This is a genomic window from Martinezella tropici (assembly GCF_008370325.1).
Classification (GTDB): Bacteria; Pseudomonadota; Alphaproteobacteria; order Rhizobiales; family Rhizobiaceae; genus Rhizobium; species Rhizobium tropici_B.
The window spans coordinates 1-56,584 of the sequence record NZ_VNIP01000007.1 but is presented as its reverse complement, the minus strand read 5'-3'; the positions used below and the strand labels follow the sequence as shown (position 1 = coordinate 56,584).

The 56,584-nt window shown below is 61.1% G+C and carries 55 protein-coding genes and 1 tRNA gene (1 of these 56 cut by a window edge); 34 read left to right on the top strand and 22 right to left on the bottom strand.

Annotated elements, in window-relative coordinates; all coding sequences use genetic code 11:
• The 9 genes from nusA to FP026_RS12860 form a co-directional block, all read left to right on the top strand.
• Nucleotides 1-1,213: the 3' portion of a transcription termination factor NusA gene (gene nusA, locus FP026_RS12900; RefSeq protein WP_149635032.1), read on the top strand. Its footprint begins 392 nt before the window's first position; 1,213 of the gene's 1,605 nt are visible here — the last part of the coding sequence; its start codon lies beyond the left edge, outside the window; its stop codon occupies nt 1,211-1,213.
• A complete protein-coding gene (locus FP026_RS12895) occupies nt 1,210-1,902 on the top strand; it encodes an RNA-binding protein (protein WP_149635031.1) in 693 nt (230 codons plus the stop codon). Before nusA ends, FP026_RS12895 begins: the two co-directional genes overlap by 4 nt.
• A 101-nt stretch (nt 1,903-2,003) precedes the next feature.
• Nucleotides 2,004-4,718, top strand: a complete 2,715-nt coding sequence (infB, locus tag FP026_RS12890) for a translation initiation factor IF-2 (RefSeq protein WP_149635030.1) — start codon at nt 2,004-2,006, stop codon at nt 4,716-4,718.
• A gap of 201 nt (nt 4,719-4,919) precedes the next feature.
• Nucleotides 4,920-5,327 carry a 30S ribosome-binding factor RbfA gene (gene rbfA, locus FP026_RS12885; protein WP_149635029.1) on the top strand — a complete coding sequence of 136 codons (408 nt, stop codon included), beginning with the start codon at nt 4,920-4,922 and terminating at the stop codon, nt 5,325-5,327.
• 12 nt (nt 5,328-5,339) lie between these two features.
• A complete protein-coding gene (truB, locus tag FP026_RS12880) occupies nt 5,340-6,272 on the top strand; it encodes a tRNA pseudouridine(55) synthase TruB (protein ID WP_149635028.1) in 933 nt (310 codons plus the stop codon).
• Nucleotides 6,273-6,365: 93 nt separating this feature from the next.
• Complete coding sequence (locus tag FP026_RS12875) at nt 6,366-7,217, top strand: alpha/beta fold hydrolase (protein ID WP_149635027.1); 852 nt, start codon at nt 6,366-6,368, stop codon at nt 7,215-7,217.
• Nucleotides 7,218-7,381: 164 nt separating this feature from the next.
• Complete coding sequence (gene rpsO / locus FP026_RS12870; RefSeq protein WP_015338271.1) at nt 7,382-7,651, top strand: 30S ribosomal protein S15; 270 nt, start codon at nt 7,382-7,384, stop codon at nt 7,649-7,651.
• Nucleotides 7,652-7,976: 325 nt separating this feature from the next.
• A complete protein-coding gene (gene pnp / locus FP026_RS12865; protein ID WP_149635026.1) occupies nt 7,977-10,115 on the top strand; it encodes a polyribonucleotide nucleotidyltransferase in 2,139 nt (712 codons plus the stop codon).
• Between the two features lie 303 nt (nt 10,116-10,418).
• Nucleotides 10,419-11,435: a class I SAM-dependent methyltransferase gene (locus FP026_RS12860; protein ID WP_149635025.1), complete on the top strand. Its 1,017-nt coding sequence runs from the start codon at nt 10,419-10,421 to the stop codon at nt 11,433-11,435.
• Between the two features lie 304 nt (nt 11,436-11,739).
• Here the strand turns inward: FP026_RS12860 and FP026_RS12855 are convergent, their stop codons facing one another.
• The 4 genes from FP026_RS12855 to fabA form a co-directional block, all read right to left on the bottom strand.
• Nucleotides 11,740-12,315, bottom strand: a complete 576-nt coding sequence (locus tag FP026_RS12855; RefSeq protein WP_149635024.1) for a GNAT family N-acetyltransferase — start codon at nt 12,313-12,315, stop codon at nt 11,740-11,742.
• Nucleotides 12,316-12,393: 78 nt separating this feature from the next.
• Nucleotides 12,394-13,200 (bottom strand): enoyl-ACP reductase FabI, encoded by an 807-nt coding sequence (gene fabI / locus FP026_RS12850; protein WP_149635023.1) that lies wholly within the window; start codon nt 13,198-13,200, stop codon nt 12,394-12,396.
• A 4-nt stretch (nt 13,201-13,204) separates the two neighbouring features.
• Entirely contained in the window at nt 13,205-14,428 is a 1,224-nt protein-coding gene (gene fabB, locus FP026_RS12845; RefSeq protein WP_149635022.1) for a beta-ketoacyl-ACP synthase I, read from the bottom strand.
• Nucleotides 14,429-14,481: 53 nt separating this feature from the next.
• Nucleotides 14,482-14,997, bottom strand: coding sequence for a 3-hydroxyacyl-[acyl-carrier-protein] dehydratase FabA (fabA, locus tag FP026_RS12840; protein WP_149635021.1), 516 nt, complete (start codon nt 14,995-14,997; stop codon nt 14,482-14,484).
• Nucleotides 14,998-15,294: 297 nt separating this feature from the next.
• Here fabA and irrA point away from each other — a divergent pair, with 297 nt between their 5' ends.
• A complete protein-coding gene (irrA, locus tag FP026_RS12835) occupies nt 15,295-15,714 on the top strand; it encodes an iron response transcriptional regulator IrrA (protein WP_149635020.1) in 420 nt (139 codons plus the stop codon).
• 80 nt (nt 15,715-15,794) lie between these two features.
• Here irrA and FP026_RS12830 read toward each other — a convergent pair whose 3' ends face one another.
• The gene (locus FP026_RS12830; protein WP_041677753.1) at nt 15,795-16,430 is read right to left on the bottom strand and encodes a trimeric intracellular cation channel family protein; all 636 of its coding nucleotides are present in this window, start codon (nt 16,428-16,430) and stop codon (nt 15,795-15,797) included.
• Between the two features lie 140 nt (nt 16,431-16,570).
• Here FP026_RS12830 and FP026_RS12825 point away from each other — a divergent pair, with 140 nt between their 5' ends.
• A complete protein-coding gene (locus FP026_RS12825) occupies nt 16,571-17,050 on the top strand; it encodes a hypothetical protein (RefSeq protein ID WP_149635019.1) in 480 nt (159 codons plus the stop codon).
• Between the two features lie 66 nt (nt 17,051-17,116).
• Here FP026_RS12825 and FP026_RS12820 read toward each other — a convergent pair whose 3' ends face one another.
• On the bottom strand, nt 17,117-17,908 hold the full coding sequence (locus FP026_RS12820) for a YdcF family protein (RefSeq protein ID WP_149635018.1): 792 nt from the start codon (nt 17,906-17,908) through the stop codon (nt 17,117-17,119).
• 72 nt (nt 17,909-17,980) lie between these two features.
• A complete protein-coding gene (locus FP026_RS12815; protein WP_149635017.1) occupies nt 17,981-18,703 on the bottom strand; it encodes a YoaK family protein in 723 nt (240 codons plus the stop codon).
• 309 nt (nt 18,704-19,012) lie between these two features.
• Between FP026_RS12815 and FP026_RS12810 the strand changes: the two genes are divergently transcribed.
• Nucleotides 19,013-20,113, top strand: coding sequence for a DUF6161 domain-containing protein (locus FP026_RS12810; RefSeq protein WP_149635016.1), 1,101 nt, complete (start codon nt 19,013-19,015; stop codon nt 20,111-20,113).
• A gap of 55 nt (nt 20,114-20,168) precedes the next feature.
• Here FP026_RS12810 and socB read toward each other — a convergent pair whose 3' ends face one another.
• The 5 genes from socB to FP026_RS12785 all read right to left on the bottom strand — a co-directional run bounded on the left by socB (nt 20,169) and on the right by FP026_RS12785 (nt 22,490).
• Nucleotides 20,169-20,945 carry a type VI toxin-antitoxin system SocB family DNA replication inhibitor toxin gene (gene socB, locus FP026_RS12805; RefSeq protein WP_246665327.1) on the bottom strand — a complete coding sequence of 259 codons (777 nt, stop codon included), beginning with the start codon at nt 20,943-20,945 and terminating at the stop codon, nt 20,169-20,171.
• Entirely contained in the window at nt 20,860-21,408 is a 549-nt protein-coding gene (socA, locus tag FP026_RS12800) for a type VI toxin-antitoxin system SocA family antitoxin (protein WP_149635014.1), read from the bottom strand. The genes socB and socA overlap by 86 nt, the downstream gene beginning before the upstream one ends.
• 198 nt (nt 21,409-21,606) lie before the next feature.
• Nucleotides 21,607-21,682 (bottom strand) — tRNA-Ala (locus FP026_RS12795).
• Between the two features lie 152 nt (nt 21,683-21,834).
• Entirely contained in the window at nt 21,835-22,215 is a 381-nt protein-coding gene (locus FP026_RS12790) for a TIGR02300 family protein (RefSeq protein ID WP_149635013.1), read from the bottom strand.
• 83 nt (nt 22,216-22,298) lie between these two features.
• Entirely contained in the window at nt 22,299-22,490 is a 192-nt protein-coding gene (locus FP026_RS12785) for a hypothetical protein (protein ID WP_149635012.1), read from the bottom strand.
• Here FP026_RS12785 and aroA point away from each other — a divergent pair.
• The 3 genes from aroA (at nt 22,489) to rpsA (ending at nt 26,619) form a co-directional block, all read left to right on the top strand.
• Nucleotides 22,489-23,844: a 3-phosphoshikimate 1-carboxyvinyltransferase gene (aroA, locus tag FP026_RS12780; RefSeq protein WP_149635011.1), complete on the top strand. Its 1,356-nt coding sequence runs from the start codon at nt 22,489-22,491 to the stop codon at nt 23,842-23,844. The two genes, FP026_RS12785 and aroA, sit on opposite strands and share 2 nt — an antisense overlap.
• A 255-nt stretch (nt 23,845-24,099) precedes the next feature.
• Nucleotides 24,100-24,732, top strand: coding sequence for a (d)CMP kinase (cmk, locus tag FP026_RS12775; protein ID WP_149635010.1), 633 nt, complete (start codon nt 24,100-24,102; stop codon nt 24,730-24,732).
• Nucleotides 24,733-24,915: 183 nt separating this feature from the next.
• On the top strand, nt 24,916-26,619 hold the full coding sequence (gene rpsA / locus FP026_RS12770; protein ID WP_149635009.1) for a 30S ribosomal protein S1: 1,704 nt from the start codon (nt 24,916-24,918) through the stop codon (nt 26,617-26,619).
• 206 nt (nt 26,620-26,825) lie between these two features.
• Here the strand turns inward: rpsA and FP026_RS30205 are convergent, their stop codons facing one another.
• The 3 genes from FP026_RS30205 to FP026_RS12750 all read right to left on the bottom strand — a co-directional run bounded on the left by FP026_RS30205 (nt 26,826) and on the right by FP026_RS12750 (nt 30,274).
• Complete coding sequence (locus FP026_RS30205) at nt 26,826-28,484, bottom strand: hypothetical protein (protein WP_188112568.1); 1,659 nt, start codon at nt 28,482-28,484, stop codon at nt 26,826-26,828.
• Between the two features lie 236 nt (nt 28,485-28,720).
• Nucleotides 28,721-29,347: a ribonuclease D gene (locus FP026_RS12755; protein WP_149635006.1), complete on the bottom strand. Its 627-nt coding sequence runs from the start codon at nt 29,345-29,347 to the stop codon at nt 28,721-28,723.
• 96 nt (nt 29,348-29,443) lie between these two features.
• Complete coding sequence (locus FP026_RS12750; protein ID WP_149635005.1) at nt 29,444-30,274, bottom strand: MerR family transcriptional regulator; 831 nt, start codon at nt 30,272-30,274, stop codon at nt 29,444-29,446.
• A 324-nt stretch (nt 30,275-30,598) separates the two neighbouring features.
• Here FP026_RS12750 and FP026_RS12745 point away from each other — a divergent pair, with 324 nt between their 5' ends.
• Nucleotides 30,599-31,870: a 4-aminobutyrate--2-oxoglutarate transaminase gene (locus FP026_RS12745; protein ID WP_149635004.1), complete on the top strand. Its 1,272-nt coding sequence runs from the start codon at nt 30,599-30,601 to the stop codon at nt 31,868-31,870.
• A gap of 72 nt (nt 31,871-31,942) precedes the next feature.
• On the top strand, nt 31,943-33,424 hold the full coding sequence (locus tag FP026_RS12740; protein ID WP_149635003.1) for an NAD-dependent succinate-semialdehyde dehydrogenase: 1,482 nt from the start codon (nt 31,943-31,945) through the stop codon (nt 33,422-33,424).
• 8 nt (nt 33,425-33,432) lie between these two features.
• Here the strand turns inward: FP026_RS12740 and FP026_RS12735 are convergent, their stop codons facing one another.
• Nucleotides 33,433-34,206 carry a metallophosphoesterase family protein gene (locus tag FP026_RS12735; RefSeq protein WP_149635002.1) on the bottom strand — a complete coding sequence of 258 codons (774 nt, stop codon included), beginning with the start codon at nt 34,204-34,206 and terminating at the stop codon, nt 33,433-33,435.
• Between FP026_RS12735 and FP026_RS30200 the strand changes: the two genes are divergently transcribed.
• Both FP026_RS30200 and copD read left to right on the top strand, forming a co-directional pair.
• Nucleotides 34,096-34,398: a hypothetical protein gene (locus FP026_RS30200; RefSeq protein WP_188112569.1), complete on the top strand. Its 303-nt coding sequence runs from the start codon at nt 34,096-34,098 to the stop codon at nt 34,396-34,398. The two genes, FP026_RS12735 and FP026_RS30200, sit on opposite strands and share 111 nt — an antisense overlap.
• A 105-nt stretch (nt 34,399-34,503) precedes the next feature.
• Nucleotides 34,504-35,388, top strand: a complete 885-nt coding sequence (gene copD, locus FP026_RS12730; protein ID WP_149635001.1) for a copper homeostasis membrane protein CopD — start codon at nt 34,504-34,506, stop codon at nt 35,386-35,388.
• Between the two features lies 1 nt (nt 35,389).
• Here the strand turns inward: copD and FP026_RS12725 are convergent, their stop codons facing one another.
• Nucleotides 35,390-36,181 carry a TIM barrel protein gene (locus tag FP026_RS12725; protein WP_149635000.1) on the bottom strand — a complete coding sequence of 264 codons (792 nt, stop codon included), beginning with the start codon at nt 36,179-36,181 and terminating at the stop codon, nt 35,390-35,392.
• Nucleotides 36,182-36,243: 62 nt separating this feature from the next.
• Nucleotides 36,244-37,191 (bottom strand): helix-turn-helix domain-containing protein, encoded by a 948-nt coding sequence (locus FP026_RS12720; protein ID WP_149634999.1) that lies wholly within the window; start codon nt 37,189-37,191, stop codon nt 36,244-36,246.
• 86 nt (nt 37,192-37,277) lie between these two features.
• Between FP026_RS12720 and FP026_RS12715 the strand changes: the two genes are divergently transcribed.
• The 5 genes from FP026_RS12715 to FP026_RS12695 all read left to right on the top strand — a co-directional run bounded on the left by FP026_RS12715 (nt 37,278) and on the right by FP026_RS12695 (nt 43,742).
• Nucleotides 37,278-38,552: an ABC transporter substrate-binding protein gene (locus FP026_RS12715; protein ID WP_149634998.1), complete on the top strand. Its 1,275-nt coding sequence runs from the start codon at nt 37,278-37,280 to the stop codon at nt 38,550-38,552.
• Between the two features lie 224 nt (nt 38,553-38,776).
• Complete coding sequence (locus FP026_RS12710; protein ID WP_149634997.1) at nt 38,777-39,637, top strand: carbohydrate ABC transporter permease; 861 nt, start codon at nt 38,777-38,779, stop codon at nt 39,635-39,637.
• Nucleotides 39,634-40,470, top strand: a complete 837-nt coding sequence (locus tag FP026_RS12705) for a carbohydrate ABC transporter permease (RefSeq protein ID WP_149634996.1) — start codon at nt 39,634-39,636, stop codon at nt 40,468-40,470. The genes FP026_RS12710 and FP026_RS12705 overlap by 4 nt, the downstream gene beginning before the upstream one ends.
• Before the next feature lie 15 nt (nt 40,471-40,485).
• Nucleotides 40,486-41,574 (top strand): ABC transporter ATP-binding protein, encoded by a 1,089-nt coding sequence (locus tag FP026_RS12700; RefSeq protein ID WP_149634995.1) that lies wholly within the window; start codon nt 40,486-40,488, stop codon nt 41,572-41,574.
• 164 nt (nt 41,575-41,738) lie between these two features.
• On the top strand, nt 41,739-43,742 hold the full coding sequence (locus FP026_RS12695) for an aldo/keto reductase (RefSeq protein ID WP_149634994.1): 2,004 nt from the start codon (nt 41,739-41,741) through the stop codon (nt 43,740-43,742).
• 172 nt (nt 43,743-43,914) lie between these two features.
• On the opposite strand, the gene FP026_RS12690 is transcribed toward FP026_RS12695, so the two are convergent.
• Nucleotides 43,915-44,448, bottom strand: a complete 534-nt coding sequence (locus FP026_RS12690; protein ID WP_149634993.1) for a methylated-DNA--[protein]-cysteine S-methyltransferase — start codon at nt 44,446-44,448, stop codon at nt 43,915-43,917.
• Between the two features lie 255 nt (nt 44,449-44,703).
• Here FP026_RS12690 and FP026_RS12685 point away from each other — a divergent pair, with 255 nt between their 5' ends.
• On the top strand, nt 44,704-45,039 hold the full coding sequence (locus FP026_RS12685) for a DUF6665 family protein (RefSeq protein WP_149634992.1): 336 nt from the start codon (nt 44,704-44,706) through the stop codon (nt 45,037-45,039).
• 3 nt (nt 45,040-45,042) lie between these two features.
• Here the strand turns inward: FP026_RS12685 and FP026_RS12680 are convergent, their stop codons facing one another.
• A complete protein-coding gene (locus tag FP026_RS12680; protein ID WP_149634991.1) occupies nt 45,043-46,245 on the bottom strand; it encodes an ROK family transcriptional regulator in 1,203 nt (400 codons plus the stop codon).
• 231 nt (nt 46,246-46,476) lie between these two features.
• On the opposite strand from FP026_RS12680, the gene FP026_RS12675 reads away from it, so the two are divergent.
• The 9 genes from FP026_RS12675 (at nt 46,477) to FP026_RS12635 (ending at nt 55,455) form a co-directional block, all read left to right on the top strand.
• Nucleotides 46,477-47,715 carry an extracellular solute-binding protein gene (locus tag FP026_RS12675; protein WP_149634990.1) on the top strand — a complete coding sequence of 413 codons (1,239 nt, stop codon included), beginning with the start codon at nt 46,477-46,479 and terminating at the stop codon, nt 47,713-47,715.
• A 123-nt stretch (nt 47,716-47,838) separates the two neighbouring features.
• Nucleotides 47,839-48,723: a carbohydrate ABC transporter permease gene (locus tag FP026_RS12670; protein WP_149634989.1), complete on the top strand. Its 885-nt coding sequence runs from the start codon at nt 47,839-47,841 to the stop codon at nt 48,721-48,723.
• A complete protein-coding gene (locus FP026_RS12665) occupies nt 48,723-49,568 on the top strand; it encodes a carbohydrate ABC transporter permease (RefSeq protein WP_149634988.1) in 846 nt (281 codons plus the stop codon). The genes FP026_RS12670 and FP026_RS12665 overlap by 1 nt, the downstream gene beginning before the upstream one ends.
• A complete protein-coding gene (locus FP026_RS12660; RefSeq protein ID WP_149634987.1) occupies nt 49,565-50,587 on the top strand; it encodes an SIS domain-containing protein in 1,023 nt (340 codons plus the stop codon). The genes FP026_RS12665 and FP026_RS12660 overlap by 4 nt, the downstream gene beginning before the upstream one ends.
• Entirely contained in the window at nt 50,588-51,514 is a 927-nt protein-coding gene (locus FP026_RS12655; protein ID WP_149634986.1) for a PfkB family carbohydrate kinase, read from the top strand.
• Entirely contained in the window at nt 51,514-52,578 is a 1,065-nt protein-coding gene (locus FP026_RS12650; RefSeq protein WP_149634985.1) for an ABC transporter ATP-binding protein, read from the top strand. Before FP026_RS12655 ends, FP026_RS12650 begins: the two co-directional genes overlap by 1 nt.
• Nucleotides 52,579-52,826: 248 nt before the next feature.
• A complete protein-coding gene (locus FP026_RS12645; protein ID WP_149634984.1) occupies nt 52,827-54,041 on the top strand; it encodes an MFS transporter in 1,215 nt (404 codons plus the stop codon).
• Between the two features lie 357 nt (nt 54,042-54,398).
• Nucleotides 54,399-55,031, top strand: a complete 633-nt coding sequence (locus tag FP026_RS12640; RefSeq protein ID WP_149634983.1) for an outer membrane protein — start codon at nt 54,399-54,401, stop codon at nt 55,029-55,031.
• A gap of 211 nt (nt 55,032-55,242) precedes the next feature.
• Nucleotides 55,243-55,455, top strand: coding sequence for a hypothetical protein (locus FP026_RS12635; RefSeq protein ID WP_149634982.1), 213 nt, complete (start codon nt 55,243-55,245; stop codon nt 55,453-55,455).
• A 554-nt stretch (nt 55,456-56,009) separates the two neighbouring features.
• Here the strand turns inward: FP026_RS12635 and FP026_RS12630 are convergent.
• Nucleotides 56,010-56,381: a hypothetical protein gene (locus FP026_RS12630; RefSeq protein ID WP_432444120.1), complete on the bottom strand. Its 372-nt coding sequence runs from the start codon at nt 56,379-56,381 to the stop codon at nt 56,010-56,012.
• 14 nt (nt 56,382-56,395) lie between these two features.
• A partial coding sequence (locus FP026_RS30430; protein ID WP_210247972.1) for a hypothetical protein occupies nt 56,396-56,584 on the bottom strand: 189 nt, incomplete at its 5' end.

The window sequence follows — 56,584 nt, the reverse complement described above, 5'->3', positions numbered from 1 at the left end:
GTTCGACGAATTCAAGGATCGCGTCGGCGAAATCGTCAACGGCACAGTCAAGCGCGTCGAATACGGCAACGTCATCGTCGATCTCGGCCGTGGCGAAGGCATCATCCGCCGCGACGAAATGATCCCGCGCGAGAACTTCCGCTACGGCGACCGCGTCCGTGCCTATGTCTACGACGTCCGTCGCGAGCAGCGCGGCCCGCAGATCTTCCTGTCGCGCACGCATCCGCAATTCATGGTCAAGCTCTTCACCATGGAAGTGCCTGAGATCTACGACGGCATCATCCAGGTGAAGTCGGTTGCCCGCGATCCGGGCTCGCGAGCCAAGATCGCCGTCATCTCGAACGACTCGTCGATCGACCCGGTCGGCGCCTGCGTCGGTATGCGCGGTTCGCGCGTTCAGGCCGTCGTCGGCGAATTGCAGGGCGAAAAGATCGACATCATCCCCTGGTCCAACGAGCCGGCGAACTTCGTCGTCAACGCGCTGCAGCCCGCTGAAGTCGCCAAGGTCGTTCTTGACGAGGACGCAGAGCGCATCGAAGTCGTGGTTCCGGACGAGCAGCTGTCGCTCGCCATCGGCCGCCGCGGCCAGAATGTCCGCCTCGCCTCGCAGCTGACCGGCTGGGATATCGACATCATGACGGAAGCCGAGGAATCGGAACGCCGCCAGAAGGAATTCAACGAACGCACCAACCTGTTTATGGACGCGCTCGACGTGGACGAAATGGTCGGTCAGGTTCTGGCCTCGGAAGGCTTTGCCGCCGTCGAGGAACTGGCCTATGTCGATCTCGACGAAATCTCCTCGATCGATGGTTTCGACGAAGACACTGCCCAGGAAATCCAGACCCGCGCCCGCGAATATCTCGAGAAGCTCGAAGCCGAGATGGACGAGAAGCGCAAGGCGCTCGGCGTCTCCGACGAGCTGCGTCAGATCAACGGCATGACCGCACAGATGATGGTCGCTCTCGGCGAGGACGGCATCAAGACGATCGAGGACTTCGCCGGCTGCGCCGCCGACGATCTCGTCGGCTGGAGCGAGCGCAAGAACGGCGAAACGAAGAAGTTCGAGGGCCTGTTCTCCAAGCTCGAAGTCTCGCGCGTCGAAGCCGAACAGATGGTCGTGCAGGCCCGCCTGCTGGCCGGCTGGATCACCGAGGCCGATCTCGCCGCTGAGACCGAAGAGGTCGCGGAGGATGAGACCGAGCAACAAGCATGACGATCACCGAAGGCCCCAGCGCACCGGTCGAGGACGATGGTCTCGGCGATGACGGCGCAAACGGCCGCATGTGCATCGTGACACGCGAAAGCGGATCGCCCGATGAGTTGATCCGCTTCGTCGCCGCTCCCGACGGGACCGTTGTTCCCGATCTGAAGCGGCAACTGCCGGGACGCGGCTGCTGGGTCAAGGTCGACCGGGCGCTGGTGGACAAGGCAGTGGCAAAGAAACTGTTTTCCCGCGCCTTGAAGGCGGAGGTGACGGCACCGGCCGATCTCGGTGCCATCGTCGACCGCCTTCTCCTGGCGCAACTGGCCGGGATGATGCACATGGCGCGCAAGGCGGGCCGGTTCGTCAGCGGGTCATCAAAAGTTGATGGCGCCGTTCGCAACGGTTCGGCAATTGCCGTGTTCCATGCGATCGCCGCCGCCGCCGATGGCGTCCGCAAGATCGACCAGGCACGAAAGGCCTGGCATCTCGGTATGGAAACCGAAAAGGAAATACCCTCCTTCCGTGTCTTCACGGAGGCGGAAATGGAAGAACTGATGGGCCAGAATGCTTTTATCCATGCCGCAGCGCTTGCAGGGCAGGCGGGTGAGGGTGTAGTGAAGCGCGCAAACCTGCTCGAACGGTACCGCAACGGCGGTCAGTCCCGGGCAACGGGCGGCGCTGGCCGGCGAAAACAATGACGCGGTCACCGGCCTCTGCCGGACGCCTCATTAAGGTACATGCATTGAACGACAGGGTCTGACGGACGTTTCCGAGCCCTGTCCGAAGGAACAGGAACGGAATGACCGACAATCAAGACGACAAGACGCTGAGTGTTTCGGGTAAGAAGACCCTCACCTTGAAGCCTTCAGGCGTAAACCAGGGCACCGTGCGCCAGGACATGGGCCGCGGTCGCACCAAGGCGGTCGTGGTCGAGACCCGCAAGCGCCGCCCGCTGCGTCCTGAAGACGAAAAGCCAATCACGCCGACGACAGCTGCGCCATCGGTGACGCGCGTCGCGGAACCCACGCCGCAGCCGCCGCGCCCGCCGCAGCCGGCTCCGCGCATTCATCAGCCTGGTGGCCAGCAACAGCGGCCGGGACAGCCCAACCAGGGTAATCAGCAACGCCCGCAGCAGGAACGCTCGTCGCGCCCAGTGGTTCTGAACCATCTGTCCGCCGATGAAATGGATGCGCGCCGTCGCGCACTTGCCGACGCCCAGGCCCGCGATGCCGCGGATGCCGTGCGCCGTGCAGAGGAAGAAGCGCGCCGCCGTCAGGAAGACGAGGCACGCCGCATCGCCGAACAGGCCGAAGCTGCCCGTCGCGCCGCCGAAGAGGCTGCCCGCGCTGCCGAAGCCAAGGTCGAGACCCCCGCACCGGTGGAAGCGCCGAAGCCGGCGGTCCAGGCGCCTGCGGCTCCCGTCGTTGCGCGTCGTCCGGATGCGGCCCCTCAGCCGGCGCGCCCTGGCGCTCCTGCCGGCGAGGCACCGGCCAACCGCCGTCGCGTCAATGAAGAAGAGAGCGATCGCGGCCCGCCCCGTGGCGCTCCGGCCCGCGGCAAGGTCACGCGCCCTGAGCCGGCAAAGCCGGTTACCACGCGTCCGAAGACCGAGGACGAACGTCGCCGCGGCAAGTTGACGGTCACGACGGCCAATGTCGACGAGGACGGCTCCGCCCGCGGTCGCTCGCTTTCCGCCATGCGCCGCCGCCAGGAGAAGTTCCGCCGCAGCCAGATGCAGGAAACGCGCGAAAAGATCTCGCGTGAAGTCGTCCTGCCGGAGACCATCACCATTCAGGAACTGTCGCAGCGCATGTCCGAGCGCGCGGTCGACGTCATCAAGTTCCTGATGAAGGAAGGTCAGATGATGAAGCCGGGCGACGTCATCGACGCCGATCTGGCCGAGCTGATTGCCAGCGAATTCGGCCATACGGTCAAGCGCGTTTCGGAATCCGACGTCGAACAGGGCATCTTCAACGTTGCCGACGAGGAAGGCGAGCTGGTTTCCCGTCCGCCCGTCGTCACCATCATGGGTCACGTCGACCACGGCAAGACCTCGCTGCTCGATGCCATCCGCCATGCGAACGTGGTGGCCGGCGAAGCCGGTGGCATCACCCAGCACATCGGCGCCTATCAGGTCGAGCAGAATGGCCAGAAGATCACCTTCATCGACACCCCCGGCCACGCCGCCTTCACGGCAATGCGTGCCCGCGGTGCCCAGGCGACCGACATCGCCATCCTGGTGGTTGCGGCCGACGACAGCGTGATGCCGCAGACGATCGAATCGATCAACCACGCCAAGGCGGCGGGTGTTCCGATCATCGTCGCGATCAACAAGATCGACAAGCACGAAGCCAATCCGCAGAAAGTCCGCACGGAACTGCTGCAGCATGAAGTCTTCGTCGAATCGATGGGCGGTGAAGTTCTCGACGTGGAAGTCTCCGCGAAGAACCGCACCAACCTCGACAAGCTGCTGGAAGCCATTCTGCTGCAGGCGGAAATCCTTGACCTCAAGGCCAATCCGAACCGTACGGCCGAAGGCACCGTCATCGAAGCTCAGCTCGATCGCGGCCGTGGCTCGGTCGCCACCGTGCTCGTGCAGAAGGGTACGCTGCGTCCCGGCCAGATCGTCGTTGCCGGCGACCAGTGGGGCCGTGTCCGTGCGCTCGTCAACGACAAGGGTGAGCATGTGAAGGAAGCAGGCCCGGCCATGCCGGTCGAACTGCTCGGCCTTTCCGGCGCACCGCAGGCCGGCGACAAGTTCGCCGTCGTCGAAAGCGAGAGCCGTGCCCGCGAGATCTCCGAATATCGCCAGCGCCTCACCCGCGACAAGGCGGCTGCCCGCCTGTCGGGTCAGCGCGGCTCGCTCGAGCAGATGATGACCCAGCTTCAGGCTGTCGGCGTGAAGGAATTCCCGCTGGTCATCAAGGGCGACGTGCAGGGCTCGATCGAAGCCATTGCCGGCGCTCTCGACAAGCTCGGCACCGACGAAGTTCGTGCCCGCATCGTCCATTCGGGCGCAGGCGGCATCACCGAGTCGGATGTCTCGCTGGCGGAAGCTTCCAATGCGGCGATCATCGGCTTCAACGTCCGCGCCAACGCGCAGGCACGTCAGTTTGCCGAGCGTCAGGGCATCGAAATCCGCTACTACAACATCATCTACGACCTGGTGGATGACGTGAAGGCGGCGATGTCGGGCCTGCTCTCTCCGGAGCGTCGCGAAACCTTCCTCGGCAATGCCGAGATCCTCGAGGTGTTCAACATCACGAAGGTCGGCAAGGTCGCAGGTTGCCGTGTCACCGAAGGCAAGGTCGAGCGTGGCGTCGGCGTTCGCCTGGTGCGCGACAACGTCGTCATCCACGAAGGCAAGCTCAAGACGCTCAAGCGCTTCAAGGACGAAGTTTCGGAAGTCAATGTCGGCCAGGAATGCGGCATGGCCTTCGAGAACTACGAAGATATCCGCGCCGGCGACACCATCGAGTGCTTCCGCGTCGAGCATATCACCCGTACGCTGTAAGCGCGCTTTCGATTTGCTAGAGATCAAGACCGCCGGCCCGAACCGGCGGTTTTCTTTTGCGCATTACGAGCAGGACGCCGCTTTCGCAAGGATTCTCGGCTTCTGGCGGGCCGAGAAACCTGTCCAGCCTTGACCTTTGCGCCGGATCGAGTCATTTGACCCGCTTTATCGCGTCCAAGGGACGCTGCTAACGGAACAACCATGACCAAACCAACTTCTTCCGCGCCTTCGCAGCGCATGCTTCGCGTCGGCGAGCAGGTGCGCTCAGCGATCACGCAGGTTCTGCAGCGCGGCGAAGTGCGCGACGACCTGATCGAGCGCACCGTGATCTCCATTTCCGAAGTGCGCATGTCGCCGGATCTGAAGATCGCCACCGCCTTCGTGACCCCGCTCGGCGTCACCAACCACGGCGCCGTCATCGAGGCGCTGAACCGCCATGCCAAGTACATCCGCGGCCGCCTCGGTCCGCAGCTTCGCCAGATGAAGTACATGCCGGAAGTTCGCTTCCGCGACGATACGAGCTTCGACAATTACAAGAAGATCGACGAACTGCTGCGCTCGCCCGAGGTCAGCCGCGATCTCGAAGACGATAACGATAAAGATCAATAACAGAGACAGAGAATGTCCAAACCACGCAAGCCCAAGGGCCGCCCGATTTCCGGCTGGCTCATCCTCGACAAGCCGGTTGATTTCGGCTCGACGGAAGCCGTTTCCAAGATCAAGTGGCTGTTCAAGGCGCAGAAGGCCGGCCATGCCGGCACGCTCGATCCACTCGCATCCGGCATGCTGCCGATCGCGCTCGGCGACGCCACCAAGACGGTCCCCTACGTCATGGACGGCCGCAAGATCTATGAATTCACCGTAACCTGGGGTGAGGAACGCGCTTCCGACGATCTCGAGGGCGAGGTGACCGCCAGCTCCGACAAGCGCCCGAGCGAAGAGGACATCCGTGCGCTGCTGCCGAACTATACCGGCGTCATCCAGCAAGTCCCACCGCAGTTCTCCGCCATCAAGATATCCGGCGAACGCGCCTACGATCTCGCCCGCGAGGGCGAAACAGTTGAGATCCCCTCGCGCGAAGTCGAGATTTTCCGCCTGACGCTGCTCGCCTGCCCGGACGCCAACACGGCGCATTTCGAAGTCGAGTGCGGCAAGGGCACCTATGTACGCGCACTTGCCCGCGATTTCGGCCGCGATCTCGGCTGCTACGGCCATATTTCCGGCCTGCGCCGCAGCTTCGTCGCGCCCTTTGCCGAAGAGGCGATGGTACCGCTTGCCGATCTGGTGGCGCTGGAAGAGATCGAGGATGCTGACGAGCGGCTTGCAGCCCTCGATGCGCTGCTGATCGATACGGCCGAGGCTCTTTCTTCGCTGCCGCATCTTGTCATCAGCGACGATCAGGCGCATCGCCTGAAGATGGGCAACCCGATCCTGGTACGCGGCCGCGACGCGCCGGTTGCCGAAACCGAGGCCTATGCCACGGCGCGTGGCAAGCTGATCGCAATCGGCGAGATCGGTCAGGGCGAATTCCGCCCAAAGCGCGTGTTCGGCTAGTTAAATTCAGCCAGAAATAGCGCTATTGCGGGGCAATGGCGATGCGATATGCTCCCCAACGGGCCATCCATGGCCCGTTCAAAGGGGGCAAACATGCGCAGAGTTGCATTCGGAATACTTGCATTCTTTTCCCTGTTTCTGACAGTTGCAAACGCCCAATCCGCCGAGCGGTGGGCCGGGCTACCGCCATTTCCGCCAATGCTGCAGCCGAAAACGAGCGGCATGGCCGATGTCAACGACATCAAGATGTATTATGCCGAATATGGTGCGGGCGACCCGATCCTCTTCATCCATGGCGGCCTCGGAAATGCCGATGTCTGGGGCGCTCAGGTTGCCGATTTCGCCAGGGATCATCTCGTCATCGTTGCCGACAGCCGCGGGCATGGCCGCTCGACGCGCAGCGAACAGCCTTTCGGCTACGACCTGATGACTTCGGATTACGCCGCGCTGCTCGACTACCTGAAGATCGGCAAGGTGACGCTGGTCGGATGGTCTGATGGCGGCATCATCGGCATCGACATGGCGATGAAACATCCCGAAAAGCTGACCCGCGTGATCGCCCAGGCGGCCAATGTCACGACCGACGGCGTGAAGCCCGACGTCATGAGCAACAAGACCTTCAATGACTACATCAATGCCGCCGGCGAGTATTACAAGAAGCTGTCGCCGACGCCTAACGAGTATGATGCCTTTGTCAACCAGATCTCGCAGATGTGGGCGACGCAGCCGGCATGGACCGCCGTCGACCTTGGAAAGATCACGGTGCCGGTGACGCTTGCCATCGGCGACCATGACGAGGCGGTCAAGCTCGATCACACGCAGGTGATGGCGAAGGAGATTCCGGGCGCTAAGCTCGTCATTCTGAAGGACGCCAGCCATTTCGCCATGCTACAGGACCCGGAAGGTTACGATGCCATGATCCGCGACGCCATGGCGGGGCGCTGAACGGTCGGGAAATCTGCTGGGAGGTGAACCCCTCTTTCCATTGACGCTCATTTGGTTTATAGGCAGCGCCAGCATCAGGCATGCCTGATTGCATTCGCGGCCAATGCTGGACGACATCCCGGCGTTTGGCGACTTCAATCTCCTCTCATAGAAAGGACCATCCGATGTCGATCACAGCTGAGCGCAAGGCTGCGCTGATCAAGGAATACGCTACCGTCGAAGGCGACACCGGTTCTCCGGAAGTCCAGGTTGCGATCCTGACCGAGCGCATCAACAACCTCACGGAACACTTCAAGGACCACAAGAAGGACAACCACTCCCGTCGTGGCCTTCTGACGATGGTTTCCAGCCGGCGCTCGCTTCTTGATTATCTCAAGAAGAAGGACGAAGGCCGTTATACCAAGCTGATCACCAGCCTCGGTATCCGCCGCTAACAGAATCTCCGGCGGGCGTTCTGCTGAACGTCCGCCGGTTGCTTATGAGGGGTATGAAACCCTCGAGACTGTTTCCCTCGCACCTTATGTCGGTGCGAAGCGAAGCCGACGGCAGGCCGGATGGGCCGGTGCTGCCAACAACAACCGTTGACCTGTCATGGGGCAGGATTGCCGGATGCTTTCAGCCGAAGCTTCATGCTTCGGCCGATCTTCGAAAGCCTCTCGTTGTCTTGCCCGTGATGCGTCACATTTCGTGCGGTTGAAGATGCGCCCTGCCGAACTCGTCGGCGACGGCGCCTTTTCCCGCATAGTGCAAGGACAAGATATGTTCGATATCCATACCGTCGAAATCGAGTGGGCAGGCCGCCCGCTGAAGCTCGAAACCGGCAAGATCGCCCGCCAGGCCGACGGCGCCGTCGTCGCCACCTATGGCGAGACCGTCGTGCTCGCGACCGTGGTTTCCGCCAAGGCGCCGAAGCCGGGCCAGGACTTCTTCCCGCTCACCGTCAACTACCAGGAAAAGACCTACGCAGCCGGCAAGATCCCCGGCGGCTACTTCAAGCGCGAGGGCCGTCCGAGCGAAAACGAAACCCTCGTTTCCCGCCTGATCGACCGCCCGATCCGCCCGCTTTTCCCGGAAGGCTACAAGAACGACACGCAGGTCGTCGTCACGGTCATCCAGCATGACCTCGAAAACAATCCCGACATCCTGTCGATGGTTGCCACCTCCGCAGCCCTGACGCTCTCGGGCGTTCCCTTCATGGGTCCGGTCGGCGGCGCTCGCGTCGGCTACATCAACGGCGAATATGTGCTGAACCCGCATCTCGACGAGATGGACGAATCGAGCCTCGACCTCGTCGTCGCCGGGACGCAGGACGCCGTTCTGATGGTCGAATCCGAAGCCAAGGAACTGCCTGAAGACGTCATGCTTGGCGCCGTCATGTTCGGTCATCGCGGCTTCCAGCCTGTGATCGACGCGATCATCAAGCTCGCCGAAGTCGCCGCCAAGGAACCGCGCGACTTCCAGCCGGAAGACTATTCCGAGCTCGAGAAGGAAATGCTCGGCCTTGCCGAGGCCGAACTGCGCGACGCCTACAAGATCACTCAGAAGGCCGATCGCTATGCTGCCGTCGACGCCGTCAAGGCCAAGGTGAAGGCACATTTCCTGCCCGAGGAAGGCGAAGCCAAGTACACGGCCGAAGAAGTCGGCGCCATCTTCAAGCACCTGCAGGCTAAGATCGTTCGCTGGAACATTCTCGACACGTCCAGCCGCATCGACGGCCGCGACCTGCAGACGGTTCGTCCGATCGTCTCGGAAGTCGGCCTCCTGCCGCGCACGCACGGTTCGGCGCTGTTTACCCGCGGTGAAACGCAGGCAATCGTCGTCGCCACGCTTGGCACCGGCGAAGACGAACAGTATGTCGACAGCCTGACGGGCATGTACAAGGAGCGTTTCCTGCTCCATTACAACTTCCCTCCCTACTCGGTTGGCGAAACCGGCCGCATGGGTTCCCCGGGTCGTCGCGAAATCGGTCACGGCAAGCTCGCATGGCGCGCTATCCGCCCGATGCTGCCGACGGCGGAACAGTTCCCCTACACGCTGCGTGTCGTTTCCGAGATCACCGAGTCCAACGGCTCGTCCTCGATGGCAACGGTTTGCGGCACCTCGCTCGCTCTGATGGACGCCGGCGTTCCGCTGGCCAAGCCCGTTGCCGGCATCGCCATGGGTCTGATCCTGGAAGGCGATCGCTTCGCCGTTCTTTCCGACATTCTGGGTGACGAAGATCACCTCGGCGACATGGACTTCAAGGTCGCCGGCACTGCCGACGGCATCACCTCGCTGCAGATGGACATCAAGATCGCCGGCATCACCGAAGAGATCATGAAGGTCGCTCTCGGCCAGGCACAGGGCGGTCGTGCCCACATCCTCGGCGAAATGTCCAAGGCAATCACCGAAAGCCGTGGCCAGCTCGGCGAATTCGCACCGCGCATCGAAGTGATGAACATCCCGGTCGACAAGATCCGTGAAGTCATCGGCTCGGGCGGCAAGGTCATCCGCGAAATCGTCGAAAAGACCGGTGCCAAGATCAACATCGAAGACGACGGCACCGTCAAGATCGCCTCTTCGTCCGGCAAGGAAATCGAAGCGGCCCGCAAGTGGATCCACTCGATCGTCGCAGAACCGGAAGTCGGCCAGATCTACGAAGGCACGGTCGTCAAGACCGCCGACTTCGGTGCCTTCGTCAACTTCTTCGGCGCCCGCGACGGCCTCGTCCACATCTCGCAGCTCGCTTCCGAGCGCGTTGCCAAGACGCAGGACGTCGTCAAGGAAGGCGACAAGGTCTGGGTCAAGCTGCTCGGCTTCGACGAGCGCGGCAAGGTTCGCCTGTCCATGAAGGTCGTCGACCAGGCGACCGGCCAGGAAATCCCTGCCGACAAGAAGAAGGACGACGCGGCCGAATAAGCTGCGCCTTCATCCACGTTCCGGGGCGCGGGATCTTTTCCGCGCCCTTTTTATATTGAAGAGGGTGGCCGGTTCGGTTTTGCCGAAATTAAGTGCCCGGCCCCTCACCCTAACCCTCTCCCCGCATTGCGGGGAGAGGGGACTAGACCGTGTTCGACGCCGCCTTAAAGCAACCAGGCGCTGACTTACTCCGTCGTCCCCTCTCCCCGTCCCGACGGGGAGAGGGTTAGGGTGAGGGGCAAGCACAGGGACAGACACCCACCCGCAAACCCAAATAACGAAACCCACGACGAGACCACGCCCATGAGCCGCGATGCCCTGAAGACCCTGTTCCATCCCTTTGCCTCCGGCACTGTCGACGCGCCCGGCGAAGGTCAGCGCATCTTGTTTCTCGGAGCCGAGGCGGGCTTTGCGCTGCCGGAAGGCTTTGCGGCGGAGCTTTCGGCCGTCCAGGGCTTCCGTCCCTTCTATCGCCAGCTACAGGCGCAGCGGATCAACGTGACGCCGGAGATCGAAGGCGAAGGCTATGACGGCGCGCTGGTGCTCTGCGGCAAGCACAAGGGCGAGAATGAGGATCATATCGCCGAGGCGCTGGCGCGCGTAAAGGAAGGCGGCCTCATCCTCGTTGCCGGCGGCAAGGAAGATGGCATCCAGCCGCTGCGCAAGCGCATCGAAGCCTTCGGGCTCCAGATCGAGCATATGCCGAAATATCACGGCGTTGCCTTCTGGTTTGCGCGTCCTGCCGACATCAAGCTATTGACGGCGCAGCTCGCAAAGCCGGCGACGCTCGTCGACGACAGCTTCACCACGGCGCCCGGCATGTTCTCGCATGACCGTGTCGATGCCGGCTCCGAACTGCTCGCTTCGCGCCTGCCGACCGACTTTGCCGGCGATGCCGCCGATTTCGGCGCCGGCTGGGGCTACCTCTCCGTCGAGCTCGCAACGAAATCGCCGAGGATCGAGCGCATCGACCTCTACGAGGCTCATTACGGCGCTCTGGAGGCCGCACGCGCCAATCTGCTGTCGCACTGCCCGAAAGTCGCCCAGCGCTTCTTCTGGCACGATCTGGCGAGCGAGCCGGTCAAGGACAAATACGACCTGATCATCATGAACCCGCCCTTCCATGAGGGCCATGCCGCCGAGCCTTCGCTTGGCCAGGCGATGATCAAGACGGCCGCCTCGGCGCTGCGTGGCGGCGGCCGGCTGATGCTGGTCGCCAATCGCGGCCTGCCCTACGAACCGGTACTGGCCGAGAATTTCAGGGAATTCGGCGAGACCTGCCGCAATGCCCGCTACAAGGTGCTCTGGGCAAAGAAATAAGCGAAGAAGGCGGCCAAAGGGCCGCCTTTCTTTTGCGAGACTCAGCTCACGCTGCTTGGCGCCGCAGAGTACCTCCGGGGCTCTTCCTTTACCATCTCTACCGTCATCCTCGGGCTTGACCCGAGGATCCACGCACAAGCGTTCCAATCGGACGCATCATCTCCGGTTGAATCACAAACGAGAATGCGGCGCGAATCGTTGTTACAATGCCCACGGACGCGGCAACGCACACGGGACTTGTATCTGGATCCTCGGGTCAAGCCCGAGGATGACGAAGTGCGGGTATGCTGCGGTGGCAAACAGATCACGCCTCACGCGACGCCCTTGCAGCCCATTCATGACTCAGCGCGGCATAGACATATTCGTCGCCCCAGACGCCATTGAAGCGGTCGTTTTCGATCAGATGTGCCTCGCGGCGCAGGCCAAGCCGTTCGACGACGCCGATGGAGCCGGCGTTCTTCGCATCCAGGCGTGCGAAAATCCGATGAAAGCCGAACCTGCCGAAGCCGAGGGTGATGATGGCTTCAGCCGCCTCCGTCGCGTATCCCCTCCCGGCATGGGCGGGGTTGGAGGTATAACCGATCTCGGCTTGAAGTGCCGCCTTGTTTGCGAATGTCAGGCTGACATCTCCCACCAAAGCACCGTCCTCCCGCCGAATGGCGGCACATAGCAGCGTATCTCCATCTTCGGAGAAAGGGGAATTCAGGCTGATATCGAAACGCTCCCTCAACACTTCAGGTGAGGGAGGATCGCGGTAAAGAAAACGATAGATCTCCGGCAGGGAGCGGTAGGCGCTATAGGCTTTAAAATCCTCGGGCACAAAGCGGCGAAGGATGAGGCGTTCGGTCGATGCGAGGGATTTTGCGTCGTTGGACATCATCGGGAATCCTTGGAAGGGATATCCGGAAATGTGGTCCTCCCGACCAAAAAGGCCGAGAGGACGATCAGATCAGTACGCTTACTCGGCGTCCGCGCTCGACAGCGTTTCCAGCGTCGGCATAGAGGTGATGTTGTAGCCGGCGTCGACAAAGTGGACTTCGCCGGTGACGCCTGCTGCCAGATCCGACAGGAGGTAGAGCGACGACGAGCCGACCTGGTCGATGGTAACAGACTTGCGCAGCGGCGCGTTGCGCTGGTTCCACGACAGGATGGCACGGGCATCGGAAATGCCGGCGCCGGCGAGCGTGCGGATCGGGCCGGCGGAAACGGCGTTGACGCGAATGCCGCGCGGGCCGTAGTCGGCGGCGAGATAGCGAACGGAAGCCTCGAGGGCGGCCTTGGCGACGCCCATGACGTTGTAGTTCGGGATCACGCGCGTCGAACCGTTATAGGTCAAAGTCAGCATGCTGCCGCCTTCGGTCATCAGATCGGCGGCGCGTTTGGCGATCTCGGTGAAGGAGAAGCAGGAAATCACCATGGTGCGGGTGAAATTCTCCCGCGTGGTGTTGGCATAGAGCCCCTTCAGCTCGTTCTTGTCGGAAAAGCCGATGGCGTGGACGATGAAATCCAGCCTGCCCCAGCGCTCCTTGATCGCGTCGAAGACGGCATCAACGGAGGCCAGATCCTCGACATCGCAAGGCAGCAGGAAATCCGAGCCGACTTCGGCTGCGAGCGGCTTGACGCGCTTGCCAAGCGCCTCGCCCTGAAAGGTGAAAGCCAGTTCCGCGCCTTCGGCTGCAAGCGCCTTCGAAATACCCCAGGCAATCGAGTGATTGTTTGCGACGCCCATGATGAGGCCGCGCTTACCCTGCATGATTCCCGTCATTGCCTTATCCGTTGTAGCGCTGGAACACGAGCGTGGCGTTGGTGCCGCCGAAGCCGAAGGAATTCGAAAGAGCGATGTCGAACTTGGCGTTGTCGATGCGCTTGCGCACGACCGGCACGCCTTCGAATTCCGGATCGAGTTCGGTGATATGGGCGCTTTCCCCGATGAAGCGCTCCTGCATCATCAGGATCGAATAGATCGATTCCTGAACGCCTGCCGCGCCGAGCGAGTGGCCCGTCAGCGACTTGGTCGACTGGATCGGCGGGATCTTGTCGCCGAAGACTTCGCGAATCGCGCCGATTTCCTTGCTGTCGCCGACCGGCGTCGAGGTGCCGTGGGTGTTGATGTAATCGATATCGCCCTTCACGGTGGCGAGCGCCTGGCGCATGCAGCGCACGGCACCCTCGCCCGACGGCGCTACCATATCGTAGCCGTCCGAGGTGGCGCCGTAGCCGACGATCTCGGCATAGATCTTGGCGCCGCGGGCCTTGGCATGTTCCAGCTCTTCCAGAACCAGCACGCCGGCGCCGCCGGCGATGACGAAGCCGTCACGCTTGGCGTCATAGGCGCGCGAGGCGGTTTCCGGGTGGTTGTCGTTGAAGTCCGAAGACATGGCGCCCATGGCGTCGAAGAGGTTCGACATGGTCCAGTCGAGATCCTCATGGCCGCCGGCGAACATGACGTCCTGCTTGCCCCACTGGATCATTTCGGCGGCATTGCCGATGCAATGTGCCGAGGTCGAGCAGGCGGATGAGATGGAGTAGTTGACGCCGTGGATCTTGAACCAAGTCGCAAGCGTTGCCGAGGCGGTCGACGACATCGACTTCGGCACGGCGAAGGGGCCGATGCGCTTCGGGCTGTTGTTCTTGCGGGTGATGTCGGCCGCTTCGATCAGCGTGCGGGTCGACGGGCCGCCGGAGCCCATGATGATGCCGGTGCGCTCGTTGGTGATATCACCTTCCTCAAGGCCGCTATCGGCGATCGCCTGCTTCATGGCGACATGATTCCACGCGCCGCCCTGCGACAGGAAGCGCATGGCGCGGCGATCCACCAGATCGGTCGTGTCGATCTTCGGCGAACCCCAGACCTGGCACTTGAAGCCGTGCTCGGCGAAATCGGGAGAGAAAGAAATGCCGGATTTGGCGTCGCGCAGCGAGGCGGTCACTTCTTGAGCACTGTTTCCAATCGAAGAGACAATACCCAGACCCGTAACAACTACCCGTCTCATGTCGATGACCTTTTCTAAAACGTCTGTCTTTGTGGAGGCGGCGGCGCCGCGGTTCAGGCAACCTTGTCCTTCGACAGGCCCACGCGCAGGTCCGTCGCCTGATAGATGACCTCCCCGTCAGCCTTCAGCCAGCCGTCGGCGGTGCCGAGCACCAGACGGCCGCGCATGACACGCTTGAAGTCGATGCCGTATTCGAGAAGCTTCGTATCCGGGCGGACCATGCCCTTGAACTTCACTTCGCCCGTCGAAAGCGCCATGCCGCGGCCGGGTTCGCCGAGCCAGCCGAGGAAGAAGCCGGTCAGCTGCCACATGCCGTCAAGGCCGAGGCAGCCGGGCATGATCGGATTGCCGGCAAAATGGCAGGGGAAATACCAATCATCGGGGCGCACGTCGTATTCGGCGCGGATGAAGCCCTTGTCGAAGGTGCCGCCGGTCTCGGAAATTTCAGTAATGCGATGGACCATCAGCATCGGCGGCAGGGGAAGCTGCGCGTTGCCCGGGCCGAACAGTTCGCCGCGGCCGCAAGCCAGGATTTCCTCGTAATTGAAGCTGGACTGTCTCGTCGTCATAAAAAATCCGTTTCCCCCGCATGAATGCCGATGGATGTGAAGCTTTAGTGCAAGATGGACAGAAAATGAAGCGAAAGCATCGCATTCTCATTCATCCGTTCGATCGACCGCACTAGCCGTTATGTGGTGGTCGCATACAGGAACGCCAGAGCCGCGACCAGAGCGAATTGCGCCAAAAGCCGGTTTTTTGCGGCTTTTGAGCACCTTCCCACCCCATTGAAACTATTGAAAGCAATCAAGGCAAAAGTTATATGGCTTAGTAAAGAATTATAGAGATTAGGAATCTGGAGTCCCTGAATGGCGGAAGAGGCCGAAATCGCGATCGAAACCAGGCTGCGCCATGTCGGCCTGAGGCCGACCCGACAGCGGATTGCGCTGGGAGACCTTCTCTTCGCCAAGGGCGACCGCCATCTGACGGTGGAGGAGCTTCACGAGGAAGCCGTTGCCGCCGGCGTTCCGGTTTCGCTCGCCACCGTCTACAACACGCTGCATCAATTTACCGAGGCTGGCCTGATCCGCGTGCTCGCCGTCGAAAGCACCAAGACCTATTTCGACACCAACGTCTCCGATCACCATCACTTTTTCGTGGAAGGCCACAATGAAGTGCTGGATATTCCGATCAGCAACCTGACGATCGACAACCTGCCCGAACCGCCGAAGGGCATGGAAATCGCCCATGTCGACGTGGTGATCCGCCTGCGGCGTAAGCGGCAATAGGCAATAGGCAATAGGCAATAGAATTGTTTCCCGGCCATCCGCTATTGCCTATTGCCTAACTCCTACTGCCTCCCCTCCCGTTACATCACATCATCCGGATGCCGACCTGGCTTGTGATGATAGGTCGGGAAGGTCCAGCCGAACCAGAGCGCGCCGCCGCGCACCGCGAAAGCCGCGATTACGCCCAGCCCCGCAGATGCATAAAGCGGCAACATCGTCGCGTTGGCGGCCGTGAAGACGCCGGCGCCGACGAGCGAGGCCGTCACATAGATCTCTGGGCGCAGCAGCACCGAGGGCTCATTCGCCAGCAGATCGCGCAGGATGCCGCCAAACGTCGCCGTCAGCGCGCCGGTGACGATGGCGACAGTGGGCGAACCCGTTGCCGCCATGCCCTTGGCAGCCCCCATCACGCAATAGGCCGACAGTCCCACCGCATCGAGCCAGATGAGCAGCCTGTAGCGCGATTCGAACAGATGCGCGGTGAAGAAGACCAGGACGCCGACCACGGCACAGATGATGATATAGGTCGGGTTCAGCACCCAGAAGACCGGCACCCGGCCAAGGACGATATCGCGCAGCGTACCGCCACCGATGCCGGTGACAGCGGCCAGGAACAGGAAGCCGATCAGATCGAGCTGCTTGCGCGAAGCCGCGAGCGCGCCGGTTGCGGCAAAAAGGGCGACGCCGGCATAATCAAGAAACGAGAGAAGCGACATCGAAAACTCCAACGAGGCGCCGGCGATTTTCCCGGAATGAATCACGACGGCAAGGGCCGCGCAAGCCGGCTGATGTAAAGATATCGCAGCGGCTGCGGCTGTTATCGTGGCCGTAACGGCGCTTCGAAGAGGAATCCCCCGTGAAATCCCTGCTGATCGTGATCCTCAACCTTATCGCATTCGTGATCATGCCCGCCGTGGCCGAGGCGCAGCAATCGATCCTGCAGGATCCCGTGGCATTCGAGAAAGACCACTTCACCAAGAGCTGCGACGGACAGGCGAGCTTCGGCGATCATTTCGCCACCCAGCAGGACATCAACAATGACAAGCTGATGGATATCGTCGTCAACGAGGGCGAGATCACCTGCAAGGGCGAAAAGGGACCCTACTGCACGGACGAGGGCTGCCCCTATAATTTCTATGTCCAGGTGGCCGAGGGTGGCTACCTGCTCGTCGCCACGGCGCGGATCTACGGCTATGATTTCATCCAGCGCTTCGGCAACATGGTGCTGGTCATGAAAATGCATCCGCACTTCTGCGACCGCAAGGACGGCGAGGACCGCTGCGAGATCACCGTCCGGGTCCGCAGCGTCAAATTTGTCACGATCTCGAAGAAATAGGCTTTACGGCCCGGGTACGTCGTTATTACCGCCCGGGCACGTAGCTATTACGGCCCGGACACGTGGTCACTGTCCGGGATAGAGCGCCGATGTCCGGCCGACGGCGTAATAGCCGACCAGGCCGACCCATTCGCGCAATCCCGTCGCCAGCAGTTGCGCGTTGCGTGAGGGCTGGGTGAAATCGAGGCCGGGCGTTTCCTTGCCGGTGCTGCGGTAATCGACCGGCCAGGGCACGACATCGATGCCCTGCTTGCGGAAGATGCCCATCGAGCGGGGCATGTGGAAGCCTGATGTGATGAGCAGGCAATTCGAAAGCCCGTTCTGCTCCAGCAATTCCTTCGTGTTGACCGCGTTCTCGAAGGTGGTGCGCGAGGTCGTATCCGCGACCATGCGGTCTTTGGGAATACCGAGTGCCGTAAAGAAGCGCTCGGAGATGACGGCATCGCCCTCATAGGTGCCGCCGATCGAGCCATCGCCGCCCGAGATGACGATGCGCGCCTGCGGATATTTCTGCGAGAGACGCAGCGCTTCGACGAGGCGATCGCCGGCCGAATCGAACTCATAACCGCCACGCGCGGTCGTAACCTCGTTCTGCGTGGCGCCGCCGAGGACGATCATGCATTTGAGATCCGCCGGATCGGCGGCGGCGCGCGGAAAGCGTTCTTCCAGCCCCTGGACGACATAGGCGCCCGCCGTCGTATAGAGCGAGACGAACAGGATAAGCACCGACAGCAGCGAGGAGACAATCACGGTGGCGCGCCAGCGCAGGAGAGCGGCGATGAAGGTCAGCAGGATGAAAAGGAACGCCAGCGACAACGGCTGACCGAAAATCCAGACAAGTTTCGAAAAAACGAACACGGCATATCCTTAGGCTTGTCGGCAAAACGATTCGTTTTTCTCCCTAGCAGATTTTTGTGCACTGCAATGTGGCTATTTCGATCGCCGCACCATCGACGCCGAAATAACGAAGCGCTGATTGAAGCGACGCTGCAGCGGACGGGGGATGAAAAGCGTCGATAGCGCCAGGACGAGGGCGACCATCGACACCAGCCAGAGCGCGTGTGCACCAAAGGCGCCGGCCAGAAGCGCGCCGATGATGGCGCCTGAGATCATGCCGCTCCAGGGCACGATCTGCACCGTCCAGAGAAAATCCCGATCCCCCAGCAGGAAACGGCCAAGACCGCGTCCGAAGCGCGAGAGCGCCCCGGTGACATAGGTGAGGCCGATCGGCAGGCCTTCGATATGCTCGACAGTAGCATTGACCATGCCCATGGCAAGCACCACCAGATAGAACTGCACCAGAACCAACGACGGTTCCGCAAAGCCCGCGGCGGCTGCCAGAAGGATGCTGACGCAGGCAAGCACCACGAAAGCTCGCCGGTCCGCCGCATGAGCAATGACGATTCCGAGCGCGTTGCCGATGATGAATGTCAGGATGGCCGAGAACAGCACCGCCGCATGGCCGAAATCCCCCGTCCCCAGCGCAATTGCTGCCCGCGTCGTGTTGCCAGTCATGAAGGACACGAAGTTGCCCGTCAGCATTAGGCCGACGGCATCGGTCATCCCGGCCAGAAAGGCAATCGAGGCAACGAGCAGAAACCCCGTCACCGTGCGGCGGGTCTTGATAAGGCGACGGCGGCGCTGTCTGGTCATGGGGCGAATCGAAGTGGGTTAAGGAGGAGCGGAGGCTAGCATGAAGTTGGGGGGATGCGGAGGATGGATTAAATTATCGATACGCTGAAAACAGAAAGGCTTATTTAGAGCAGCCTCTTCTTTGCAAATGCTCTGCCGGAACCTTGCCGCCGCTGTCACGTGGCTTACCTCTGAGATATCTGACCCCTGTCTATCTTTTGGAAGGCTCCTTACGGGCGACCTTAAGAGAGCAGTGGATAAGCGGCGTGGCAATTCTACACGCCATACGGGAAGATGATACTATCCCGCCTCAATGCTAGGAGGCGTGCGGTGATAGAGCAAGCGATTACGTGGGAATGCCGTTCGCAAGGCATTGGGAAAACGACCCTGGAGCCAAACGAGCTGATACCTTGGCTCAACGATGAGATGGCTTTCTGGCGCGACCTGCCCGGAATTGATCAAGACTATGTAAGCGCTAACCGCAACTACGGTTCCCCCGGCATTGCCCAAGGCTATCAAAGACGGATAGGCGCAATACTCAGTAGCCTCAGGGACAATGATGCTAGCGGCTTCAACTCGTTCATCCAAGCTGCCGAGGAACAAAAAGCCGTTCTCTCGAAGGGGAAAATTGGCCAACAAATTGCTCGCCTGATCGCAGAGCAGCAGCTGCATTCCGCTCAGATGCTTGCGCTTGTGTTCTCGGAAGGAGTGGTTACCGCACGAGCGGAAATCAAGGAGGCGTACGGCCTTCTCAAGATCGTTCTTCAGTTCAATCCGAACGTGGCAACTACTGCTGACATCGTCTCCGCCAGTGAAAGCCTGCGGATTGCAAGCAACACTGCCACATCCATGAAGCAAGCCCGGCTGGACGCCGAAGTCAGCTTAGATGAGATGCGGGACGCCTTCGCAAAGTATGTTGACGAAAAGACCAGAGAGCTAAATGATTTGCATGAGCTCTATGAAAAGCATCTGGTACTACAAGGACCATCTCGGCACTGGCAAAAAGTTGCTTCAACGGCAAACAGATACGCTTTCTTCGCCCTTGTGGCTTTCGTGGTCTTGCTGGCTGCTCCCGCGTTATTGATCGCATTAGAATGGTCAGCAGTTTCAGGCTACATTGACCACGTTTTGGATATCACCAAAGGCACTATATCCGTGGCTTCCCTCGTTGTGTTCACGGTGCCTGTGTTGGCATATGGCTGGTTGCTGAAGCATGTGAGCCGAATTTTTGCTCAGAACCTCTTAATTGCGTCCGATGCCGAGCACAGGAGGGTGATGGCCATAACATTCTTAGGTCTGGCTAAGCGGAAGTCTGTTGGAATTGCGGAACAGGATAGAGCGCTTATTCTCAACGCGCTTTTCCGGCCAGCGCCTACCAGCCCACAAGAGGAGGGCCCGCCTTTGGGGCTGCTAGAATTCATAAAAAAATAGAGCATTTGCATGGTGGGCAATACTACTCGGCCATGAGCGTGCCTGACCGCCTTCGTTAAATAAACCCACCGGTTGCTGTACCCTTGCGCCGTGTCTCAGCGGTTCGCTCTTCGTAGACTTCAGTCCAAATGCGATAGGTGTTCGCCACCATGCTCTCCAACTCATCAAGTGAATAGAGCACCGCGCCCTTATCGCTATAGAGTTGCGCCGTTCGCCCGCCGTCATCGTTCACGCCGAAGCGGACAATCCCGAGGTTGACTCCAGCAAAGTCGTCATCGGCAGCACGAATGCGTTCATGCATTACCGAGAAGGCAAAGCGCCGTCCCGCCTTGGTAAGCCCCTTGGTTCGTCTTGGGTCGATGAACAAAGAGTAGGGCATACCGTCAATGGCGAAAACCGAGGGAAGCCAGAAGTTTACCTTGCGGCCAATGCCCATCGCCATCGGGAAAAAGTCATGATGCCGGCCCGCGATGTTGTGTTGTGCAGCAAACTCGTGGAGCGCTTTCGCGATCTGCTCATTGCTCTTGAACTCGTCGCCCGACTTGCAGGATCGAATCAACCGCTCCCGGATTTTCTCAAAGGGCGTAGGGGGCGTATCGCCAAACATTGCTGGCTGAACATTGAAGATATCAGCAAAGCAGGCGCGAACGTGTTTGTAGGAGAAGGTGGAAAACCCCGTCTTCATCTTCCACAACTGCGCTCGTTGCACCACATCAGGCAGTGGAGCAAGCCGTGCCAAGTCGGTGTCAGGCAAAAGGAGTGTCGTCAAGAGGTTCTCCAGATAGTGGTTCTGGACCGACTGATACCTTATGGTGACGGAATCGGTCTGCAATCACACTATCCGAGATTCTCATCCCGAACGCAACTCCCGCCCGCCCCTGCTCCACGATGTACCACCATGGAGAGTCCTTGGCGTGGGACAAATCAACAAGACGACCCGTAGGCAAGGAGCCATATGAGCCTAGAACACGCCGAATAAGATTCACGATCTCACTATCTTTAACGTCCTCGATGCGACGGCACTCCCCAGTCAGTGGGTCTTGCCCAGTCGCACGGAACTGAATTGCTTCTCGGCCCGCCTGCTTGAATGCGCGATAGACCGTGGGATGGACAGGACCATACTGCCATGCCTCAAAATAACCGGAAACGAGAGGCGATTTGGTTTGGACAAGATGGATGCCGTGGGAGAAATAGAGGAGCTTTTGCAGTTGGATGTGTCCCAGCCGTAAATCACTCCTGCTCGCCTCATCCAGCATGAGGTTGGCAACAGCTCTGGGGTCATATCCGGCGCTCATAGCATTGCGCTCTTCATCTCCAATTCGTGAAGGCAGCCTAGAATGGATTCCCAGCCGCCGCGAATCACAAGTTACTAACGGGGGATTTCTCGAAGCTTAATCCCCAGAATCGCATGGGTACTTTCTTGAGCACTCAACCCGACGGTCATGCGGCGCATCTATCTGATTGTCTTACGGAATTTTCATCGGAAGAGAATTTGGTGGAGCTAAGCGGGATCGAACCGCTGACCTCTTGCATGCCATGCAAGCGCTCTCCCAGCTGAGCTATAGCCCCATCAAGGTGGTGCCGTTTGACCGGCCCTGGGTCCCTTCCGAGCGCTTCGCCCGTCGGGGTGGCGGCTTATTACTTCTGGTTTTTGCAGATAGCAAGCCGAAAAATTCGGCCCGGGAAATTTTTCTTGGTTCCCGGGCCGATAGTCTTTGCGATCAGACGTCGTCTTCGTCACCGGTGACGCCGATGATATCGCTCATGTCGTCATCGTCTTCATCTTCGTCGGCTTCGAGGAAGGTATCGTCGTCATCGTCGCCGATTTCGACTTCGTCATCGCCCATATCCGGGATATCGTCGCCGCTTGCCGCTTCGTCGGCATCCTCGAGCGACACCAGTTCGACTTCGGTGTTTTCGGTATCGACTTCGGCCACTTCCTCTTCTTCCGGAACTTCCTTGGAAGCGGAGGTTTCCTCAAAGAAGGACAAGGGCCAGGATTTGCCGGTATAGGGCGAGATCACCGGATCCCGGTTCAAGTCATAGAACTTCTTGCCGGTATCGGGGTCGGTACGTTTTGTTCCAAGTTCCGCTTTCGCCACTGTCAAAGCCTCATGAATGGCCGAATGAAAATTCGGCAATGCCGGGGAAGCCGGCGTTTTAAGGGAAATATCAGCCGGTCCCCTTAATCGTTGCGGCGGTTTCTGTCAAAGCTAAACTTCATGCCGCTTCGCACGCGGTTTTCACGCATTGCGGGATGACTGCGCAACAAGCCTGTGCTAGCCAGCCAATGTGAACCGCAGAACATCTGGCCAAGGACGATAGCAGCCAGCACAGAATGCGGATGGAATACCGGCATCGCAAAGGAATTGCCCATGCCGCACGATACTCTCCCCCATCCAGCCGTGGCACGCCGCTCGGCCGGCCTTTTCGGCACGATCCGCATTCCCGGCGACAAATCCATTTCCCATCGCTCGCTGATGTTCGGCGGCCTTGCTTCGGGCGAGACGCGCATCACAGGCCTGCTCGAAGGCGAGGATGTGCTTCATACCGGCAGGGCCATGCAGGCCCTTGGCGCTACGATCCAGAGGGACGGCGATGCATGGATCGTCAACGGCACCGGCAATGGCGCTCTACTGACGCCCGAGGCACCGCTCGACTTCGGCAATGCCGGCACCGGCTCCCGCCTGACCATGGGCCTGGTCGGTTCCTACGATTTCAAAACGACCTTCCTCGGCGATGCTTCGCTGTCGAAACGGCCGATGGGCCGTATTCTCGATCCGCTGCGCCGCATGGGGACGCAGGTCAGCGCCGCTACGGGCGACCGGCTGCCTGTTACGCTACATGGGCCAGGTGTGGCCAGCCCACTGACCTATCGTGTGCCGATGGCCTCGGCGCAGGTCAAATCCGCCGTGCTTCTGGCAGGACTCAATGCACCTGGCATTACAACCGTGATCGAGCCCGTCATGACCCGCGACCATACCGAAAGGATGCTCGTCGGCTTCGGCGCATCACTTGCGGTCGAAACCGATGTGGCCGGGGTCCGCACCATCCGCCTCGAAGGCCAGGGCAAGCTCACCGGCCAGACGATCGACGTTCCCGGCGATCCGTCTTCCGCCGCCTTCCCGCTGGTGGCGGCCTTGATCGTGCCCAACTCCGACATCACCATCCGCAACGTGCTGATGAACCCGACGCGCACCGGCCTCATCCTGACGCTGCAGGAAATGGGCGCGAATATCGAGGTCATCGACCGGCGCGTCACAGGCGGCGAGGATGTCGCCGATCTCGGCGTGCGCTCCTCAACGCTCAAGGGCGTCAGCGTGCCGGCCGAGCGTGCGCCGTCGATGATCGACGAATATCCCGTGCTGGCCGTCGCGGCCGCCTTTGCCAAGGGCACGACGATCATGCAGGGGCTGGAGGAGCTGCGGGTGAAGGAGTCCGACAGGCTCTCGGCCGTCGCCGAAGGATTGAAGCTCAATGGTGTCGACTGCAGCGAAGGCAGGGATTCCCTAACGGTTCGCGGCAGGCCAGACGGCAAGGGCCTGGGCAGTTCCAGCCGAGGTGCGGTCAAGACCCATCTCGATCATCGCCTCGCCATGAGTTTTCTCGTCATGGGGCTTGCCAGCGAGCATCCGGTTTCGGTCGACGATTCGGCCATGATCGCCACCAGCTTTCCCGAATTTTTTGCTATGATGACAAGATTGGGCGCGACGATCGAAACCGGGGGCTAATAGGCCGCGCCCAGCCCAGGGCAGTGAGGATGCGCCGCCGGACTTCGTCGCAGCCCGATGGAAGGCATTATCGGCATTGAAATCGATATCGAGACGATTGACGGCAAATGGAAGGTGAGCCAGAACCGGCCGCTAGCTGACCGACAGGCGTCGCCGAAGGCCTCGGGGCGCTCGATCTTACGGAACGGCGGAAGCGGCCGAACCGGTGCGTCGCTACAGCAGATAACGAAAGACCGCGCAGGGACGGAAGAAGACATGATCATTGCCATTGACGGGCCTGCGGCTGCCGGCAAGGGAACCCTGGCGCGCCGGATCGCCGAAACCTATGGTTTTCATCATCTCGATACCGGCCTCACCTACCGCGCGACCGCCAAGGCGCTGCTCGATGCCGGATTGCCGCTCGACGACGAGACCATCGCCGAAGGCATGGCGCGCAAGGTCGATCTGGCCGGGCTCGACCGAACCATTCTATCCAGGCACGAGATCGGCGAGGCCGCCTCAAAGATCGCAGTCATGCCGGCAGTCCGCCGGGCGCTGGTCGAAGCGCAGAGACGTTTTGCCGAAAAGAAGCCAGGTGCGGTGCTCGACGGCCGCGACATCGGCACCGTCGTCTGCCCGGATGCGCCGGTGAAACTCTATGTGACGGCCTCGGCGGAAGTCCGCGCGCAGCGGCGCTACGAGGAGATCGTCGACGCCGGCGGCAGCGCCGATTACGACGCCATTTTCGAGGATGTGAAACGGCGCGACGAGCGCGACATGGGCCGCACCGACAGCCCGCTGAAACCGGCTGAAGACGCATACTTGCTAGATACCTCAGAAATGAGTATAGAAGCGGCGTTTCAGAAGGCAAAGTCGATCGTCGACGCCGCTCTGAGCCGAAATGCATGAAAATATGAGCGGCTTTCGCGCGCCCCGCGCCCGGAACCGCCGATTTCAAGATAGCCTGACATTCCGTCCAAGCGCCGGATAGCTTTCCTTAAAGGGAAGGCGGACTGGGGTCAGGCCCGTTTAACGCGAACCACCGGCGCGTCAGTGTCCAGATTGCATAATATGGACACGCCAGGAGATTTTATGTCTGTAACTTCCCCCTCTCGCGAAGATTTCGCGGCCCTTCTCGAAGAATCCTTCGCCAAGAACGATCTGGCTGAAGGCTATGTCACCAAGGGCATCGTCACCGGCATCGAAAAGGATGTCGCGGTCGTTGACGTCGGCCTCAAGGTCGAAGGCCGTATCGCACTGAAGGAATTCGGTGCACGCGCCAAGGACGGCACGCTCAAGGTTGGCGATGAAGTCGAAGTCTACGTCGAGCGCATCGAAAACGCGCTTGGCGAAGCTGTTCTGTCGCGCGAAAAGGCTCGCCGCGAAGAAAGCTGGATCAAGCTCGAAGCCAAGTTCGAAGCTGGCGAGCGCGTTGAAGGCGTTATCTTCAACCAGGTCAAGGGCGGCTTCACCGTCGATCTCGACGGCGCTATCGCCTTCCTGCCGCGTTCGCAGGTCGACATCCGTCCGATCCGCGACGTGACCCCGCTGATGCATAACCCGCAGCCCTTCGAAATCCTCAAGATGGACAAGCGCCGCGGCAACATCGTCGTTTCGCGTCGTACGGTTCTGGAAGAGTCCCGTGCCGAGCAGCGTTCTGAAATCGTTCAGAACCTCGAAGAAGGCCAGGTTGTTGACGGCGTCGTCAAGAACATCACCGATTACGGTGCGTTCGTTGACCTCGGCGGCATCGACGGCCTGCTGCACGTCACCGACATGGCATGGCGCCGTGTGAACCATCCGTCGGAGATCCTGTCCATCGGCCAGCAGGTCAAGGTACAGATCATCCGCATCAACCAGGAAACCCATCGTATCTCGCTCGGCATGAAGCAGCTCGAGAGCGATCCGTGGGATGGCATCCAGGCCAAGTATCCGGAAGGCAAGAAGATTTCCGGTACCGTCACGAACATCACCGACTACGGTGCGTTCGTCGAGCTGGAGCCGGGCATCGAAGGCCTCATCCACATCTCGGAAATGTCCTGGACCAAGAAGAACGTTCACCCCGGCAAGATCCTGTCCACGAGCCAGGAAGTGGAAGTCGTCGTTCTCGAAGTCGATCCGACCAAGCGTCGTATCTCGCTCGGCCTGAAGCAGACGCTGGAAAACCCGTGGGCAGCATTCGCTCGCAACCATCCGGCTGGCACCGAAGTCGAAGGCGAAGTCAAGAACAAGACCGAATTCGGCCTGTTCATCGGCCTCGACGGCGATGTGGACGGCATGGTGCACCTCTCCGACCTCGACTGGAACCGTCCGGGCGAGCAGGTCATCGAAGAGTACAACAAGGGTGACGTCGTCAAGGCTGTCGTTCTCGACGTCGACGTCGAGAAGGAACGCATCTCGCTCGGCATCAAGCAGCTCGGCAAGGACGCAGTCGGCGAAGCAGCAGCTTCCGGCGACCTGCGCAAGAATGCAGTCGTTTCCTGCGAAGTCATCGCAGTCAACGACGGCGGTATCGAAGTGAAGCTCGTCAACCACGAAGACATCACCTCGTTCATCCGCCGCGCCGATCTGTCGCGTGACCGTGACGAGCAGCGCCCTGAGCGTTTCTCGGTTGGTCAGGTTGTCGACGCTCGCGTCACCAACTTCTCCAAGAAGGACCGCAAGATCATGCTGTCCATCAAGGCTCTGGAAATCGCAGAAGAGAAGGAAGCCGTTGCTCAGTTCGGTTCTTCCGACTCGGGCGCTTCGCTCGGCGACATCCTGGGTGCGGCTCTGAAGAACCGCAACGCCGAATAATCTTCGGTAGAAGCCTGGAAACAAAAGACCCGCCGGAGCGATCCGGCGGGTTTTTCTTTGTCGGTTCAGCCGCGCCTATACCGCCGGCTGTCCCAAGGCAGCCTAAAGCGCATCGCGATCTTTCAGATTCGCTTCTCGCGCTTCAGGTCTTTGATTTTGCGCATGTCGTTGCCGCAAAACCGCTGCACACTTTTGCGCGACATGCTTTATTCCCAGGCCACCATGCGCCGATAGAAATCAAAAGCGTGGTCGTGCAAGGGGTCACGCGACGGCTGCGGCAAGGCAAGCTGTTCCGGTCCGGCCCCGTTAAGAGGAGAAACAAGCCCTGCGTCCGCTTCGTCGGAAGCCTCTTCAGCCGCTTTCGGCGATGGTTGTTCCGCTTGAGCCTCGTCTTTATCCTGCTGCTCAGCCGTCTCTTCGTCCTGGGCGTCGCCGCCTTCCTCATCGTCGACGGGATCGACGCGATTGAGCAGTTTCGATCCGCCGGCCTTGGCAGGGACATCAACAGGCAAATAGTTCGTCACGACAAAGGGGACGCCGAGCGGCAGGGGTACGGATAATCCCGTCTGCTCCGCAGCCTCATACATTGCCATCGGCGCCGCGGACGACGGCTGCGGCCTGCCGGAAAGCGCGGCGGCAGGCGCCTCGAGCTGATCCGTCAACGATACGGGTATCGCCATTGCCGATGCCAGGTTTCTAGTACTTGCATCGACGGATGGCGGCTGTGATAGCGGTTGCGTTGCCGTATTGGCGGTCAGTGCCTGTGCGATGAATTTCTCGACGGAGGGCGCGGGATTGCTGATGATCTGCTCAAGGTCAGAACTGATTGCCATCGCGGGGGGGCCGATAACGACCTGCAGCCCCTGCTTGATATCGGCTTGAATCTGCTGGATATCGCGCGGCACGGGCGGCGGCGTCAGCGGCGATCTGATCAAGGCGATTTCGGTCGGAAGTTCGGCCTCGTCGGCGATCGCGGTCAGCAGTGCTACCACGGCAAGGTCATCGACAAGGGACGCAAGCTGCGAAGCCGGGTGCGCACCGGCGGCAACGCTGCCGGTAGTGGCAGCTTGCGGGGCGGCCGGTGTTGCGCTTTGTGTGGACGTCTGGGCCGGAACCGCCTGGGCGGCGGCCGGCGCGGCTTGCGTGGGAACACTCGGTTGTGGCGTCTGCAACGGCGCGGACGGCGGCTGGGCCGCGGACTGCATTGTCGTGGGCGTGGGCGTGGGCGTGGGCGTGGGCGTGGGCGTGGAAGGCATCGGCTCTTCTGCGGCGGCCGCAAGGGCTGTTGCCATTGTGGCCAGATCGGCCGCTCGCTGCAGCGGGGTCGAGGCCGGCACCTGCGGGACCGGCGCTTCCGTCCTGCCGGCATTCTGACCATATGAATTGACGACAGCCTTCAGCACGGCATCCGGTTCTGCCGCCGATGCCTGTTCCAAGCTCAGAGCCATCTGAACAGCCTGCGGGCTTTCCGGGTCCTCCAATGCCGCAGCCAAAAGCGGCAACGGCACCGGTATCCTCATCTGCGCATCCATCCGCTGCTGCGCTACGGCGAGCTGCGGCGGCGTCAGGCTGCCGATTGCGGCGGCAACGCGCTGCGCATAGGCCGTATTGTTCTCGCCCGGTTCACGGGAAACATTCACCACCTCGCTGGCAACGTCGATCGCGGAAAGGAGGCTGTCGAGCATGCGCTCGCGGGCCGCAACCAGCAGCATGTTCAGCCTGCCCTCGACGCTGGCATTGACGGTACTCGACAGAACGGCGAGCGGCGTTGCCGCCGTCTGAAGCCCGGAGGTTTCAGCCGTTGCGACAATCGGCTTCTCAATGGACACACCCACAGCGGACACGGCACCAACGGGAAGCAACATGACATGCTCCTTTGTCTGGCAAGGCGACGATGGAAGCGGGAGGCAGGTTCAATAAAGGTCCGCTCATGCGGCCGGTACATTTCCTAGCGCCGGATAACCGAAGTGGCGAGGCGCGAACGCGCAGAACTGGAAACCGGCCACAAAATAGCAGCCGAATACTTAACAGATCACTAAATAAAAAGGCCGACGCCACGTCCACGGCACCGGCCTCCGAGTTTCACCTTTTGAGCGAGCTATCAGCTGTGCGCGAAGATATCCGCCTCTTCCCAGCCGAGAAGATCGAGCTTGGCGCGGGTCGGAAGGAAGGCAAAGCAATCATCCGCATAGTCCATGCGGCCGTCGCGCAGCAGGCGTTGCGTCAGCTTCTCGCGCAGCGCGTGGAGATAAAGCACGTCGGAGGCGGCATATTCGAGCTGTGCCGGCGACAGCGTTTCCGCCGCCCAATCGGATGACTGTTGCGCCTTGGAGATATCGACGTCGAGCATCTCCTTGAGATTATCCTTCAGACCGTGACGGTCGGTATAGGTACGGCACAGGCGCGAGGCGATCTTGGTGCAGAAGACCGGCGTGGTGGTGACGCCGAACGTATGGAACAGGACGGCGATGTCGAAGCGGCCATAATGAAAGATCTTCTGGCGCGCGGGATCGGCAAGCATGGCGACGAGATTAGGCGCCTGCTTTTGGCCGGCGGCAATACGGATGACATCGGCGGTGCCATCGCCCGACGAAAGCTGCACGACGCACAGCCGGTCGCGGCGTGGAATGAGGCCGAGGGTTTCGGTGTCGATGGCTATGGCGCCGGTGTAGCGGGCGGCATCTTCGGCGGAAATATCACCTTCGTGATAGCGGATGGTGGCAGCCATGAAATTCTCCCGGCTCTGTCTTTCGGAATTCGCTTTTCGTCCGTTCTATAGAACAGACGAGGCGATAACGATACCGGATAACGATGTGGGCGCCGTTCAAAATGTCGGCGGCGTGTTGATCCAGAGCAATATGGTCTCGCCATCATGCCGATTGCGCCAGGAATGATAGCGGCGGCTTTCGAAATAAAGGGAATCGCCGGGCAGCAGATCGAAAAACTGGTCGCTGTCGAGCACCAGCTCCAGACGCCCGGCAAGGACATGGATGAACTCCTCGCCCTCGTGTCGATAAGCGCCCTCGCTCGCCGCGCCCGGCGCAAGCACGAAGCGATGGCAATCCATCATCGTTCGGCCTTCGGCGAGCAGTTGGACGGTGACGCCGGGTGTCGTCTCGGGCCAGGCACGCCATTCGCCGGACCGGATGAGCGCCGGAACGTCCTTGCGCTCCTCGCCCGAAAGGCGCGACACCGTCGTTCCGTAGTACTCCGCCAGGTCATGAAGGGTCTTGAAGCTGACGCCCTGAGAGGTGCGCTCCAGGGTCGAGAGCGTCGAGGACGTCATGCCCATATCGGCGGCGACCTGTTCCAGCGTCTTGCCGGCGGCATGACGCAGCGAGCGAAGTCTGCGGCCGATATCCGAGGATGCCGATTGCTCGCCATTCTCCAGACCCGCCGCATTCCCTTCCTCAGTCTCCAGCGCCTCGCGGATCGCCGCTGGATTGAGGCCGCGCTCGGCGCGGAACCACGAAATGCGCTTCAGCCGCGCCACGTCCTCAGCGCTGTACTGGCGGTGCCCGGTCTCGGAGCGGGAGGGTACCACCAGGCCCTGGCTTTCCCAGAGCCGCAAGGTGGAGGCGGATACGCCGGCAAGACGCGCCGCTTCCGCCACCTTATAGCGCACGGGGTAGCGCTCGGGCTCGATGCTGCTCATTCGCCAATTTCCCTGATCTCTTGTCTTTCGATCCGTCTAGAGCATTTCCGCTTTTCTTCGAATCGCGGAAACGCTCTATCTTCTTATTTCCCAACGCATTCCGGACGGAAAACCGCTACGCACTTTTCCTGGAAATGCTCTAGCATGGATGAAGCGCCTTAGCGCGCCTTAAAAATACGCGAGGCTGCATGCGAGCCTTTGGCGCCTTCTTGTCATACGCACAAAATCCCGCTTGAAATCTTGCAGGAAAAATGTAGGAGTTTTGTAAATAAATTGCAGAACTTCTGCAAGATAATTCGAAACTGCTTTCTGGGAGCGACTACCATGACTTTGACCGAGCGGAAGAACGCCGCCATTTCCCGTGGCGTCGGCATGACGACGCAAATTTATGCCGATCGTGCTGAAAATGCCGAAATCTGGGACAAGGAAGGCAATCGCTATATCGACTTTGCCTCCGGCATCGCCGTGGTGAATACCGGCCACCGGCATCCCCGCATCATTGCTGCCGTCAAGGAACAGCTCGATCGCTTCACGCATACCTGCCACCAGGTCGTGCCCTATGAGAGCTATGTACATCTTGCCGAACGGCTGAACGCGATCGTCCCCGGCGATTTCGCCAAGAAGACGATTTTCGTGACGACGGGCGCGGAAGCGGTCGAAAACGCCGTCAAGATCGCTCGCGCCGCCACAGGCCGCTCGGCCATTATTGCCTTTAGCGGCGGCTTCCACGGCCGTACCTTCATGGGCATGGCGCTGACCGGCAAGGTGGCGCCCTACAAGGTCGGCTTCGGCCCGATGCCGGGCGACGTTTTCCATGCGCCATTCCCCGTGCCGCTGCACGGCATCAGCGTCGAACAATCGCTGGCGGCGCTGAAGAAGCTCTTTGCCGCAGATGTCGATCCGCAGCGCGTGGCCGCCATCATCCTCGAACCCGTGCAGGGCGAAGGCGGTTTCTATCCCGCGCCGTCAGCCTTCATGAAGACGCTGCGCGAGATTTGCGACCAGCACGGCATTCTGCTGATTGCCGACGAGGTGCAGACCGGCTTTGCACGCACCGGCAAGATGTTCGCGATGGAACACCATGAGGTGGCAGCCGATCTCGTCACCATGGCGAAGAGCCTTGCCGGCGGCTTTCCGCTTGCCGCCGTCACCGGTCGCGCCGAGATGATGGACGCGCCCGGGCCGGGCGGCCTCGGCGGCACCTATGGCGGCAATCCGCTCGGGATCGCCGCTGCCCATGCCGTGCTCGACGTCATCGCCGACGAGGGCCTGTGCGACCGCGCCAACCAACTCGGCGCGCGACTGAAGCAGCGACTGGAATCGCTGCGCGACAAGGTGCCTGAAATCGTCGACATCCGCGGCCCCGGGTTCATGAATGCCGTGGAATTCAACGATGCGACGACGAAGCTGCCGAGTGCGGACTTCGCCAATAAGGTGCGGCTGATCGCGCTCGACAAGGGGCTGATCCTGCTCACCTGTGGCGTCTACGGCAACGTCATCCGCTTCCTGTCGCCGATCACCATTCAGGACGGCGTGTTCGGCGAGGCGCTCGACATTCTCGAGGCGTCGCTGATCGAGGCAAGCGCCTCTCGCTGATCGTCGCCACCCGCATTTTCTTAGTTATCCGCCCGTGCGGCCTGCCGGGCGAAACCTGTCGGAGTGCATAGCATGTCCTTTACAACAGCAATGACCAAGCATGTCCCCTTCTCCTCGCGCTTCCTGCGCGCCGCCGGCTATATCAACGGCTGCTGGACGGCCGGCGGGGCGACGAAGACCTTCGACGTCATCAACCCTGCCACCGGCGAAGTGCTCGCCTCACTCCCCGATATGGGAGCGACTGAGACGACGGCTGCCATCGATGCCGCCTATATCGCCCAGGCCGCCTGGGCCGCCCGCCCGGCCAAGGAACGGGCCGCAATCTTGCGCAAATGGTTCGATCTCATGGTCGCCAATGCCGATGAGCTGGCCGCGATCCTGACGGCCGAAATGGGCAAGCCGCTGCCGGAAGCCAGAGGCGAGATCCTCTACGCCGCCTCCTATGTCGAATGGTATGCGGAAGAGGCCAAGCGCATCTATGGCGAAACCATTCCCGCCCCCTCGAACGACAAGCGCATGGTCGTCATCAAGCAGCCGGTCGGCGTCGTCGGCACGATCACGCCCTGGAACTTTCCGGCGGCCATGATCGCCCGCAAGATCGCACCGGCCCTTGCCGTCGGCTGCACCGTCGTCTCGAAGCCCGCCGAGCAAACGCCGCTGACGGCGATCGCGCTTGCCGTGCTTGCCGAAGAGGCGGGTGTTCCGGCCGGCGTTCTCAACATCATCGTCGGCATCGACGGCCCGGCGATCGGCCGCGAGCTTTGCGGCAATCCCAAGGTGCGCAAGATCAGCTTCACGGGCTCGACCGAGGTCGGCCGCATCCTGATGCGACAGTGCGCCGACCAGATCAAGAAGGTCAGCCTCGAGCTCGGCGGCAATGCGCCCTTCATCGTCTTCGATGACGCCGATCTCGACGCGGCCGTTGAAGGGGCAATGGCTTCGAAATACCGCAATGCCGGCCAGACCTGCGTCTGCGCCAACCGCATCTATGTCCAGTCGAATGTCTATGACGCCTTTGCCGCCAAACTCGCTGTCAAGGTGGGCGAACTTTCGGTCGGTGACGGCTTCAAGCCGGGAGTATCAGTCGGGCCGCTGATCGACGAACAGGGTGTCGCCAAGGCGGAAGATCATGTACGGGATGCCGTATCGAAGGGTGCCCGCGTCGTCCTCGGCGGCAAGCGCATCGAAGGTGCCGGCACCTTCTTCGCGCCGACCATCCTGACGGGCGTCGAGCGGAGCATGAAGGTGGCACGCGAGGAGACGTTCGGCCCGGTGGCACCGCTCTTCCGCTTCGAAACGGTCGAGGACGTGATCGCACAGGCGAACGACACCGAATTCGGCCTCGCCGCCTATTTCTTCGCCGGCGACCTCAAGAAGGTCTGGCGCGTCGCCGAGGCGCTGGAATATGGCATGGTCGGCATCAATACCGGCCTGATGTCGACGGAGACGGCGCCGTTCGGAGGTATCAAGCAATCGGGCCTCGGCCGCGAAGGCTCGCGCCACGGCGCCGACGACTATCTGGAAATGAAGTATCTCTGCATCGGCAATCTATAGCCGGCAAATCAAGTTGAGGTAATGTGAACGCGGCCCTGCCACAGCCGGGCCGCGCTCAAGCGGCCAGTATAAAAGGCGCCGGTATCGAGATTGAGCCTGAGACCATGGACTTCGGCCTGCTGGATCGGTGTATGGCCGTGCACGATCAACTTCGGCAGCGGCTGCGCGCTATCATGGAAGCGCGAGCGGATGAAGACGAGATCATCGTCCTGCTGCTCGGAGATCGGTCTGTCCGGATCGATACCGGCATGAACGAACAGCACCTCGGGCGTGTCCAGCAGGATCGGCAGGCGGCGCAGAAAATTGACGTGATCGTCGGGCAGCCAGGTCCTTATGAAGGTATCGAGCTGCTTCTGCTTGGGATATCTCTCTCTCAGTTTTTGGATATCCACCCCGTAGGACGCGAGCGTCGCATCGCCGCCGAGCGCCACCCAATCATCGAGCGATATCTCGCCGTCGATATAGGCAAGCATGGCCATCTCGTGATTGCCGGTCAGGCAAATGCGGTCGAAGCCATTCGGCGGCGGCGCCATCAGGCGGCCGACCACCTGCGCCGAGGCCGGGCCGCGATCGATGAAATCTCCGAGCATGATGATGAGCTTTCGGCCCGGCAGCCCTGCCGCATCGGCGAAGATCTTGCGCTCCAGCGCGCTTAGGAGATCGTAGCGGCCGTGGACATCGCCGATGACATAGGTGGGCATGTCAAGATGCTCGAGCCACTCTCGGCGCCGACGAGGGCCGAAGCCATTAGCCATTTTTTCGCGTATCCTGGACGCCGCCATGAAACTGCCTTTCGAGCGCACACCCCGGAACGCCTCAACTATGTCTGCAAAAAGGACTCAAAAGCGACGATTCTTTGCCAAAAAAGCAGGAATCGCACCATGATCGATATCGCGACCGGCCAAGGCCTGCGACAGCGGATTGCCTTGCGGCAAAGCGTCCCGAATGGCGCCTTTATGCATGGAGAAAGTTGACAGTGCGTATCCGCAATCCTATCGCGCTCGCCAAGCCGGCGAAATCGGCACGGCATCGGACTGGAACGTCACACCCATGGCGCCTAAACTTATCGTGAAGCCCTGATGGATCCGACGACAGCGCTCCAACTCTGCCGCTTTCTTCACGATGCGTCGCTGATGCTTCTATGGGGTGCGAGCGCCTATCTCTGCCTGCTCGTGCCGAAAACGCTCGCGGACATCGTCTGGCGCATGTTCGCAAGGGTGTCTGTCGCAGCGACCGCCATTGCGGCCATGACGGTGCTGGCGGCCCTCCCCGTGACGACGGCGAATCTCGGCAATGGATGGAGCGATGCGCTCGATGCCGGCATGATCCATGACGTGCTCCTCCAGACCACGGTCGGGCTCGCCTGGCAGGCACAGGCGGTTGCCGCCGCAGTCATGGTCGGCGCCTTCCTGCTGCCGGAACGCTGGCGGCGACGCGGACTGGCGCTGGGTTCGGGGCTGGGGCTCGCCTTCCTTTCCTTGACCGGACACGCCTCGATGCAGGAAGGCTGGCTGCGGCAGGCGCATCGGGCCAATGATGTCCTGCATGTGCTGACCGCCGGCGGCTGGCTGGGAGCGCTGGTGCCGCTGATCCCCATTCTGCGGCTTCTCGACCGCGCGGATTGCCGGGCGGAAGCGCTGCTGGCGCTGCGGCGTTTCTCCAATGCCGGGCATGTCGCCGTCGCGCTCGTCATCGTCTCCGGCGTCGTCAACACGATGCTGATCCTGAAACGGCTGCCGACGGACTGGTCATCACCCTACCAGAGGCTGCTTACCATCAAGGTCGCGCTGGTCGCCGCCATGGCGCTTCTGGCGATCGTCAATCGTTATGTCTTCGTTCCCTGGATCGGCCGCAACCACAGCCGCGCCCTGAAGGCGCTCAGGCTTGGAAGCATCGCCGAGATCGTCATCGGCATGGCGGTGATCGGGCTCGTCGCCGTCTTCGGCATGCTGGAGCCGGTGTAGGTTAGGACGCAGATCCGCGCGGAGAACCGCCGAGCGATTTCACCACCGCGCGAACAGCTTCGGCATCGCTGGTCGCCGGCCTGTACTCCAACCCCACCCTACCGCGATAGCCTTGGGCGAACAGCCAATCCAGCCGCTCCGCCAGATCGATGTGGCCGGTACCGGGATCGCCTCGACCGGGATGATCGGCCACATGAAGATGCACGATGCGGTCGATTCGATCGCCGACTACTTCGCGCGTATCCTCGCCCATGACTGCCGAGTGATAAAGATCGTAAACGATGCCGATTTCGGCGCGGCCGACCTCGTCGACAATATCGAGACCCTCCGCCGTCGAAGACAGGTAATAGCCGGCATGATCGATCTTCGTGTTCAACGGCTCGAGGCCGAGGCGAACACCTGACCCTTCGAGAATATCGGCGCCAGCGTTCAAAGCGGCGACGAGGGCTGACCGCTGCTCGGCACGCGAAAATTCCGGCAGATCATCGCCGGCCTGCGCGATCAGAACCGACGCGCCGAGGCGCTGCGCCACGCCAACGGATTCGCGCAAACCCTCTAGCCACGCCTCTTGGTTTGCCGGATTCGTCAGCGCGATCATTGGCTCGGCGACGATGCCCGAGACCGCAATGCCGGTCTCGGCAACGGCCGCGGCGATCGCATCAAGATCCTTGTTCGTCCAGTGCCAGAATTCGACGGCATCGAGCCCCGCCTCATGCGCCAGCCGGATACGATCCGCAAAGACATCGCCATCGCGCGCGAACAACCACTCGATACAAGCCGAAAACTGCCGCATTGAAATCTCCTCCCGCATTCCCGCCAGCAATGCGCGGGATGAGCCGAGACCGCAAGAGGGCGTCAACGCGCAATCTGCGGAGGGCGCCGTGCCGATGAATCGATGGCTTCCACGTTTATCGCAGAGAGCACGCGCATGTCTCGCCGGAAATCGGAGGGTGTCATCCCGGCGATGTGGCGGAAGGATTTGTTGAAGGCGCTGATCGAGCCGAAGCCGCTGTCCATGGCGACTTGCAAGACGTTAGCGCCGTCGCGCATCAACATCGCCTGGGCGCGCGAAAGACGCAGCAGGCTCACATATTTGGCGAGCGTCATGCCGGTCGATTTCTTGAAGAGGTTCATGGCGTATTTCGGATGGAGATGCGCCGCCTTGGCAATATCGACCGTATCGATGTCATCCAGAAAATTGGCGGCGATGAAATCGCACATTCTCGCCAGGCTGCGCGAGGACTGCGGATGGGTCTGTTCGTTCATCAGGCTTCCCGGCTTCTCCGGCACCATGCGATAAGGTTCGAAAGCGATGCGCTCCAGGCGCAGGAGAAGCTCGGCAACGGCGTGCTCTGCCCTGGCGCCGTCATTGGACATGACGTACCGGTGCCATCGGGCAAAATTTTCGTCGTCGGCGGCATCGGTCGCCGAGCTTATCAAAGCCTGCCCGCGAATGAGACGGCCGGAAATATCGAGCGGCAACCGCAGGCGGAAGAAATGCACGAGCGGCAGATGCGCGCCCGCATAAATCGAATCGTCGGACAGGTCGTCCAACTGATGCGGCTGTCCGCCCCAGAAGAGGCAGATCTCACCGGCTCGCAGAGTAAGCTCGTGATCGCCGATGCGGTAATGCACGGTCCCGCGGACGATGTAATTAACTTCCACCTGCGCGTGCCAATGCGGCTTTGCCATCGGCAACGGGTGGTTATGGAACATCTGCAGGACATTTGGGAGCCCTTCGACGCTGCTCGCACCCGGCTGATAAACCGCCCGTTGACCTACCTTACTTTTCGCCAAGTCGATGTTCCCTTTTTAGGAGACAGAAGCGTACCGGCAGCTAGTTTAAGCGTGTTCTCTTGAGAACGGCAATTGAAAAGGGAGGATTTTCAATGCGTTTAAAACTTGCTGGAGCGACGGCGCTTGCTGCCCTGCTCGCTTCCGGTTCTGCCTATGCGGAACAAACGACCGTTACGGTCTGGAGTTGGAACATCGCCGCATCGGCGCTGAAATCCACCGTGGAGGGGTTCAATAAGAAATATCCTGACATCAAGGTCGATGTTCAAGACATCGGCAACCCGCAAGTCTTCGACAAGATGCTGGCCGCATGTGCTGCCGGTGGCGATGGCCTGCCTGATGTCATGTCGATCGAAAACCATAAGGCCTCGATCTTCTGGAACCGCTTTCCGGACTGCCTGACCGATCTGACGAAGCTCGGCTACAAGGACGACCTGAAGAAGCAGTTCCCGGATTTCAAGCGCGCCGAACTTGAAGTCGGCGATGCCGCCTATGCAATGCCCTGGGATTCCGGCCCGGTCACCATGTTCTATCGCCGCGATTTTTATGAAAAGGCGGGCGTCGATCCGGCAACGATCAAGACCTGGGACGATTTCATTGCCGCCGGCAAGAAAATCTCCGCCGCCAATCCGGGCGTGATCATGACGCAGGCCGATCTCAACGGCGACACCGAGTGGTTCCGCATGCTCGCCAATGAACAGGGCTGCGGCTATTTCTCGTATGACAGCCAGAGCATCACCGTCAACCAGCCGGCCTGCGTGAAAGCCCTGGACAAGGTGAAGGAGATCAAGGACGCGGGCTTGATGAGCGCCGCGAACTGGAACGAGAAAATTCAGGCGAACACTGCCGGCAAAGTAGCGTCGCAGCTCTATGGCGGCTGGTATGAAGGCACCGTCCGCTCCACCTCGCCGGATCTTTCCGGCAAATGGGGCGTCTACCCGATGCCGAGCATGACGGCGGACGGCCAGCATGCGGCCAATCTGGGAGGCTCGTCGCTCGCAATCGCCAGCGGCTCCAAAAACAAGGAAGCCGCCTGGAAATTCCTCGAATACACGCTTGGCACCAATGAGGGCCAGGTTACCATGCTGAAGTCCTTCGGACTCGTGCCATCGCTGCTGACGGCGGTTCAAGATCCCTTCGTCAACCAGCCGCAGCCCTATTGGGGCGGGCAAAAGGTCTGGGCCGATATCCTCGCCACACTGCCGAAAATCCGCCCGAGCCCCGGCACCCAGTATTTCAGCGACGCCGATGAAGTCATAAAGGCTGTCCAGACGAAATACCTCGCCGGCGGCTATCCAAACGGCAAGGCCGCGCTCGACGATGCGGCCCAGCAGATCGCCTCGGCAACGGGTCTGCCACTCGCGAAATGAGTGACACTGCCGGGCGCGCATCCCAAGCCGCGCCCGGCATCCCCGCCGCCCTAGAGCCGAATGATTTTAGGTCTGTTCGACCTAAAATCTGAATCCGCTCTAGAATCAAAGAAGTAGAGCGTGACGTCGTCCGAAAACCGCCTACACTTTTCGGCGTCACGCTCTAGGGCGGCGGGGATGCGACGTCACGCGTCATTTCCCTGCGCATAAAGGAGAAGGCTTTCATGCGGTTGCGAAACCGGAGCGCCTATGCGTTCCTTGCACCCTATCTTCTAGTGTTCGCCGCTTTCTGGGTCTGGCCGATCATCGATTCGTTCCTGATCTCGTTCCAGAATACCCGGGTTAATCCGTGGACCTTCAATCTGTCGCTCAATTGGGGGCGGCTGTTCGGCGACCCGGCCTTCTACAACGCGCTTGAAAACACGCTGATCATCCTGATCGTCCAAGTACCCGTCATGATCACGCTCGCCACGGTCATGGCGGTGCTGTTGAATTCACCGCTGTTGAAGGCACGTGGCATTTTTCGCTTTGCTTTCTTCGCACCCGTCGTCGTTGGAGAGGTGGCCTATGCCGCCGTCTTCCGCCTGATGTTCAACGTCGATTTCGGTATCATCAACAAGCTCCTCAGCTCGGTCGGCTTCGCGCCGGTGTCGTGGTTCGCCGAATCGCATGCCGCAATGGTGCTCATCATCATCGCCGTCACCTGGCGCTGGGCGGGTTACAACGCCATCATCATCCTTTCCGGGCTGCAATCGATCCCCGAGGATGTTTACGAGGCTGCGACCCTCGACCGCGTCAACCGCTTCCAGCAGTTCATCCATATCACCCTGCCGCTGTTGAAGCCGATCATTCTGTTCTGCGTCGTCCTGTCCGTCATCGGCACCATGCAGCTCTTCACCGAACCATATCTGATCACCAACAGGGGTGGTCCCGGCGGCGGCACGGAAACGCTCGGCCTGTTGCTCTATCGCCAGGCCTTCCAGTCGACCAACTTCGGCTATGCCTCCGCGATCGCCTACACGATGGCGGCGCTCGCCGTGGCCATCTCTCTTCTCAATCTCTGGGTGGGGCGCGAACCGAAATGAAATCGAAGTCCAAATCCACTCTGATCCGCTCGATCGCCTTGCACGGCCTGCTGGCGCCGCTCGCCATCATCTGGCTGTTTCCGCTCTGGATGATGTTCGTCTTCTCGACCATGCCCGATTACGGCATTTTCAGCCCCGGCATCATCCTGACACCATCGACGGGTTTCATGGACAACGTCCGGAACCTGCAGGCCGACACCAACTTCATCGGCGCGATGACGATCTCAATCGTCGTTGCCATCACCTATACCGTCCTGTCGGTGCTGTTGACCTCGATGGCGGGATGGGCTCTGGCGCGCTACCAGTTCGCCGGCCGTTCGGGCGTCATCGGCATCATTCTCGGCACGATCACGCTGCCCTACTCCGTCGTCGTCATCCCGCAATTCATCATGGTGGCACGCGATTTCGGGCTGGCCAATTCATGGGTCGCATTGATCGTACCGCCGCTCTTCAATTCGCTCGGCGTGCTGTTCATGCGCCAGGCCTTCTCGATGATGCCGGGCGAGCTCTTTGACGCCGCGCGCGTCGAGGGCGTCAAGGAATGGCAGATCTTCCTGCGCATCGCCCTGCCGCTCGCAAGGCCAACCATGGCGGCGCTCGCCATCATCCTGTTCCTGGCCTCCTGGAACAACTATCTCTGGCCTCTGCTCATCAACTCCCGGCCGGGAATGATGACCGCGCCCGTGGCGCTCGGAACGCTGATCGGCCTCACCAGGGTCTCCTGGGGCGGGATCATGGCCGGCGCCGTGATGCTGACGGCGCCGATCCTCATCGTCTTCATTCTCCTGCAGCGCCATTTCATCGCCGGCATCGCCGCCGGCGCAATCAAATAATTCCGGGAGACCCGTATGGCTGAACTTTCTCTTACCAATATCGTCAAACGCTACGGTTCGCTGGAAATCATCCACGGCGCCAATCTCGACGTGAAGGATGGCGAATTCGTCGTCTTCGTCGGGCCGTCGGGATGCGGCAAGTCCACGCTGCTACGCATGATCGCCGGGCTGGAGGACATTACCGGCGGTGAACTGAAGATCGGCGGCCGGGTGGTCAATGACGTGGAGCCCGCCGATCGCGGCATCGCCATGGTCTTCCAGTCCTATGCTCTCTACCCGCACCTGACCGTCGAGCAGAACCTCAATTTCGGCCTGCGCATGAATGGCAACCCGAAGGCCGACACCGACCGCCGCGTCAAGCAGGCGGCCGATATCCTGCAGATCAGCGAGCTGATGCAGCGCAGGCCGAAACAGCTCTCGGGCGGCCAGCGCCAGCGCGTCGCCATCGGCCGCGCCATCGTGCGCGAGCCGCAGATCTTCCTGTTCGACGAGCCGCTGTCCAACCTCGACGCCGAGCTGCGCGTCCAGATGCGCGTCGAAATCTCGCGCCTCCACAAGAAGCTCGGCACGACGATGATCTACGTCACGCACGACCAGATCGAGGCCATGACGCTGGCCGACAAGATCGTCGTGCTGCGCGGCGGCAACATCGAGCAGGTTGGCGCGCCGCTCGATCTCTATGACGATCCGGCAAACCAGTTCGTCGCCGGTTTCGTCGGCTCGCCGAAGATGAATTTTCTGCAGGCCGAGGTCACGGACAATCAGCAGGGCCGTATCGCCATCGTGCTCAAGGGCCAGCGCAATGTCCGCCTGACGCTGCCGATCACCTCGGCAAAGCTGGAGGTCGGCCAGCCGGTGACGCTCGGCGTTCGCCCGGAACATTTCCTCGAAGCAGGGCGCGGCGAGGTCGACATGATCGTCGACGTCGATGTCGCGGAGCATCTCGGCAACACCAGCTACGTCTACGCCAATATCGAAGGTGGCGAGCAGCTCGTCATCGAACGCGAGGAGTCCCGCAACACGGGCAACCGCGACCAGCTCACCGTGGCGCTCGCGGCCGCCAAGACATTCCTGTTCGACAGCGCCGGCAACCGATTGCGATAGGCGCTAGAGCCGGATGATTTTAGGTCGGGTCGACCTAAAATCTGAATCCGCTCTAGAATCAAAGAAGTAGAGCGTGATGTCGTCCGAAAACCGCATACACTTTTCGGCATTACGCTCTAGCCATCCTCCCAAGACAGCATGCAGATTTAGGAAAGGATCGTTCCATGACCACTGAGACACCCATCCGCTGGGGCATTATCGGCCCCGGCAGGATCGCACAGACTTTTGCCGATGGTATCGCCCATTCCCGCAGCGGCAAGCTGGTGGCGATCGCCAGTCGCAACCCGGATAAGCCGGGTCTCGGCGACGGTTTCCCCGGCGCGCGCATCGTCAATGGCTATGAAGCCCTGCTCGCCGACAATGAGATCGACGCCGTCTACATAGCCACGCCGCACACCGGCCATGCCGAATGGGCGATCAAGGCGATCCGCGCCGGCAAGCATGTGCTCGTCGAAAAGCCGATCGCGCTCTCGGCCTTCGATGCCGAGGCCATCTATTACGAAGCCAGGAAGGCCGGTGTCTTCGCCGGCGAAGCATTCATGTATCGCGTCCATCCGCAGACGGCGAAGCTGATCGAACTCGTCAAGAGCGGTGTGATCGGCGATCTGCGTATCATCCGCACCTCCTTCGGCTTCAACATGGGCAAAGTGAATCCGGAACACCGGCTATTTGCTAATGAGATGGCCGGCGGCGGCATTCTCGATGTCGGCGGCTATCCAGTCTCGATGGCACGCCTAATCGCCGGTGCTGTCGACGGCAAGCCATTCCTCGATCCCGACAAGGTGTCGGGCGTCGGCCATCTCGGCCAGACGGGCGTCGACGAATGGGCCTCCGCCGTCTTGAAGTTCCCGAACGACATCATTGCCGAAGTGTCCTGCTCGATCATGGCGAACCAGGACAACACATTGCGCATCATCGGCTCCGAAGGCCGCATCGAAGTGGCCGACTTCTGGTTCGCCTCCGGCCATAAGGGCGGCATCGGCAAGATCGACGTGATCAAGGGCGGCGAAACCCAGACGATCGAGGTCAAGGAAGATCGCTGGCTCTATTCCTTCGAAGTCGATGCGGCTGGCGATGCCATCCGCGCCGGAAACAAGGAATTCGCCTATCCCGGCATCAGCTGGGCGGATTCGATCGGCAATCTCAAGGTTCTCGACCAGTGGCGCGCGTCGATCGGCCTCGAATATAGTGTCGAGAAAGCAGCGCACAGGACGAAGAACATCGCCGGCGCGACCGTTACCAAAGGCAACAGCATCCCGAAGCGCAGCATTCCCGGCATTTCCAAGCCGGCATCGCTCGTCACGCTCGGCTTCGAATTTTTCCCGAATTTCGCAGCCGCCTCGCTGACGCTCGACGCCTTCTATGAAGCCGGCGGCAACGCCTTCGACACGGCCTATGTCTATGGTGGCGGCAAGACGGAAAGCATCTTCGGCGACTGGCACACCAGTCGTAAAGTTCAGCGCGAGGAGATCGTGCTGATCGGCAAGGGCGCGCATTCGCCGCTTTGCTACCCGGACATGATCCGCAAGCAGCTCGACCAGTCGCTGAACCGACTGAAGACCGACTATGTCGACATTTACTTCATGCACCGCGACAATACCGACGTTCCGGTCGGTGAATTTGTCGATGCCATGGATGCCGAGGTGAAGGCTGGCCGCATCCGCGGCATCTTCGGCGGCTCGAACTGGACGCGCGCCCGTTTCGACGAGGCGATCGCCTATGCCGAAAAGAACGGCAAGACGGCACCGGCGACACTTTCCAACAACTTCTCGCTGGCGGAAATGCTCGATCCGATCTGGGCCGGCTGCGTTGCCGCCTCCGACGACGAGTGGAAGACGTGGCTTAATGCCAAGCAGATCCCGAACTTCGCCTGGTCGAGCCAGGGCCGAGGCTTCTTCACCGACCGTGCTGGCCGCGACAAGCGCGACGACGAGGAATTGGTGCGCGTCTGGTATTCCGACCGTAATTTCGGCCGCCGCGATCGGGCGATCGAGTTGGCGCAGAAGCTCGGCCGCAACCCGATCCACATCGCGCTTGCCTATGTCGTCGCGCAGCCCTTCCCAGTCATCCCGCTGATCGGCCCGCGCACCGTCGCCGAGCTGGAAGACAGCCTCTCCGCGCTCGACATCAAGCTGACGCCGGAGCAGGTGAAGTGGCTTGAAGGCTGAGATAGGGCTAGCCGGCTGGTGACGTTCACAGTCGGCTGCTGACTTTAGATGTAAGAAATGAAAGCAGCCCATTCGGAAAGCCGGATGGGCTGCTTTTATATGCGAAGAGAACGTCGCCACGCACCACCTTCTTCCCTCGGGGAGAAGGGTTTACGGCACTAAACATGAACGATCAGGCGGCGAAATCGAATGTCTTGGTATCGGCCCCTTCGAGACGCAGCAGATAGGCCTTGCGCTCGAGACCGCCGGCAAATCCCCGGAGGTCGCCGGCCGATCCCACCACGCGATGGCAGGGTGCGATGATCGAGATCGGGTTGCGGCCATTGGCGGCGCCGACGGCGCGGATCGCCTTTGCCGAGCCGATCTCGCTGGCGATCTGGCGATAGCTGCGTGTCTCGCCAAAGGGGATGGCGAGTAACGCCTGCCAGACCTTCTGCTGGAATTCCGTTCCGACAAAATCGAGCCGCAGATCGAAGGCCTGCCGTTCGCCAGCGAAATATTCACGGAGCTGCCGCTCAGTTTCCAGCAGCACGGGATGGCTGTCATCCTCGCCCACGATCAACAGCGGCACGCGGCCCGGCCGATCATTGTCCCAGAGGATCGCGGCAAGCCCATCATCGCTGCCGACGAGCTTCAATGCGCCGACGGGCGAATTCACGATCCGATAGACATAGTGCTTTTCTGCATTTTTCGGGGCTTTGGTCACGCCGATATCCTTTCTTTCAAATTGCGCTCATGGCATCGGGCGAGATTGCCTCTGATGGAGCGCTGATGTCCGTATTGGACCTCAAATGAGGCTCTCCAGCCACCCGAAAACAGATGGCGGGCAGCGAAATCCCGGCATTTCCGGATTCATGCGGCCAGCCTCAAGATGACGCACGCAACAGGCTCGGACTTGGGAAAGTGGCTGGGATTGTGTAAAACCGTAGAGAGACAGATCATCCAGCATGCGGAGCCCGATATGACAGTTCGCCCGCCGCGCAATTTCAATCCATCGCAAACGAACGAGACCGGCCTCGGCATCCTCGAATATGAGATGATGTCGGAGCGGGCAAGCTCGCTAGGCCGCCACGGCATGAAGGTCGAGGCGGCGCTTGCGGCATTGCAGGAGGGTGAGGCAAAAGGCAAAGAGGGCGTGGAGTACGAGCGGCTGGTGGATGCAGCAGCGGAAGCCGCCTGGGGAATGTTCATCCACCGCGAGATCTGCGGACTGCGCAACGGCCGCGACGTCATCCAGCGCTACGGCATTCCCAACAAGGTGCTTGCCCGCCTCGGCGCCAGCCCGCGTCACCCCTGAATATCAGGATTTCAGGATTGCCTGGAAGCGCGGATCGAAGGCATGGCCGATCGGCTCTGCCGCCGCACCGCGCGCCACCGCCCAGGGGTCGGTCATGCCGAGCTGCAGGCGCGGCAGCAACCGGTCCGGGCGATCGGCATTGGAGGGTAGGAGAGGCTGCATGGCGGCGATCAGCCGCGTTGCCAGCGCCGGGGGTGCACCGCCGCACAGAATCACCGTCTGTGGATCGAAGATGGTTTCGATGAGCTGCACGCTCCAGCGCAGATCGACCGCCGCCCTTTCGATCCAGGCGAGAACATCGGGGTCATCGGCGGCGGCGCGGGCGTCTATCAGCGAATAGATATCCGGCGCCATCGGATCGACGCTGAGGTGATCGTAGAGCGAAGCCAGCGATGCGCGATGCTCGAGCTGGGTCTGCCGTCCGCCTGCCATCAACAGCGCCATGCCGATTTCGCCGGCATTGCCATGGGCGCCACTGTAAAGCTCGCCGCCGAGGATGAGCCCGGCACCGATGCCATAGCCGACATAGAGGCAGACGGCGTGGTCGAGCCCATGAGCGGCACCAACCATGCGCTCGGCGGTCGCGCAGGCCGCGGCGTCGTTCTGCAGGGTGACATTGAGGCCGGTGCCGGCCGATAGAGTTTCGAGCAGGGGGAAGCGTTGCCAGGCGCCCATCATCCAGGGATTGTCGGCATCCTCCTGCTCGATGCCGAATGGGCCAGGCATTGCGGCACCGAGGCCGACAAGGCGCTTCTCTGCCTGCGCGACGCGCTGCCGAAGCTCAGCACGCACATCTTCTATCAACTGCAAGACGACGGGCGTGCCCGTTGCCGGTCCGCCGGCAGGGAGGTTCGCTTCCTTGCGGATGAGAACATTGCCGACGAGATCGACTGCTATGGCGCGGGTGATGTGGCGGTCGATCTGCAGGCCGATGGCGAAGGCGCCTTCCGGCACCAGGCCGTAGGGTGTCGATGGCTGGCCGCGGCCGCGGCGCACCGTTTCCCTAGAGGTCACAAGCCCGTCGTTTTCCAGCTCCTCCATGATGTTGGAGACCGTCTGCTTCGTCAGGCGGGTGGCGCGGGCGAGATCGGCGCGGGAGAGCGCGCCATTGAGCCGCAGGGCATCGATGATCACCCGCCGGTTATGGGCGCTCGTGCCTTCGTGGTTCGTTCCGCTCGTGGCCCTGATCGGGCGATTTTCGTTCATCTGCATTTGCCTCTTGACACCAATAGAATATTGAAGAACAAATTAGTCAAGACAATTGACTTAAAAGAAACCGCAGAGTTTCATCAGGGAACGCAAGCGAGCCTTCGGGCTCCAGAGACGCGCCGATCGATGTTCGGCAGCCAGCCCGGCCAATTGCCTGCTCGACAACCGATGGCGACGCTTCAGCCGCCATTGGAAAAATCGCGTGACTGTCAAAAACTGGAGGATGGAATGTTGAAATCATTGAACAAGACATTGCTCGGCGCAGCGCTGATCGGCGCCTCCTTCGCCTCGCATGCCTTTGCCGAAACCACGATCAATGCTCTTTTCATGGCGCAGGCTGCCTATAGCGAAGCCGATGTGCGTGCCATGACGGATGCCTTCACCAAGGCCAATCCGGACGTCAAGGTCAATCTCGAATTCGTCCCTTATGAAGGCCTGCACGACAAGACGGTGCTCGCGCAGGGCTCCGGCGGCGGCTACGACGTCGTGCTCTTCGATGTGATCTGGCCGGCCGAATACGCGACCAACAAGGTTCTGGTCGACGTGTCCTCGCGCATCTCCGACGACACGAAGAAGAACGTGCTCCCCGGCGCATGGACGACTGTCCAGTATGACGGCAAGTACTATGGCATGCCGTGGATCCTCGACACCAAGTACCTGTTCTATAACAAGGAAATTCTGGAAAAGGCCGGCATCAAGACGCCACCGAAGACCTGGGACGAACTGAGCGAACAGGCCAAAGCCATCAAGGACAAGGGCCTCCTGGCAACGCCGATCGCCTGGAGCTGGTCGCAGGCCGAGGCCGCGATCTGCGACTACGCCACACTGGTGAGCGCCTATAAGGGCGACTTCATCAAGGACGGCAAGCCGGACTTCCAGACCGGCGGCGGCCTTGACGCCTTGAAATACATGGTCACCAGCTACAAATCCGGCCTCACCAATCCGAACTCCAAGGAATTCCTCGAAGAGGATGTCCGCAAGGTGTTCGAAAATGGCGATGCCGCCTTCGCGCTGAACTGGACCTACATGTACAACATGGCCAACGACCCGAAGGACAGCAAGGTCGCGGGCAAGGTCGGCGTCGTGCCGGCGCCGGGCGTTGCCGGCAAGAGCGAGGCTTCCGCGGTCAATGGCTCGATGGGCCTCGGCATCACCTCGGCCAGCAAGCATCCGGACGAAGCCTGGAAGTATATCAGCTTCATGACTTCGCAGGCGACGCAGAACCAGTATGCCAAGCTCAGCCTGCCGATCTGGGCATCGTCCTATGACGATCCGGCCGTCACCAAGGGCCAAGAAGAACTGATCGCGGCCGCAAAGGTCGGCCTTGCCGCCATGTATCCGCGTCCGACGACGCCGAAGTATCAGGAACTGTCGACAGCACTTCAGCAGGCGATCCAGGAATCGCTGCTCGGCCAGTCTTCTCCGGAAGATGCGCTGAAGTCGGCTGCCGAGAATAGCGGTCTCTGATAGTCTTACCGGGCGGTGCTAGAGCGGATGATGTCGACCGAAAACCGATCACACTTTTCGGCATCATGCTCTCGTCACCGCCCGCCTCTTATCCTCCATGAAGAATGAAAGAAGGGGCCTGCCATGTCCGGCACCTCTATGACAACTCGCGCCTGGCTTTTGATGCTGCCGCTGCTCGTGGTGATGATCGCCGTCATCGGCTGGCCTCTCGTCGATACGGTCGGCCTTTCTTTCACCGATGCAAAGCTTGTGGGAACCGGCGGCAATTTCGTCGGCGTCGACAACTATACGAAGATGCTGGTGAACTCCAATTTCCAGCGCACCCTAATCACCACGGCCTGGTTCGCGATCGTCTCCGTCGCCGCCGAAATGGTGCTCGGCGTGCTCGCCGCCCTGCTGCTGAACCAGAATTTCAAGGGCCGCGGCGTGCTGCGCGCGCTGATGATCCTGCCCTGGGCGCTGCCGACAGTCGTCAACGCGACGCTCTGGCGCCTGATCTACAATCCCGAATATGGCGCGCTGAACGCAGCGCTCACACAGCTCGGCCTCATTGATGCCTATCGCTCCTGGCTCGGCGAGCCGGGCACAGCGCTCACCGCACTCATCGTCGCTGACTGCTGGAAGAATTTCCCGCTGGTAGCGCTGATTGCGCTCGCCGCCCTGCAGGCCGTGCCGCGCGACATCACCGCCGCGTCGCTGGTCGATGGCGCAGGACCGTTCAAGCGTTTCCGTTTCGTGATCCTTCCCTATCTCGTGGGGCCGCTGATGGTGGCGCTCGTGCTGCGCACCATCGAGGCCTTCAAGGTCTTCGACATCATCTGGGTCATGACGCGCGGCGGCCCGGCAAACAGCACGCGCACGCTGTCGATCCTCGTCTATCAGGAGGCCTTCTCCTTCCAGCGGGCAGGCTCCGGCGCGTCGCTTGCCCTCATCGTCACGCTGCTGGTCACGGTGCTTGCCGCCGCTTATGCCGCCCTTGTCCGCAAGACTGCAGGGAGTGCCGCCTGATGGAACGCAAGAGCCCGCTCTTCACCTGCTTCATCTATGTCTGCGCCATTCTGCTCGCCGTCGTCATCCTGGCGCCGATCGCCTGGCTCTTCATCATGAGCATTTCGCCGGCTGCCGATCTTGCCGCCAAGCCGCTGCGCTGGTGGCCGCAGACGGCGGATTTCTCGCGCTACAAAGTGCTGCTGTCGACGCTGGAAAACAGCGAGGGAGCCGCCTTCACCTCGTCGCTGCGCAACAGCATCGAAGTGGCCGGCATGGCGACCATCGCTGCCATCGCGCTTGCTATCCCCGCCGGCTGGGCCGTGTCGCGCACGCCGTCTGTGGGATGGTCGCTTTCGATAGTCATCGCCACCTACATGCTGCCACCGGTGGCACTTGCCGTGCCGCTCTATATGGGCCTTGCCCATCTCGGTATGCTGAACAACGTCTTCGGCCTGGCGCTCGTCTACCTGACGATCCTCGCGCCATTCACGACCTGGTTGATGAAATCCGGCTTCGATTCCATTCCGAAGGAAATCGAGGCTGCGGCGATGATCGACGGCGCCGGGCTGTTCCAAACTTTGAAGATCATCACGCTACCACTTGCCATGCCCGTGATGGCGACCTCGGCGCTCTTCGCCTTCCTGCTTGCCTGGGATGAATTCTTCTATGCGCTGCTCTTCACGTCAGACCAGCGCGCAAAGACCCTTACCGTCGCCATCGCGGATCTCGCCGGCGGCCGTGTCTCGGATTACGGACTGATCGCGACTGCCGGCGTGCTGGCCGCCCTGCCGCCGGTACTGATCGGCCTTGTCATGCAACGTGCCCTGATTTCGGGCTTGACCAATGGCGGCGTCAAGGGATGACCATGACCAAAGAGAAAACACGCCCCGAAGGCCTTGCCGCCATCGACCGTGAAATGGCCCGCCAGCACACAGATGCGCTCGCCTCCTTCGAGGCCGCCGCCGATATGGCCGCCAAGGCCACCGCCTCGCTGAAGCGTACCGGCAAGCTCTTGCTGCTCGGCATGGGCGGCTCCCACGCCGTCAACCGCGCCGTCGAGCCGCTCTATCGCGCAGCCGGCGTCGATGCGATCGCCCTGCCGCTCTCCGAACAGCTCGGCCAGCCGCTGTCGCTGGATGGCCGGACGATCTTCATGACCTCGCAATCCGGCGAAAGCGCCGAGGTGCTTCGCTGGTTCAACGAGACGGGCGGCACCGCCGATACCTTCGGCCTGACACTAGAGGGCGGCTCCTTCCTCGCGAAAACGGCGCCTTCTCTCGTCGGCGCGGGCGGCACAGAGCTTGCTTTTGCGGCAACCCGCAGCCTCACCGTCACCTTCGCGCTGCATCTGGCAATCTTCGCCGCGCTCGGTCAGGATCCAGCGCGCGCCTTGGCCGTGCTTCGTGCCGCGGAGACGCTCGATATTAAGCCGGCTCTCGCAGTACTCGCCAATGTCGCTACGGTCGTCACATCAGGCCGCCGCCTGCAGGGCGTTGCCGAGGCGCTGGCGCTCGGCCTCACCGAACTTTCCCGTCGTCCCTGCTTCTCGCTTGAAGGCGGGCAGCTGCGCCACGGTCCGATGGAAATGCTTGGTCCTTCGATCGGCGTCGTGTTGTTCCGTGGCAATGATGCGACGGCCGGCCTCGTGACGGCCATGGCCGTTTCCGCGCTCGAAACCGGCGCGCCGGTTATCGTCTTCGATGGTTCCGAAGAAGAGCCGGTACCCGGCTGCGTCACCCTGCGCTTCAAGCCGGAAACCGGCCTTGCCGCCATCTTCCAGATGCTGCCCGTCGCGCAATCGCTGATGATCGCCTTTGCCGACGAGCTGGTGGAAAATGCCGGCACGCCGGTGCGCTCCACCAAGATCACCCGGAGCGAATGAATGAAGCCGCTTGCAGTCATCGGCAACGTCAATATCGACCTGATCCTCGGGCCGGCGGCACCATGGCCGAAGGCCGGCACCGAGATCATCGTCGATCACGACGAACTGCGCGTCGGCGGCCAGGCGGGCAATAGCGCGCTTGCCTGGGAAGGCCTCGGCGTCGATTACGAAATTTCCGCCAATGTTGGCAACGACCAGTTCGGGCGCTGGCTCAGCGAGGCGTTCGGCGCGCGCAGCAGCAAGTGGCCTGTCAGACCGGAGGGAACCACGCTCTCGGTCGGCATCACCCATCCCGATGGCGAGCGCACCTTCTTCACAACACGCGGCCACCTGCCGCGTTTCAATCTGGACGACGTGCTGACGGTGCTCGACGGCGAACGGCTTGCCGGCGGCTATGCGCTGCTCTGCGGCGCCTTCCTCACCGAGGATCTCACCCATGACTACGGCGCCCTGTTCGACTGGACCGACAAGCATGGGATCACAGTCGCGCTCGATACCGGCTGGCCACTCGACGGCTGGACGGAGGCGAATCGCGAGGCAACACGACGCTGGCTCTCCCGCTGCGGCGTGGCTCTCATGAACGAGGTCGAGACCACGACACTTGCGGGCACGGGCGATCCGGCGGAGGCCGCGCACGCGCTCCATGCGCTGATGCCTCAAGGTGCCATCTTCGTCGTCAAACGCGGCCCGGACGGCGCGCTCGCCATCGATGGCGACGGCAGCCTCGCTTCAGCCGCAGCGCCACGCGTCACGGTGGTCGATACGATCGGCGCCGGTGATGTCTTCAATGCCGGCTTCCTGGCCGCCCTTGCCAGCGGCGAACCGACTGTGGCCTGCCTTTCGGCGGGGACAGCGGTCGCATCCCGCGCCATTTCCACTCTGCCGCGCAGCTACGGCCCGGCCAAAGCATCCGAGGAGGCCGTTTAATGAGCGCGCTCGAAATCCAGAACATCCGCAAGAGCTACGGCGAAGTGGAGACGCTGAAGGGCATCGATATTTCGCTCGAAAGCGGCGAATTCCTGGTGCTGCTCGGCTCGTCGGGCTGCGGCAAGTCCACGCTTCTGAACATCATCGCCGGGCTTGCCGAGGCGACGAGCGGCGATATCCGCATCGGCGATCGCTCCGTGCTCGGCGTACACCCGAAGGACCGCGACATCGCCATGGTGTTCCAATCCTATGCGCTCTATCCGAACCTGTCAGTCCATCGCAACATCGGTTTCGGCCTGGAAATGCGCAAGGTGCCTGCCGCCGAGCGCGACAAGGCTGTGCGCGAGGCTGCGAAGCTGCTGCAGATCGAGGCGCTGCTGGAACGCAAGCCGAGCCAGCTTTCCGGCGGCCAGCGCCAGCGCGTCGCGATCGGCCGGGCGCTGGTGCGCAAACCGGAAGTCTTCCTCTTCGACGAGCCGCTCTCCAACCTCGACGCCAAGCTGCGCATGGAGATGCGCACCGAGCTGAAGCGCCTGCACCAGATGCTGAAGACGACCGTCGTCTATGTGACGCACGACCAGATTGAGGCGATGACACTCGCAACCCGCATCGCCGTGATGCGGGACGGCCGGATCGAGCAGCTCGGCACGCCGGATGAGATCTACAATCACCCGGCAACGCTTTATGTCGCGACCTTCGTCGGCGCACCGCCGATGAACCTGCTGAACGCCACCGCCGACCAAGGTTCGCTCCGCATCGACGGAACCTCGATCACGCTGCCGATGCCGGCAGCGAAAACAGGGATCAGCCAAGGACAGGAGTTGGTGGTCGGTATCCGGCCGGAAACCCTGCGTCTCGATGAGCACGGCACGCTTGAGGCGATCTGCGAAGTGGCGGAACTGACCGGCCCGGAGCTGATCGTGACCGCGAAGGCGGGTTCGCAGCGGCTGATGGCCTGCCTGCCGCCGCGCACCGCGATCGCGGAAGGACAGACATTCAAGCTCGGCTTCGACGCGAGCTCGCTGCATCTCTTCGACCGCACCACCGGCCAACGCTGCGACTAGAGCATTTCCGCTTTTCTTCGAAACACGAAAACGCTCTATCCTCTTGTTTTTACGCAGTTCCGGACGCAAAACCGCTTCGCACTTTTGCTGGAACTGCGCTAGGCCTTTAAACCCAGGCATATGATCGCCCGGGGTGGCACGCGGACTATTTCAGTTGCTGGATGCCGCCCATGAAATTTCAGTTCGCGTAATGTTGCCGCAAGGAAGAGACCCGAACCTGACGATACAACCATCGTCGGGAAAGCACCGTGTTTCGACAATTCCAGCGCCGCGCGCGATGGCCTTTCGTCGGGCTTCAATTGAGCAATGTCGCCCTCAACGCCAGCCATGCCTCCGCGACAGTCCTATATCCCTGGATCATGTATGACCTCACCCACAGCGTGGTGTGCATGGCACTGGTGGCCTTCGTGAACGGCGTCGTCCTCCTGATCGGCATGGTCTTTGGCGGCTATATCGCCGAGATGCTCGGGATCCGCTACACCGCGCTCATCTCCGCCAAGGTCGGAATGCTGACGTCCCTGCTGATCGCGGCCCTTTACACGGCGGATCTCCTGCATCCTGGCACTTTCCTCATTCTGAGCTTCACAGGCTCGATCCTCGACGGGCCGGCGACCGTCGCCACCGAAGCCAAGGCGCCGGAAATTGCCCGCTTTTCGAGGCTGTCTTCGGCCGCCGCCAGCTCCGTCGACGATATGATCGATGGCCTCATGCTGCTGACGGCGTCCGCGGCCAGCGCTTTCCTCATTGCCGTCATCGGCCCGAAGGATGCGGCGTGGTGGATCGTCACGGGCAATTTCATTGCGATGATGCTCCTGTCCTTTAGCCTGCCAAGCTTCCGTCTCCGTCCGGCGCCGAGACTCGGCGACATCGCTAGCGCCGGGAAACGGCTCCGCGATTCGGCCGTGTCGCTGCCATTCGCGCTTTGGGGAAGCGCGGCGCTCGGCTTCTTCATGACGCTGCAGATCTTCGTCGTACCGGCCGCCTTGCGGCTGCAGGGTGAATCGGTGGCGTGGCTTGGCCTCTTCATCGCGGCATCGGCGACAGGCACGATCATGATGAACCTGCATCTGGCATCGCGCCATGCCACGCCGAAGCCCGCCTCCGTCGTTTGCGGGGCTCTCCTTGGCCTGGCGCTCTCGATGGGCATTCTGTGGGTGGAGATTTCGCCGCTGACGATGATGCTCTCAGGTCTCGTAGCCGGACTGGCCAATGGTTGGCTCTCGCCCGCCTTCGTCGCGATTCTGCAAATGAAGGCGCCGCGCAATTGCCGGCCCCATGTGATGGGTCTTTCCTATTCGGTCGTTTTGCTGTTTCTGCCGCTGGAATACATGCTGACGGGCACCGCGATCGGCCTGACCTCATTCCGCACCACCTGCATCCTCCTGGCCTTCCTGCTCTCGCTGGCGGCCGCCGTCGCCGCGGCCTGGCTGGAATGCATCCAGAATGACCCGTCAGCAAGCTAAGTATTGAAGATGCTGCGGAGTTCGGTTGCGCCGGATTGATGCGACAACGTCAATCGTCGCGTTTTCGACAACACTATTTCGATTCATGGCCAAGCCTGGCAGTCCCACCTATTCCTAAAATATAGTTAAATAAATCCGCTAAAATATCAAAAAATACTTGATAATTTTTTGATATTTCAAAAGCCTGCAATGTATCCGCAATTCTCACGAGCAAAATGACCTGCATCTCCCAAGGCCAATCCGTTTCCCAAGACGGGCAGCACCGGAGAGAAGTAGGAACCGTTTCCGGTTCTCCAACGCAAACAGAGACCTTGCGAGCGCCAAGACATGGCGCATGGGTTTCGTATGGAGTTATCAATGTCTCTCAGCGCAAAAACGATTCCGTTCACGGCTTTGGCTCTGGCGGCCGCGACCAATGCCTTCGCCGCCGATCTCGCCACCTACCAGGCTCCGGATGCCTCCGCCTATGACCGCCCGTCGGCCTTCCAGTGGAGTGGCGCCTATTTCGGTGCGCATGGCGGCATCGCCTCGCCGAAACTGAACCCTTTTGCCAGCGGCAAGGGTCTGACCGGTGGCGTGCAAGCCGGCTACAATTTCCAGGTCGGTCCGGGCGTTCTGGGCGCCGAGTTGGAGGGCTCATACCTCGGAAACAACGAGATACGCGTACCGAACGGCAAGGTGGAGGAACGCTTTCGCGGCGCCGCCAAGGCGAAGGCGGGTCTGACTTTCGATCGCACGCTCATCTACGGGACCGCCGGCTTGACGATGACGAAATTCGAGGGCGGCAAGGGCGTTTCCGCTCCCGGCGGCTGGAAACAGGGATATCTCTTCGGCGGCGGCATCGAACAGGGCTTCGGCGGCGGGCTATCGGCCAAAGTCGAATACAACTACGTCATGACCAATGATGTGTCCACGACGACTTCGACCGGCAGGTCGAAGACCGATGTACATGACCATGTCATCAAAGCCGGCCTGAACTATCGCTTCTGACCGGCGAAATTTACGGAGGTCGGCATGCTTTTTTCAAGCCAGGGCATGTCTGACGGGGAGCGGCGAAGGATGATTGATCAAACCCCGAATCGGTCCCCTCGCCGCTCTTAATCCTCTTTAAGCCGGCGGCCCTGTCGTCAATCGAACGCTTGCAAGACGATACCGATGAAAAAAATCGATCGACAAACGATCGGGTGAAGGATGCAGCCGAATGAGAGAGCAAGTTCCCTGGTTCCGCGTCAAGGCCTATGGCTACGGAGCCGGCCTGTCTTGCCACTGGCAGGACTGTGTCGCAATTTCGATCTACTCGCTCATATTGGTTGCGGTCATTTCCGCCATCGCACTCTGTGCGGACAACCACCCAGTCGCCTATGCCGCGGCAATCGCTATCCCGACGGCAATACTGGTTTTCATCATCTGGTGAAGAAGCGATGCCCCATGATGCCGGCGATGGAGCGAAATCGACGAAACCGAGCAGAATTGATCTCCGACTTGGCGAGAACATCCTTGCGGATCGGAGCGTATCGGGCTTGGAAAACAGGTTCGTGAACAGCGCATCTCGTGTCTCCCGCCGGCCGAGCCTGGCATCTTCCGCTCCTCAGCCGCAAGGCGAGCGGAGACGATCCTGCGATTTCCGTTGACTGCCCAGCCGACGAGCCAACCATTCATTTTGATGGAATCCGAACGGGCTGCGGCCTTTGCCGCCGGCATGGCGCCCGTTTGCCATAGACATGCCGGCCTGACGCGTTTACTCCATAGCCGGCTATCTTTGCCGCCATGTCATATGCCTATTCGCCGACGTCAAGCTCGCATCGAACCGGTTTGCGGAGAACCACGAGCTGCTCGACATGCCGGATTTTCAGCGACGAGCCGAGCACGACAGCGAGCGAGGGATAGCCGCGATGAACGAAAAGCGTGCAATCAGGCTATAAACGCGAAGCTGCATTTCCCGTCGCGGGATCCTGCGGCTTGCGGGATTTATTCGCACTCGAGCGAGGGCTGGCGGAAGCTGGTCACGTACCAGTCGGATCCGGAGCTTCGAGTATAGAAGGTATAGAAGCATTCCGTCTGCTCGACATAACCTGGCGTTTCGCTGACTTCGTATCGCCTGCCGCGGCGCGTTTCTCTGACTTCGCCGCTGGACTGACCCGGCACCACCTGCGTCTTCCGCTTGCGCCATTGGTACGCGCGCTCGCCCGAATGCAGATCGTAAACATTATCCGGCGGGCCATAGTCGAGCATGACGCTGCTGATCGGTGCGCCGATATAGCTCTTCATGATTTGGGAGGCGCAGGCCGACAAGATCAAGAAGACTGTAAGCGCGGCAATACCAACCGGAAGCCGCTTCATGCGAATGGCAGTCATCAGAACGTCCTTTGCAACTGGGTAGATCGCAGGCAGGGGTACGTCTCATGGATTACGGCAGCATTGCGCTTTGCGACATCAGCCATTTTTTGTCGGACGCCCAAGGATCTGGCGATACCTTCCTTGCGGAAAGGCTGCGCCAGCTGGCCCGAGAAAACCTTTAGCGATGCGAAACGGCGGCTGGCGCT

Excerpts from the sequence above, each read along its gene's own strand:
- FP026_RS12855 (WP_149635024.1), bottom strand. The coding sequence starts at position 12,315 with ATGATGTCCAACGACGCAAAATCCCTCGCATCGACCGAACGCCTCATC.
- FP026_RS12665 (WP_149634988.1), top strand. The coding sequence starts at position 48,723 with ATGGAACGCAAGAGCCCGCTCTTCACCTGCTTCATCTATGTCTGCGCC.
- FP026_RS12635 (WP_149634982.1), top strand. The coding sequence starts at position 55,243 with ATGAGAGAGCAAGTTCCCTGGTTCCGCGTCAAGGCCTATGGCTACGGA.
- FP026_RS12695 (WP_149634994.1), top strand. The coding sequence starts at position 41,739 with ATGACCACTGAGACACCCATCCGCTGGGGCATTATCGGCCCCGGCAGG.
- rpsA (WP_149635009.1), top strand. The coding sequence starts at position 24,916 with ATGTCTGTAACTTCCCCCTCTCGCGAAGATTTCGCGGCCCTTCTCGAA.
- pnp (WP_149635026.1), top strand. The coding sequence starts at position 7,977 with ATGTTCGATATCCATACCGTCGAAATCGAGTGGGCAGGCCGCCCGCTG.
- FP026_RS12650 (WP_149634985.1), top strand. The coding sequence starts at position 51,514 with ATGAGCGCGCTCGAAATCCAGAACATCCGCAAGAGCTACGGCGAAGTG.
- irrA (WP_149635020.1), top strand. The coding sequence starts at position 15,295 with ATGGCGGAAGAGGCCGAAATCGCGATCGAAACCAGGCTGCGCCATGTC.
- FP026_RS12640 (WP_149634983.1), top strand. The coding sequence starts at position 54,399 with ATGTCTCTCAGCGCAAAAACGATTCCGTTCACGGCTTTGGCTCTGGCG.
- FP026_RS12655 (WP_149634986.1), top strand. The coding sequence starts at position 50,588 with ATGAAGCCGCTTGCAGTCATCGGCAACGTCAATATCGACCTGATCCTC.
- FP026_RS12725 (WP_149635000.1), bottom strand. The coding sequence starts at position 36,181 with ATGCGGCAGTTTTCGGCTTGTATCGAGTGGTTGTTCGCGCGCGATGGC.
- FP026_RS30205 (WP_188112568.1), bottom strand. The coding sequence starts at position 28,484 with ATGTTGCTTCCCGTTGGTGCCGTGTCCGCTGTGGGTGTGTCCATTGAG.
- FP026_RS12755 (WP_149635006.1), bottom strand. The coding sequence starts at position 29,347 with ATGGCTGCCACCATCCGCTATCACGAAGGTGATATTTCCGCCGAAGAT.
- FP026_RS12710 (WP_149634997.1), top strand. The coding sequence starts at position 38,777 with ATGCGGTTGCGAAACCGGAGCGCCTATGCGTTCCTTGCACCCTATCTT.
- infB (WP_149635030.1), top strand. The coding sequence starts at position 2,004 with ATGACCGACAATCAAGACGACAAGACGCTGAGTGTTTCGGGTAAGAAG.
- fabA (WP_149635021.1), bottom strand. The coding sequence starts at position 14,997 with ATGACGACGAGACAGTCCAGCTTCAATTACGAGGAAATCCTGGCTTGC.
- aroA (WP_149635011.1), top strand. The coding sequence starts at position 22,489 with ATGCCGCACGATACTCTCCCCCATCCAGCCGTGGCACGCCGCTCGGCC.
- fabB (WP_149635022.1), bottom strand. The coding sequence starts at position 14,428 with ATGAGACGGGTAGTTGTTACGGGTCTGGGTATTGTCTCTTCGATTGGA.
- FP026_RS12715 (WP_149634998.1), top strand. The coding sequence starts at position 37,278 with ATGCGTTTAAAACTTGCTGGAGCGACGGCGCTTGCTGCCCTGCTCGCT.
- FP026_RS12815 (WP_149635017.1), bottom strand. The coding sequence starts at position 18,703 with ATGACCAGACAGCGCCGCCGTCGCCTTATCAAGACCCGCCGCACGGTG.
- FP026_RS12830 (WP_041677753.1), bottom strand. The coding sequence starts at position 16,430 with ATGTCGCTTCTCTCGTTTCTTGATTATGCCGGCGTCGCCCTTTTTGCC.
- FP026_RS12735 (WP_149635002.1), bottom strand. The coding sequence starts at position 34,206 with ATGGCGGCGTCCAGGATACGCGAAAAAATGGCTAATGGCTTCGGCCCT.
- FP026_RS12685 (WP_149634992.1), top strand. The coding sequence starts at position 44,704 with ATGACAGTTCGCCCGCCGCGCAATTTCAATCCATCGCAAACGAACGAG.
- rbfA (WP_149635029.1), top strand. The coding sequence starts at position 4,920 with ATGACCAAACCAACTTCTTCCGCGCCTTCGCAGCGCATGCTTCGCGTC.
- truB (WP_149635028.1), top strand. The coding sequence starts at position 5,340 with ATGTCCAAACCACGCAAGCCCAAGGGCCGCCCGATTTCCGGCTGGCTC.
- cmk (WP_149635010.1), top strand. The coding sequence starts at position 24,100 with ATGATCATTGCCATTGACGGGCCTGCGGCTGCCGGCAAGGGAACCCTG.
- FP026_RS12745 (WP_149635004.1), top strand. The coding sequence starts at position 30,599 with ATGACTTTGACCGAGCGGAAGAACGCCGCCATTTCCCGTGGCGTCGGC.
- FP026_RS12860 (WP_149635025.1), top strand. The coding sequence starts at position 10,419 with ATGAGCCGCGATGCCCTGAAGACCCTGTTCCATCCCTTTGCCTCCGGC.
- rpsO (WP_015338271.1), top strand. The coding sequence starts at position 7,382 with ATGTCGATCACAGCTGAGCGCAAGGCTGCGCTGATCAAGGAATACGCT.
- FP026_RS12895 (WP_149635031.1), top strand. The coding sequence starts at position 1,210 with ATGACGATCACCGAAGGCCCCAGCGCACCGGTCGAGGACGATGGTCTC.
- FP026_RS12630 (WP_432444120.1), bottom strand. The coding sequence starts at position 56,381 with ATGAAGCGGCTTCCGGTTGGTATTGCCGCGCTTACAGTCTTCTTGATC.
- FP026_RS12670 (WP_149634989.1), top strand. The coding sequence starts at position 47,839 with ATGTCCGGCACCTCTATGACAACTCGCGCCTGGCTTTTGATGCTGCCG.
- FP026_RS12700 (WP_149634995.1), top strand. The coding sequence starts at position 40,486 with ATGGCTGAACTTTCTCTTACCAATATCGTCAAACGCTACGGTTCGCTG.
- FP026_RS12875 (WP_149635027.1), top strand. The coding sequence starts at position 6,366 with ATGCGCAGAGTTGCATTCGGAATACTTGCATTCTTTTCCCTGTTTCTG.
- socA (WP_149635014.1), bottom strand. The coding sequence starts at position 21,408 with ATGAGCGCCGGATATGACCCCAGAGCTGTTGCCAACCTCATGCTGGAT.
- FP026_RS12680 (WP_149634991.1), bottom strand. The coding sequence starts at position 46,245 with ATGAACGAAAATCGCCCGATCAGGGCCACGAGCGGAACGAACCACGAA.
- FP026_RS12750 (WP_149635005.1), bottom strand. The coding sequence starts at position 30,274 with ATGAGCAGCATCGAGCCCGAGCGCTACCCCGTGCGCTATAAGGTGGCG.
- FP026_RS12675 (WP_149634990.1), top strand. The coding sequence starts at position 46,477 with ATGTTGAAATCATTGAACAAGACATTGCTCGGCGCAGCGCTGATCGGC.
- fabI (WP_149635023.1), bottom strand. The coding sequence starts at position 13,200 with ATGACGGGAATCATGCAGGGTAAGCGCGGCCTCATCATGGGCGTCGCA.
- FP026_RS12785 (WP_149635012.1), bottom strand. The coding sequence starts at position 22,490 with ATGGGCAATTCCTTTGCGATGCCGGTATTCCATCCGCATTCTGTGCTG.
- FP026_RS12740 (WP_149635003.1), top strand. The coding sequence starts at position 31,943 with ATGTCCTTTACAACAGCAATGACCAAGCATGTCCCCTTCTCCTCGCGC.
- FP026_RS12705 (WP_149634996.1), top strand. The coding sequence starts at position 39,634 with ATGAAATCGAAGTCCAAATCCACTCTGATCCGCTCGATCGCCTTGCAC.
- copD (WP_149635001.1), top strand. The coding sequence starts at position 34,504 with ATGGATCCGACGACAGCGCTCCAACTCTGCCGCTTTCTTCACGATGCG.
- FP026_RS12660 (WP_149634987.1), top strand. The coding sequence starts at position 49,565 with ATGACCATGACCAAAGAGAAAACACGCCCCGAAGGCCTTGCCGCCATC.